The sequence below is a fragment of the Paenibacillus sp. BT-177 genome (genome assembly GCF_025846815.2).
GTDB lineage: Bacteria > Bacillota > Bacilli > Paenibacillales > Paenibacillaceae > Paenibacillus > Paenibacillus polymyxa_C.
Genome location: NZ_JAOYTP010000002.1, coordinates 173,015 through 230,685 on the forward strand (window position 1 = coordinate 173,015; position 57,671 = coordinate 230,685).

Annotated in this window: 53 protein-coding genes and 2 tRNA genes (1 of these 55 cut by a window edge); 13 read left to right on the forward strand and 42 right to left on the reverse strand. The window is 45.2% G+C overall.

The genetic code is table 11. The features are described 5' to 3' along the window. The 4 genes from OIU26_RS06940 to OIU26_RS06955 all read right to left on the reverse strand — a co-directional run. Positions 1-48, reverse strand: the 5' portion of a protein-coding gene (locus OIU26_RS06940; RefSeq protein WP_264216361.1) for an MFS transporter. The gene continues 1,206 nt to the left of window position 1, outside the view; 48 of the gene's 1,254 nt are visible here — the first part of the coding sequence; the start codon lies at positions 46-48; the stop codon falls past the left edge of the window. 116 nt (positions 49-164) lie between these two features. Then, complete coding sequence (locus OIU26_RS06945) at positions 165-872, reverse strand: hypothetical protein (protein WP_013370100.1); 708 nt, start codon at positions 870-872, stop codon at positions 165-167. A 54-nt stretch (positions 873-926) separates the two neighbouring features. Next, entirely contained in the window at positions 927-1,340 is a 414-nt protein-coding gene (locus OIU26_RS06950) for a DUF350 domain-containing protein (protein WP_165081558.1), read from the reverse strand. 52 nt (positions 1,341-1,392) lie between these two features. Next, positions 1,393-3,762, reverse strand: a complete 2,370-nt coding sequence (locus OIU26_RS06955) for an endonuclease MutS2 (RefSeq protein ID WP_264216362.1) — start codon at positions 3,760-3,762, stop codon at positions 1,393-1,395. A 153-nt stretch (positions 3,763-3,915) separates the two neighbouring features. Here OIU26_RS06955 and OIU26_RS06960 point away from each other — a divergent pair, with 153 nt between their 5' ends. After that, positions 3,916-4,275, forward strand: a complete 360-nt coding sequence (locus OIU26_RS06960; protein ID WP_137078143.1) for a phage holin family protein — start codon at positions 3,916-3,918, stop codon at positions 4,273-4,275. A 148-nt stretch (positions 4,276-4,423) separates the two neighbouring features. Here OIU26_RS06960 and OIU26_RS06965 read toward each other — a convergent pair whose 3' ends face one another. The 3 genes from OIU26_RS06965 to pheS form a co-directional block, all read right to left on the reverse strand. Next, on the reverse strand, positions 4,424-6,448 hold the full coding sequence (locus tag OIU26_RS06965; protein ID WP_264216363.1) for a DNA repair protein: 2,025 nt from the start codon (positions 6,446-6,448) through the stop codon (positions 4,424-4,426). A gap of 208 nt (positions 6,449-6,656) precedes the next feature. Next, entirely contained in the window at positions 6,657-9,104 is a 2,448-nt protein-coding gene (pheT, locus tag OIU26_RS06970; protein ID WP_264216364.1) for a phenylalanine--tRNA ligase subunit beta, read from the reverse strand. Positions 9,105-9,132: 28 nt separating this feature from the next. After that, the gene (pheS, locus tag OIU26_RS06975) at positions 9,133-10,164 is read right to left on the reverse strand and encodes a phenylalanine--tRNA ligase subunit alpha (RefSeq protein WP_436449032.1); all 1,032 of its coding nucleotides are present in this window, start codon (positions 10,162-10,164) and stop codon (positions 9,133-9,135) included. A 135-nt stretch (positions 10,165-10,299) separates the two neighbouring features. Here pheS and OIU26_RS06980 point away from each other — a divergent pair, with 135 nt between their 5' ends. Further along, positions 10,300-10,542: a hypothetical protein gene (locus OIU26_RS06980; protein ID WP_211189260.1), complete on the forward strand. Its 243-nt coding sequence runs from the start codon at positions 10,300-10,302 to the stop codon at positions 10,540-10,542. 70 nt (positions 10,543-10,612) lie between these two features. On the opposite strand, the gene abc-f is transcribed toward OIU26_RS06980, so the two are convergent. The 12 genes from abc-f to ilvB all read right to left on the reverse strand — a co-directional run bounded on the left by abc-f (position 10,613) and on the right by ilvB (position 26,099). Beyond that, the gene (gene abc-f, locus OIU26_RS06985) at positions 10,613-12,463 is read right to left on the reverse strand and encodes a ribosomal protection-like ABC-F family protein (protein ID WP_264216365.1); all 1,851 of its coding nucleotides are present in this window, start codon (positions 12,461-12,463) and stop codon (positions 10,613-10,615) included. Between the two features lie 362 nt (positions 12,464-12,825). Beyond that, positions 12,826-13,863, reverse strand: coding sequence for a pectate lyase (locus OIU26_RS06990; RefSeq protein WP_264216366.1), 1,038 nt, complete (start codon positions 13,861-13,863; stop codon positions 12,826-12,828). Positions 13,864-14,128: 265 nt separating this feature from the next. After that, a tRNA-Gly gene (locus tag OIU26_RS06995) sits at positions 14,129-14,199 on the reverse strand. Between the two features lie 107 nt (positions 14,200-14,306). After that, positions 14,307-16,448, reverse strand: coding sequence for an EAL domain-containing protein (locus tag OIU26_RS07000; RefSeq protein WP_264216367.1), 2,142 nt, complete (start codon positions 16,446-16,448; stop codon positions 14,307-14,309). Between the two features lie 341 nt (positions 16,449-16,789). Then, a complete protein-coding gene (locus OIU26_RS07005; protein WP_013370087.1) occupies positions 16,790-17,893 on the reverse strand; it encodes an ATP-binding protein in 1,104 nt (367 codons plus the stop codon). Positions 17,894-18,229: 336 nt separating this feature from the next. Then, positions 18,230-18,646 (reverse strand): hypothetical protein, encoded by a 417-nt coding sequence (locus OIU26_RS07010; RefSeq protein ID WP_064963921.1) that lies wholly within the window; start codon positions 18,644-18,646, stop codon positions 18,230-18,232. Positions 18,647-18,905: 259 nt separating this feature from the next. Continuing rightward, on the reverse strand, positions 18,906-19,445 hold the full coding sequence (locus OIU26_RS07015) for a peroxiredoxin (protein ID WP_013370083.1): 540 nt from the start codon (positions 19,443-19,445) through the stop codon (positions 18,906-18,908). A gap of 322 nt (positions 19,446-19,767) precedes the next feature. Continuing rightward, entirely contained in the window at positions 19,768-20,844 is a 1,077-nt protein-coding gene (gene leuB / locus OIU26_RS07020) for a 3-isopropylmalate dehydrogenase (RefSeq protein ID WP_044785876.1), read from the reverse strand. Between the two features lie 200 nt (positions 20,845-21,044). After that, positions 21,045-22,586 carry a 2-isopropylmalate synthase gene (locus OIU26_RS07025; RefSeq protein WP_264216368.1) on the reverse strand — a complete coding sequence of 514 codons (1,542 nt, stop codon included), beginning with the start codon at positions 22,584-22,586 and terminating at the stop codon, positions 21,045-21,047. A 124-nt stretch (positions 22,587-22,710) separates the two neighbouring features. After that, on the reverse strand, positions 22,711-23,703 hold the full coding sequence (gene ilvC, locus OIU26_RS07030) for a ketol-acid reductoisomerase (RefSeq protein WP_013309387.1): 993 nt from the start codon (positions 23,701-23,703) through the stop codon (positions 22,711-22,713). 163 nt (positions 23,704-23,866) lie between these two features. Further along, positions 23,867-24,352, reverse strand: coding sequence for an acetolactate synthase small subunit (gene ilvN / locus OIU26_RS07035; protein WP_013370080.1), 486 nt, complete (start codon positions 24,350-24,352; stop codon positions 23,867-23,869). A gap of 1 nt (position 24,353) precedes the next feature. Then, positions 24,354-26,099: a biosynthetic-type acetolactate synthase large subunit gene (gene ilvB, locus OIU26_RS07040; RefSeq protein ID WP_013370079.1), complete on the reverse strand. Its 1,746-nt coding sequence runs from the start codon at positions 26,097-26,099 to the stop codon at positions 24,354-24,356. 614 nt (positions 26,100-26,713) lie between these two features. Here ilvB and OIU26_RS07045 point away from each other — a divergent pair. Beyond that, positions 26,714-27,154 carry a GNAT family N-acetyltransferase gene (locus OIU26_RS07045; protein WP_025676364.1) on the forward strand — a complete coding sequence of 147 codons (441 nt, stop codon included), beginning with the start codon at positions 26,714-26,716 and terminating at the stop codon, positions 27,152-27,154. Between the two features lie 34 nt (positions 27,155-27,188). Here the strand turns inward: OIU26_RS07045 and OIU26_RS07050 are convergent, their stop codons facing one another. The 10 genes from OIU26_RS07050 to OIU26_RS07095 all read right to left on the reverse strand — a co-directional run bounded on the left by OIU26_RS07050 (position 27,189) and on the right by OIU26_RS07095 (position 35,797). Then, complete coding sequence (locus OIU26_RS07050; RefSeq protein ID WP_013370077.1) at positions 27,189-27,539, reverse strand: hypothetical protein; 351 nt, start codon at positions 27,537-27,539, stop codon at positions 27,189-27,191. A gap of 258 nt (positions 27,540-27,797) precedes the next feature. Next, positions 27,798-28,757: an ABC transporter permease gene (locus OIU26_RS07055; RefSeq protein ID WP_010349245.1), complete on the reverse strand. Its 960-nt coding sequence runs from the start codon at positions 28,755-28,757 to the stop codon at positions 27,798-27,800. Between the two features lies 1 nt (position 28,758). Beyond that, a complete protein-coding gene (locus tag OIU26_RS07060; RefSeq protein WP_264216369.1) occupies positions 28,759-29,838 on the reverse strand; it encodes an ABC transporter permease in 1,080 nt (359 codons plus the stop codon). Next, entirely contained in the window at positions 29,831-31,369 is a 1,539-nt protein-coding gene (locus OIU26_RS07065) for an ABC transporter ATP-binding protein (protein WP_264216370.1), read from the reverse strand. Before OIU26_RS07065 ends, OIU26_RS07060 begins: the two co-directional genes overlap by 8 nt. 137 nt (positions 31,370-31,506) lie before the next feature. Then, positions 31,507-32,544: a BMP family ABC transporter substrate-binding protein gene (locus tag OIU26_RS07070; protein WP_264216371.1), complete on the reverse strand. Its 1,038-nt coding sequence runs from the start codon at positions 32,542-32,544 to the stop codon at positions 31,507-31,509. 367 nt (positions 32,545-32,911) lie between these two features. Then, positions 32,912-33,271 carry a 50S ribosomal protein L20 gene (rplT, locus tag OIU26_RS07075; protein WP_007429517.1) on the reverse strand — a complete coding sequence of 120 codons (360 nt, stop codon included), beginning with the start codon at positions 33,269-33,271 and terminating at the stop codon, positions 32,912-32,914. 53 nt (positions 33,272-33,324) lie between these two features. Further along, positions 33,325-33,525, reverse strand: coding sequence for a 50S ribosomal protein L35 (gene rpmI / locus OIU26_RS07080; protein ID WP_007429516.1), 201 nt, complete (start codon positions 33,523-33,525; stop codon positions 33,325-33,327). Positions 33,526-33,545: 20 nt separating this feature from the next. Further along, positions 33,546-34,043, reverse strand: a complete 498-nt coding sequence (infC, locus tag OIU26_RS07085) for a translation initiation factor IF-3 (RefSeq protein WP_007429515.1) — start codon at positions 34,041-34,043, stop codon at positions 33,546-33,548. A 321-nt stretch (positions 34,044-34,364) separates the two neighbouring features. Continuing rightward, positions 34,365-35,603, reverse strand: coding sequence for a glycosyltransferase family 2 protein (locus OIU26_RS07090; protein WP_040101802.1), 1,239 nt, complete (start codon positions 35,601-35,603; stop codon positions 34,365-34,367). A 56-nt stretch (positions 35,604-35,659) separates the two neighbouring features. After that, positions 35,660-35,797 (reverse strand): hypothetical protein, encoded by a 138-nt coding sequence (locus OIU26_RS07095; protein WP_013370070.1) that lies wholly within the window; start codon positions 35,795-35,797, stop codon positions 35,660-35,662. 405 nt (positions 35,798-36,202) lie between these two features. Here OIU26_RS07095 and OIU26_RS07100 point away from each other — a divergent pair, with 405 nt between their 5' ends. Both OIU26_RS07100 and OIU26_RS07105 read left to right on the forward strand, forming a co-directional pair. Then, positions 36,203-36,730 carry a phosphatase PAP2 family protein gene (locus OIU26_RS07100; protein ID WP_013370069.1) on the forward strand — a complete coding sequence of 176 codons (528 nt, stop codon included), beginning with the start codon at positions 36,203-36,205 and terminating at the stop codon, positions 36,728-36,730. 51 nt (positions 36,731-36,781) lie between these two features. After that, on the forward strand, positions 36,782-37,915 hold the full coding sequence (locus tag OIU26_RS07105; protein WP_413985812.1) for an MGDG synthase family glycosyltransferase: 1,134 nt from the start codon (positions 36,782-36,784) through the stop codon (positions 37,913-37,915). Between the two features lie 44 nt (positions 37,916-37,959). Here the strand turns inward: OIU26_RS07105 and trmB are convergent, their stop codons facing one another. Together trmB and OIU26_RS07115 are read right to left on the reverse strand one after the other, a co-directional pair. Continuing rightward, positions 37,960-38,673, reverse strand: a complete 714-nt coding sequence (trmB, locus tag OIU26_RS07110) for a tRNA (guanosine(46)-N7)-methyltransferase TrmB (protein ID WP_264216372.1) — start codon at positions 38,671-38,673, stop codon at positions 37,960-37,962. Between the two features lie 104 nt (positions 38,674-38,777). After that, complete coding sequence (locus OIU26_RS07115) at positions 38,778-38,975, reverse strand: hypothetical protein (protein WP_013370066.1); 198 nt, start codon at positions 38,973-38,975, stop codon at positions 38,778-38,780. Between the two features lie 307 nt (positions 38,976-39,282). On the opposite strand from OIU26_RS07115, the gene OIU26_RS07120 reads away from it, so the two are divergent. The 4 genes from OIU26_RS07120 (at position 39,283) to OIU26_RS07135 (ending at position 43,003) form a co-directional block, all read left to right on the forward strand. Beyond that, positions 39,283-40,236: a TIGR01212 family radical SAM protein gene (locus OIU26_RS07120; RefSeq protein WP_013370065.1), complete on the forward strand. Its 954-nt coding sequence runs from the start codon at positions 39,283-39,285 to the stop codon at positions 40,234-40,236. Next, entirely contained in the window at positions 40,237-40,818 is a 582-nt protein-coding gene (locus OIU26_RS07125) for a class I SAM-dependent methyltransferase (RefSeq protein ID WP_264216373.1), read from the forward strand. It begins immediately after the preceding gene. Between the two features lie 180 nt (positions 40,819-40,998). Then, positions 40,999-41,973, forward strand: coding sequence for a type I phosphomannose isomerase catalytic subunit (locus OIU26_RS07130; RefSeq protein WP_013370063.1), 975 nt, complete (start codon positions 40,999-41,001; stop codon positions 41,971-41,973). Between the two features lie 25 nt (positions 41,974-41,998). Further along, positions 41,999-43,003 carry an alpha/beta fold hydrolase gene (locus OIU26_RS07135; RefSeq protein WP_165081427.1) on the forward strand — a complete coding sequence of 335 codons (1,005 nt, stop codon included), beginning with the start codon at positions 41,999-42,001 and terminating at the stop codon, positions 43,001-43,003. A 101-nt stretch (positions 43,004-43,104) separates the two neighbouring features. On the opposite strand, the gene OIU26_RS07140 is transcribed toward OIU26_RS07135, so the two are convergent. The 3 genes from OIU26_RS07140 to OIU26_RS07150 all read right to left on the reverse strand — a co-directional run bounded on the left by OIU26_RS07140 (position 43,105) and on the right by OIU26_RS07150 (position 47,975). Next, positions 43,105-43,635 (reverse strand): YfiT family bacillithiol transferase, encoded by a 531-nt coding sequence (locus OIU26_RS07140; RefSeq protein WP_264216375.1) that lies wholly within the window; start codon positions 43,633-43,635, stop codon positions 43,105-43,107. A gap of 141 nt (positions 43,636-43,776) precedes the next feature. Continuing rightward, on the reverse strand, positions 43,777-45,072 hold the full coding sequence (gene odhB, locus OIU26_RS07145) for a 2-oxoglutarate dehydrogenase complex dihydrolipoyllysine-residue succinyltransferase (protein WP_264216376.1): 1,296 nt from the start codon (positions 45,070-45,072) through the stop codon (positions 43,777-43,779). A gap of 5 nt (positions 45,073-45,077) precedes the next feature. Then, positions 45,078-47,975, reverse strand: a complete 2,898-nt coding sequence (locus tag OIU26_RS07150; protein WP_165081423.1) for a 2-oxoglutarate dehydrogenase E1 component — start codon at positions 47,973-47,975, stop codon at positions 45,078-45,080. Between the two features lie 589 nt (positions 47,976-48,564). Between OIU26_RS07150 and OIU26_RS07155 the strand changes: the two genes are divergently transcribed. Then, positions 48,565-49,836, forward strand: coding sequence for an MFS transporter (locus tag OIU26_RS07155; RefSeq protein ID WP_165081421.1), 1,272 nt, complete (start codon positions 48,565-48,567; stop codon positions 49,834-49,836). A 244-nt stretch (positions 49,837-50,080) separates the two neighbouring features. Here OIU26_RS07155 and OIU26_RS07160 read toward each other — a convergent pair. Then, positions 50,081-50,154, reverse strand: a tRNA-Pro gene (locus OIU26_RS07160). Between the two features lie 128 nt (positions 50,155-50,282). On the opposite strand from OIU26_RS07160, the gene OIU26_RS07165 reads away from it, so the two are divergent. Continuing rightward, positions 50,283-50,459, forward strand: coding sequence for a hypothetical protein (locus OIU26_RS07165; protein ID WP_264216377.1), 177 nt, complete (start codon positions 50,283-50,285; stop codon positions 50,457-50,459). A gap of 220 nt (positions 50,460-50,679) precedes the next feature. Here the strand turns inward: OIU26_RS07165 and OIU26_RS07170 are convergent, their stop codons facing one another. Together OIU26_RS07170 and OIU26_RS07175 are read right to left on the reverse strand one after the other, a co-directional pair. After that, positions 50,680-51,486, reverse strand: a complete 807-nt coding sequence (locus OIU26_RS07170; RefSeq protein WP_264216378.1) for a barstar family protein — start codon at positions 51,484-51,486, stop codon at positions 50,680-50,682. A gap of 93 nt (positions 51,487-51,579) precedes the next feature. Beyond that, on the reverse strand, positions 51,580-52,068 hold the full coding sequence (locus tag OIU26_RS07175; RefSeq protein ID WP_264216379.1) for a HEAT repeat domain-containing protein: 489 nt from the start codon (positions 52,066-52,068) through the stop codon (positions 51,580-51,582). A 205-nt stretch (positions 52,069-52,273) separates the two neighbouring features. Between OIU26_RS07175 and OIU26_RS07180 the strand changes: the two genes are divergently transcribed. Together OIU26_RS07180 and OIU26_RS07185 are read left to right on the forward strand one after the other, a co-directional pair. Then, complete coding sequence (locus OIU26_RS07180) at positions 52,274-53,032, forward strand: DUF2087 domain-containing protein (protein ID WP_264216380.1); 759 nt, start codon at positions 52,274-52,276, stop codon at positions 53,030-53,032. Between the two features lie 33 nt (positions 53,033-53,065). Next, on the forward strand, positions 53,066-53,407 hold the full coding sequence (locus OIU26_RS07185; RefSeq protein WP_013370054.1) for a GIY-YIG nuclease family protein: 342 nt from the start codon (positions 53,066-53,068) through the stop codon (positions 53,405-53,407). 2 nt (positions 53,408-53,409) lie between these two features. Here OIU26_RS07185 and OIU26_RS07190 read toward each other — a convergent pair whose 3' ends face one another. The 5 genes from OIU26_RS07190 to OIU26_RS07210 form a co-directional block, all read right to left on the reverse strand. Beyond that, positions 53,410-53,970: a GNAT family N-acetyltransferase gene (locus OIU26_RS07190; protein WP_264216381.1), complete on the reverse strand. Its 561-nt coding sequence runs from the start codon at positions 53,968-53,970 to the stop codon at positions 53,410-53,412. A 28-nt stretch (positions 53,971-53,998) separates the two neighbouring features. Then, positions 53,999-54,556, reverse strand: a complete 558-nt coding sequence (locus OIU26_RS07195) for a hypothetical protein (RefSeq protein ID WP_058712466.1) — start codon at positions 54,554-54,556, stop codon at positions 53,999-54,001. Between the two features lie 278 nt (positions 54,557-54,834). Beyond that, positions 54,835-55,779: a class I SAM-dependent methyltransferase gene (locus OIU26_RS07200; RefSeq protein ID WP_264216382.1), complete on the reverse strand. Its 945-nt coding sequence runs from the start codon at positions 55,777-55,779 to the stop codon at positions 54,835-54,837. A gap of 114 nt (positions 55,780-55,893) precedes the next feature. Beyond that, on the reverse strand, positions 55,894-57,105 hold the full coding sequence (locus OIU26_RS07205; RefSeq protein WP_264216770.1) for an SGNH/GDSL hydrolase family protein: 1,212 nt from the start codon (positions 57,103-57,105) through the stop codon (positions 55,894-55,896). Positions 57,106-57,165: 60 nt separating this feature from the next. Then, positions 57,166-57,648, reverse strand: a complete 483-nt coding sequence (locus OIU26_RS07210) for a DUF2809 domain-containing protein (protein ID WP_264216383.1) — start codon at positions 57,646-57,648, stop codon at positions 57,166-57,168. Between the last annotated feature and the right edge of the window lie 23 nt (positions 57,649-57,671).

Sequence of the window (57,671 nt, forward strand, 5' to 3'; positions counted from 1 at the left end):
ATTCAAGCTTAATAGCAGAATGGATTGTCCGTTCAGGTTTGATTTCAATGCAGTTCCCCCTAACGGAAAGATCACCAATCAGCTTATTACGAGTCAGCTTGTTCAAAGATTTCTTTGATTTAACATGCCCGTATTGAGCTTGGACCTATCCGGGGAATCGCTATTTAAATATTGGAAATACCGCTGAGCTTCTCCAGCATTCGCAGTCGGTCATTCTCTGACAAAGTCTGCTGAACATGGAAGCAGCTAGGACACACATAAACATTCAAGACGAACGGCAAATCCAGAACAGGCTTGCCGAGCACTGGAGATATCGATGGTTCGAAGCCTTCTCTGGTTACTGTTTGCGAACCCGCATGCAGCATGTACTCTCCGCATTGGGAACATTCAAGAACCTCATCTTGCCTGTCGAGTAATTGTTCAGCCCCTTGTTCATAAGCCATAAGATCCGCACCGCTTTCTTCGAATTTTTGTAAAGTATGCAGCACAGGCAGCTTATGAAGCTCATTATCCTGCAATAACGGTGCATCAGCTGGCTTTTCAGATACGACTTCATCCTCTGCCTCGTATAAAATATCCTGCTCGTCATCATCGCCAAGCTGAATACTCAATGTACGATAACCCTTTAGGTCTTCTTTTTCATGAGCATGGAGCGCCGGGGTTACAGAAACCGCATGATCATGTGTCGCATCTTCATGCCCATCCGTATGTCTGTGAACAGATGGAGAAACAGACTCAGACTCCTCTTCATCATCTGTTATGTCTGAATATCCTTTCAGATCATTATGGCAATAAGGACACTCTTCTTCAGGCCCTAATTCTTCATCCCAAATAATTTCCATGTTACACCATGGACAAATAGTCATTTCCAAGCTTATCATCCTTCCGTTCCAAAGCGTATACCAAGCTCTAGTATACAGGATGTGTCAAGTTACACTCGCACCAATCACATAAGATAACGATATTGAAATAATCATAGAGAACAAACCGACCGCACGGTTATCCTCTTTAATCTCTTGATCAATAGAAAATACCGGTGTCAGAAATTCAAAAAGGAAGTATGCCGCAAGTAGCAGTAAAAAACCAACGAATGACCAGATCATCGTATCATACACGCTGGATTTTACCTCCATCGCAAAGCGGAGCACGTTGCAAATACCGAACATTTTCCCACCCGTTGCCATGGCTACCGAAACATTGCCTCGCTTGATCTCTTCCCAGCATTTATAACGGGTTACCAGCTCAAAGCAGGACAAAAATACAATTAACTCCAGCACCGCCACGGAGAAATAACCCAGCATCATCCCCAACGGATGTGATAGCAATTCATCAATCGCCATCTTCACCTCGTCCCTCCCGTTCTACCAAGCGTTCTCGGTCAGCAATCCATATCTATTCCAATTCAGCAACCGTTACACCCGTGCCGCCTTCATTGTAGTTACCGATACGGTAGCTTTTCACATGCTTATGCTTGCGCAGGTACTCCTGAATACCGGTTCTCAAGACCCCCGTACCTTTGCCGTGAATAATGTATACCTGACCCAGATTGGCCAAAAACGCTTCATCCATGAAGCGGTCCACTTCCATCAGCGCTTCCTCCACGTTTGCCCCACGAAGGTCAAGTTCACTTCGCACATTATCATCCCGTGTTCGCTTAACGCCAGTCACTGGCTTTTGGACCCTTGGAGCCGTCGTTTGGGCAGGTTGCAGCAGCTCCAGATCATCGAGACTGACCTTCATTTTCATGATGCCCAGTTGAACGATAGCTTCCTTGCTGCCAGTCAGTTCAACCACATGGCCTTTTTTATTCAGACTGTGAACGGATACTTCATCGCCAGCCATGATGGAACGAGTACGCGTAGTGATTGAACGTTTGGCTGTACTTTTCTTGCGTTGCTTCGGTTCAGCTTCATCCAGTTCTTTACGAGCTGCAATAAGCTTGTGCTCCTTAACCGAGGCTCCCTCTTCCTGAGCCAATCTGCGCAAATCAGTAATAATTTTTTCTGCTTCACTACGAGCCTTATCTACGAGAATTCTTGCTTCGTCTTCAGCCTTTTCCAGCATGCGGTCCCGTTGTGACTCCAGCTTATCCAGCTCGGTCTGATGACGGGTACGCAATGCTTCCATTTCCTTACGCAGCTGCTCTGCTTTTTCCCGTTCTTGCTCAGCGGTCAAACGGTTCTGCTCCAGTGATGCAATCATGTGCTCGACGCGCTGATCTTCTTCCGTTACCTCGCCACGGGCATAATCTAATATCCGCCCTGGTAATCCCAATCGCTCGGCAATGGCAAAAGCGTTACTTCGCCCAGGTACACCAACCAGAAGACGGTAAGTCGGGCTTAATGTAGCGACATCAAACTCCATACTTGCATTAATAATTCCTTTGCGCTCATAGGCATACGCCTTCAATTCACTATAGTGAGTCGTCGCCACCATACGGCAACCCAGAGCATGTATATGCTCCAAAATAGACACAGCCAGAGCCGAACCTTCTGCCGGATCCGTTCCTGCCCCCACCTCGTCAAGCAATACAAGACTTTTGGGTGTCATATTTTTCAAGATGCTAATAATATTGGTCATGTGACTCGAAAATGTACTCAAGTTCTGCTCAATGCTCTGCTCGTCACCAATATCGGCATAGATTGCATCAAATACGCATAGCTGGCTTTCATCCTCAACAGGCACAAACAGTCCAGACATCGCCATCAAACTTAGCAGACCTATTGTTTTCAGGGTAACGGTTTTCCCCCCTGTGTTCGGTCCGGTAACGATAATGGAGGTGTACGAATTACCCAGTTCCACATCTATGGGAACGACCTGTTCCAACGGAATTAGAGGATGTCTACCCTTTTTCAGCTTCAAGTACCCACGATCATTCATTAAGGGCAGCGTTGCCTTCATTTCACGAGCGAGACGCGCTTTCGCAAAAATAAAATCAAGATTGCCCAAAATATCCACGTCATACAGCAACATATCCGCTTGTTCTGCGACAAGTGCAGTCAGCTTTTGTAAAATGACTTCAATTTCACGCTCTTCTCTCAGCCTGGTTTCCCTCAGCTTGTTGTTCATGGCCACGATGGATTCAGGCTCGATAAACAATGTTGCGCCAGACCCGGATTGATCATGCACAATTCCGCCAAAATAAGAACGGTATTCGGCCTTGACCGGGATGACAAACCGATCTCCACGAATCGTAATCAACTGATCCTGAAGCATTTTGGACACAGTTGAGGAGCGAATCATGGAATCCAGCTTCTCACGAATACGCACTTCACCGGAGCGCAGCTCCCGGCGAATTTGTGAAAGCTCTGTACTGGCAGAATCCAGCACTTCTGCATTTTCGTCAATACAGCCTTTAATGGAGTTTTCCAAACTTCTTTGTTCCGAAAGCTGCTCACTCCAATACAGCAAAGTTTCAACAGGATTTTCCTCATGCAAACTTGTTACATATACCTGTATACGGCGTGCAGCTTGAACCGTTGTCCGAATACCAAGCAACTCCTGCGGACTTAACGTTCCTCCAATACGGGCACGCTTCACCGCCGGAGTGATATCCACAACTCCGTTAAATGAAGGTACCCCTTTTAGTCGATCAGCAGCATAGGCCTCGTCCGTACCTTTCAGCAATTTCTTGATATGCTCCAAATCATCGCTGGGCTGTAATCGAAGGGCTGTCTGTTGTCCCGTTGCCGTTTGGGCATAGTGACTTAGTTTATTTAGAATTTTTTGATATTCAAGGGTTTTGAAAATTTTAGAGTCCAACTTCACTGCTCCTTTCACTTATATCTATATTATACCGAAAGCAGCAAACTTACGCTATTTGCCAACTATGCTTTACACATAAGAAAGCTCTTCATGCCACACACTAACCTTTGTCTAACCCTGTTAATTCAAAAAAACAAAGGAGGTTATTCCGTGAGCATTCTTGGGCACATTGTACGTTTCATCGTTGCCGCTCTGGTTTTGATGGTCGTAAGCTGGATCGTTCCCGGATTTAGTGTAGGCGGCTTTTGGAGCGCGCTGATCCTTGCCATTGTCATTGCCTTGATTGGCTACATCGTCGAGGCGGTGTTTGGTCGACGCGTTTCTCCATTTGGACGCGGTATTGTCGGTTTTCTAGTGAGCGCTCTGGTTATCTGGGTCGCTCAATATGTCGTGGCCCATGTTAGTGTTTCTATTTTGGGCGCATTGCTCGCTGCATTGGTTATCGGGATTATCGATTTGTTTATTCCGGTATCGACACCATTTGAAGCCGGGCGCAAGGAAGGAAAATAATTTCAGCAGACACTTCCAGTATAGCTGTCCCGAAGCAGATTCGTCTGCCAAAGGACAGCTTTTTGTCACTTACACTTCTTAGCGATCCATAAACAAACAATCCCCGGCCATGAGCAGCCGGGGATTGCCTTACAATTATAATCCGTATCTACTGATCCTGTTCGATAAGTTCAATCCATTCATTATACTCGGTTTGAAGCTTGGTGTATTCTTCCTTTAGTTGACGTAATTCAGTCGAAATCTTCTCTGCATTTTCTCGGTCTACATCCTGTTGTACTTGTAATAAACGAAGCTGATGAGCTGCCATTTCATATTTTTGACCCACTTCGTCTAATTCAGACTGCAAGGCCATCCGTTCCTGCTCTATGGACTGCTGTTCTGCCTTTGCGGTGTTGGCAGCTTCAACTGCAGAACGAATCTCTTCCTGAAGTTGTTCCTTTTGTTCAATCGTTACCGCTATCTCCCGTTCCCAAGAAGCAAATTCTTCCTTACGGGCAGCATCTTCAGCTTCCAGACGTTCCGCTTCATCCTTCAACTGATCATATTTCAGCTGCCACTCCACAGATGCCTTCTCAGCACGTTCCAGTTCACTTTGCCGATCATGATTTTCCTGCTGGAGTTGCTTAATATGTTGCTCCAGCTGTCCAGCTCGGCTCTTCATGCTTCCATATTGCTCCTGAAGCGATTGATACGCCTTCGCGCCCTCTTGCTCTCGGACTTTGGCTTTCTCAAGCTCGTCCTGAACGCGAATCAGCTCAGGCGATAGCTCCTTGATCTTCGCTTCAAGTTGAACTAGACGTTGCTGCTGTGAAGAATATTTATCATTAGCAGCTTCAACCTCAGTCACAGTCTGCTGTAGTTGTTGCTCTATTGCTTCCTTCTGTTCACGCGCTTCCAGCAGGGAAAGCTCCAACTCGTCGGCTGCCAATTGACGTTCTTCTGCAAGCTTCTTCCATGACTTCTCACTTTCAGCGAGCGTAGCCAGCTCGCTTTGCAGCTTGCGAGAAGATACATGAGCTTGCTCCAGCAGCTTCTGCATCCGGCGCTGCTCTTCCTCCAGCTTAGCCGCCTGCTGCTGCGTAGCCTTGGCTTCATCCAGCAATTGATCATATCTGTTTTGCAGTTCTTCACGCGCAAGCGTATCTGCCTGCTCCCGCTCTGTTGCCGCCTGTTGCTGTGCTTGCAGCTCAGCCTCCAGTTCGGACTGTTGTTGCTCCAATGCTGTAGCTTGCTCTTGAGCCTCCTTCAAACGAGAAGAAAGCTCTGCACTACCAGCCTGTACTTGTTCTAATTGCTCCTGAAGCTCCTCCATCCGAATCTCCTGCTCCAGTGCAGCTTCCTCGGCACGTTTCTGTGCTTCCTCATGCTGGAGCTTTTGCTCATTTAGAGCCAATTCAGCCTGTTTACGTTCCTGCTCCAGCTGTTCATTCAGCCCGGAGCACTTGATCTGCCATTCGCTTATCTTCTGGCTATGCTCTTGCTGCAAAGCAGATCGCAGCTTGTCTAGCTCAGTGCGATTTCGCTCCTGATGAGCCTTTTCCGCAGCGGAAAGCTTAGCTTCAGCTTGTTTAGCCGCTTCGACTATTTCCTTCTTCAACTGCTCTTCTGTCTGCCGGACACGCGCATTCGCAGCCTCTTGCTGCTCTTTCAGCTTACGAGAAGCTTCTTGGCGAGATTCTTCCAATTCACGCTTAGCTTGTTTTTGTGCATTTTCAAGTTCAGTCGCTTTTTTCTCCTGCTGTTCAAGCTTTGCCCTTAGTTCGGCAATTTCCTTGGCTGACACAGATTCAGTCTCCACCAGCTTTTTCTGCGTCGTTTCTTTTTCTTCCCTCAATTGAACGAGGGCTTGATGCATATCTGTATTTTTCTGCTGTTGTTCCCCTAGAGCCGTCTGGAGTTGGGCCAGATCTCCCCGGAGCTCCGCCCGTTCCGCTGCCAAGCGGTTCATATGGCTCTGGATCTCCTGAATTTGTACAGCTTCTTCAGCCATATGAACCGCAGCCAGCACGGCAATTCGGGGCATATCCAGACGCGAATGAGCTTGAGAAATGCTGTGCATACGTTCATCTACGTAATTGGCAACCTGCTTCATATAATCACTATTACTGCCGACAAGTTTATAAGAAGTACCGTAGATCTCTACAGTGACGCGAGTACGATCTGGTGTAGTCACAATTATGCCCTCCTTCAATACTACTGTATGTTGATTCTAAGGTGTGTCCGGTACTAGGGTAACCCGCCTTCCGTGAAGCGTTCAACCTTATTAGTCCGGCTTCCCCGCAGCGGGTGAATATCAGAGTAGAGAGCTTCTATGATGATAGGCCAAAAAGCCGTATCGAACCTCTGTCACTAAGATTCGATACGGCTTCCCGCATTTCCTGCTACTTTCTCAATTCCGCTCCAAAAGTTTGTTCTAGAGACGTAACGACAGGAGAATGCGCCGCATTAATCTCTTCATCCGTCAACGTATGCTCCCAATGACGATAGGTCAGGGAAATAGCTACGCTCTTCTTGTCTTCACCAAGCTTGCTGCCTGTAAATACATCAAACACCCGTGCATCCTGCAACAGTTCTCCGCCTGCAGCGTGAATAACACGAAGCAGTTCACCTGCCTCAACGTCTTTATTCACCACGAGGGCAATGTCACGTTCCACGGACGGGAAGCGAGCCAGCTCTCTGAACTGAATATGGGAGTTTGCGTGCTCAACGAGCTGTTGCAACGCGATTTCAGCTACATACGTATCGTTCAGCCCATAGGACTGTTGCAGTTCAGGATGAATCTGCCCAACTGTACCGATCCGTTGGGAGTTTCCGTTCGCATCCAGCCATACCGAAGCGGAACGTCCTGGGTGGTAGCTTTGCGGCTGGTCAGCCACATAACGAATGCTGGCACTTAGTCCAAAATAGTCGAACACTGTTTCAAGCGTACCTTTAATATCAAAGAAATCGACCTTTTCGGCTCCGATGTTCCATTGTTTTTCACGGCGCACTCCAGTCAGCAGCAGACTCAGCACTTGAATTTCCTGCGGCTGGCGGGTTAATGTTTGCTCTTCTGTATAGAATACAGTTCCCATCTCAAAAATCGCCAGATTATCTTGCTTCCGATTCATGTTGTACACCGCTGTATCCAGCATCTGCGGAATGATACTTGTACGCAACACACTACGATCTTCACTCATAGGCATAGCCAAACGTACCGGATGGCTGCCTTCTGTTAGAGCGTTAAACAAAGCCGTGCTTTGCGGATGTACAAAAGAGTAACTGATCGTCTCCTGCCAGCCACCATGAGCCAGCAATCTGCGCAAGGAGCGACGCAGAGATTGCGATGCCGTCAAAGCTCCTGGAGTTGTTGGACCTTCAATCGGCGTGGTTGGGATATTATCGTAACCATACAGACGTGCTACTTCTTCGATTAAGTCCACATCAATGGTAATATCTCCACGGCGTGTAGGTACTTCAACTTCCAGCACCCCTGGCTCTGTGTCGCCGCATCCGAAATGAAGTCTACCAAAAATCGTCTTCACCTCAAGCAGTGACAGTTCGGTTCCCAAATATCGATTTATTTTATCTAGCGACAGCTTGATAATATGATTTTCAGCTTTTGCAGAAGCAGACTCTACGATGCCCTGGTGTACAGTGCCCCCTGCATAACGCTGAATCAGCGCAGCTGCACGATTTACAGCAGGTATAACAGCTCCTGGATCAACCTCTTTTTCAAAACGCAGACTTGCTTCCGAGCGCAGTCCCAGTTGACGTGATGTTTTACGAACGGTACCGCCGTCAAACTTCGCAGATTCCAACGCGATGCTAATCGTCGCATCCGTAACCTCAGAGTTGGCTCCGCCCATTACGCCTGCTAATGCAATCGGCTTCACGCCGTCCGTAATCAGCAGCATATGCGGTTCCAGCTTACGTTCCTGATCGTCAAGTGTAATCAAAGTTTCGCCTGTACGAGCAAGCCGAACCTCAATATTTCCATTTTCCAGCTTATCCGCATCAAAAGCATGCAACGGCTGGCCGTATTCCAGCATAACGTAGTTCGTAATATCTACGATATTGTTAATCGGACGAACACCTGCCGCCATCAGACGATTTTGAATCCATAACGGGGAAGGCCCCACCTTTACACCTGTGATATAACGCGCTGCATAGTGCGTACACAGTTCAGGAGTATCTACCTTTACGGACAGATGATCTGCCGCTGCATCGCTAATTTCCACCAGATCCTTAGCGGGGTCAGCCAGCGAAATGTCACGTCCTAAAATAGCACTCACTTCATAAGCGGCTCCATGCATGCTCAGGCAATCCGAACGGTTGGGTGTCAAATCAAAATCCAGCACCTGGTCATCCAGGGCAAGCAGCTTCGTAATTGGCGTACCAATTTCAGCATCTTCTGGCAGCACCAAAATGCCTTCCTGCAATTCTTTTGGCAATAGCTTATCATTCATGCCCAGTTCTTTGGCCGAGCAGATCATGCCCATGGACACAACACCACGCAGCTTGGCCTTTTTAATATGAAAATCTCCTGGCAGCTTGGCACCTACAACTGCAACAGGAACCTTTTGACCTGCATCCACGTTCTTGGCACCACACACAATTTGCAAGTCTTCTCCCTGACCCGCATCGACAATACACACATTCAGCTTATCCGCATCTGGGTGCTTTTCTTTGCTTTTGACATAGCCTACAACGACGCCAGTAATTCCTTGGTTACGATGTTCGACTTCATCAATTTCAATGCCCGAACGGGTGATTTTTTCTGCTAGGTCCTCCGCACTCACTTGATCCAGTGATACATACTCGGACAGCCACTCGAATGATACTTTCATATGGGTTCACTTCCCTTGATATAGTTGTTTATTGACGCGCAAACTGCTTCAAGAACGACAGATCGCTGTTATAAAAATGGCGAATATCATCAATGCCGTATTTCAAAATGGCAATCCGTTCTACACCCATACCGAATGCAAAGCCACTGTATATCTCGGGATCAAAACCACCCATTTCCAGCACTTTCGGATGCACCATACCACAGCCTAAAATTTCAATCCACACGCGCTCGCCGTTTTTCTTCACAAAAGTCACGTCTACTTCAGCACTTGGCTCGGTGAACGGAAAGAAGCTTGGACGCAAGCGGATTTCGGTCGATTCCCCGAACATTTCGCGTGCAAATTGCAGCAAGGTTCCTTTCAAGTCACTCATACGAATGTCTTTTCCAATCACAAGGCCTTCAATTTGGTGGAATTGGAAGGAATGCGTTGCATCGTCATCATCACGTCGGAATACCGTACCCGGACAAATCACCTTAATAGGCGTTTCACCCTTCATCGCCTCCATCGCGCGAATCTGAACTGGTGACGTATGAGTACGCATCAACAGATCCTCGGTCAGGTAAAATGAATCCTGCATATCGCGTGCCGGGTGGTTTTTAGGCAGATTCAATGCTTCGAAGTTATAGTAATCGGTCTCTGCCTGCGGCCCCTCAGCCACTCGATATCCCATACCTGTAAAAATATCCTCGATTTGCTCGATCACTTTGTTAAGTGGGTGGAGCCCGCCTTGCGGCATTGCGCGTCCAGGCAAGGTAACGTCGATTTTTTCTGCTTGCAAGCGCTCATTCGTTTCTGCTTTCGTGAACTCGTCCTGCTTACGGTTAACGACCTCTTCAATCGCCTCGCGCACCTCATTGGCTACCTGGCCAACAACTGGACGCTCTTCCGCGCTGAGCTTGCCCATACCGCGCAAAATTTCGGTCAGTGCACCCTTTTTACCCGAATATTTAACTCGTAGATCAGCCAGCTCCTTGGGTGTTGCCACCTTCTCCAATACTTCCAGTGCTTCTTCCTTCAAGGCCAGCAGATGTTCCTTCATTTGGATGGTTTCGCTCATCGCCTGTTCAGTCCCCTTTCTTCATATCCAGCTTTTCAGACAACAAAAAAAAGGTCTTTTCTCCCGAAAAGGGACGAAAAGACCGTGGTACCACCCTCGTTAGACAATGAAGTTAGCTACCCGATGCGTTGCTTTGTGGCAATCAGTACGGGGGTTCATTCATGCTATGCATCATCATCTCGCTCTGCACGTTGTAACGGTCGTGAACCGGTATCCCCTACTTGCACAACCGCCATTTACATGACGCTTGAGGTTCAAGGAACTGCTCCGGAGCGAACTTCAACAGCCCAATATTTGCAGAAACGCTCTCAATCCTACGGCGCTTCCTCCCTGTTCAATCGGACACTGCCTACTCTTCTCCATCAAGACATTTTCTAAATACGAACTATTGTTCATTATTATATGCAAACTACTGCACTTTGGCAAGCAGCGCCTATATTTCATTCCTTCAGATATCGGGATCATTTAACTGATCCAGCTTGGCACGAATGCGCCTGATGTCGCTCAAGAGCTCCTCATTTTCTTCACTCGTCCCCGTCATTCCCATCAGTTCGGTAAGACGCAACTGTAATCGAAGACGTTCCTCCCGCTCCTGCTGATCCTTAGGCTCTCGGATACGGTTCCGTTCATCTTCTTGTTTTTCGTCGGCCGTCCCTTCATAGATTTCATATCCGCCGCCCGGCTTCATATCGAGTAACCGAGTTGCCGTACAACGCACCAGCTCCCGGTCATGCGAGACGAGTACCAACGCCCCATCATATCGGCGTAAAGAATCCTCTACAATTTCACGGGTTTCAATGTCAAAGTAATTCGTCGGTTCATCCAGCACCAGCAGATTGGCTCCACTAAAGTACAGACGCAGAAAAGCTACCCTGCATTTTTCTCCCATACTGAGCGTTCCGATCCTTTTGAATACGTCCTCTTTGGCAAATAGAAAACAGCCCAGCACCGTTCTCGCTTCTGTTTGGGTCATTGTAGGGAGCGCAAGCAGACTGTCGAGCAACGTCTGATCCTCTGGAAGCTGCTCCAGCTCCTGTGAAAAATATCCGATGTTCAACTGTGGGTTGGCTGTAATTGTCCCCATCTGCGGTTCGAGCTGACCTGTTAATAACCGAAGCAGCGTGGTTTTGCCAATTCCATTGGGTCCCCGAACAGCCAAACGTTCCCCACGTGCAACGTTCAGATTTAGATTTTTCACAATGACATGGTCGTCGTAGCTAAAGTCAACCTGTTCAGTACGCAGCAAATATTTAGCCTGAAAACCGCTATCACTTAATTTCATGTGCAAAGACGGAGCTTCACGTGGTTGTTCTACCCTGTTAGCCTCCAGTCGCTCCAGTTCCTTCTCTTTCGCATGATAACGGGAGATATTTTTTTTAGCCTTGGCCTTATAGAAGCTCTGTGTAATAGCCACTTCGACTTTGGATGCGCTACGATGTGCCTGGTGAAACCATTCCCTGTAATTTCGAATCGTTTCCTCCAGCGCCTGTCTCGCCAGTTCCTGCTTCCGATAGCTCGCCTCCTGCTCTCGTTGTTCCCGCTCCTTTTGTGCTTTATATTCCTTATAACCGCCTTTATAGCGCCCAATACCTGTGGATGTAAGCTCGACTATACTCGTGGCCACCTGATCCAAAAAGGCTCTGTCATGCGATACAAACAACAGTGTTCCAGGATACGTGGATAGCCACTGCTCCAGCCAGAGCAAGCTTTCGGCATCCAAATGGTTGGTTGGCTCATCCAGCACCAGCAACTTCGGCTGCCTGACCATCAGTCCAGCCAGTCGTACTCTTGTCTTCTGTCCACCACTTAGATCACTATAAGCAATGGACCACGTCTGTGCAGGCATCCCCTTTCGGGTGAGCGCCTTTTCCACCTCAGACTCCCAGGCAAAGCCTTGCAGACGCTCATATTCATCCATCAGCTCGCCGTAACGCTCCAGATGATGCTCCATGTCCTTTTCAGGATCGGCTAGATCAGCTTCCAGCTGTCCCAACTCTTGCTTGAGATCCCAGTGCTTAGGGCTGGCCTGCTGTGCGGTCTCCAGTGCGGTTCGAGACCCATCCACCGTATCCTGTTGCTTCAGCCAGCCGTGCTCTTCCAGCGGCAAATCATACTCTACTTGACCGGAGGTTGGCGCTTCATCTCCCAGCAATATTCGTAGCAACGTCGTTTTACCGGCCCCATTTCTTCCAAACAACGCGAGCCGTTCTCCTTCCGTCACGTCCAACGACACATTCTCAAATAAAGATGTCCCGTTCCATTCCTTGACTATATTGCGAACCCGTAAAATGGTTTTCATACCACGATCATCCTTTCCCGGTCCGGTTTTTATACCGGAAGCAACAAAAAAAGCCGCAGAAGGCTGCGGCTTGCATACAGGAATATAGAATGACTGTTATGAATGGTTTCAGAACATACACCTATGAAAAATAACACCGCGAACGAAAAAGAAAATCTCGTTACGGATCTTCAACGCATACGTCCCTACTTTCATTTCAGACACACTTCTCCCGTTGCAGCTTGCAGCCGCCTGCCAGTAACGTGCAGTTAAGTGGGAAAATCAGTGTGCTTACTTCATCGGACGTATGGTTACCTTCCTTTTCATGGGATACTTACTTGCAGTCAGTATAGCAGACCACAGCATATTTTCCAATACCCGCTTTATTTTCCAAAGACCAAAGTTGTATTGGACGAACCTGCATACTTAGTTACGAACTCTTTAGTATATTCAGGAGTTTGAACTTGATAGCTGTAGTTCTTGCTCGGGTTCCATCGGGTCACAGGCGATTTTTGGTTAGTGATGGCTGGAAAACTACCTACATCTTTGAATTCACCATTGGCTTTATCATCCAGAATACCGCCCTTTTCACTACCTTTTCCAAAATAATTATTCTCGGAATAAATTCGTGCATTGGTTGCTATTGTGTAAGCCAACTGAAAATTATTAATATAATTATTTTTCACATGGAAATATCCATATCTCATCAGACCTGGACCGCGTACAAGTAAGTTTTCAAAATAATTATTGGCAATTGTAATATGGGGCATGCGGTCATAATTTTTATTGCTGTCATCTGGATAACCCAGAATAAGGCCATATTTATGATTCGAAAATTTGGAGTTGCTAATGGTTACATAATCAGCCGATTGTCCTATGTACAAAAGTTTGTCCAAATCCGAGCCATTTGCATTATAATTATGACCTGCAAAAGTAACATGATCAATCCAATAATTTGTACCTGCAGTAAGATATAGCTGGATATCATCGTTACCATTAATACTGGCACTGTGCTCAAAAGTTAAATTTTGAAAGATCACATTTCCCGAGTTAGCTGTTGTTTTCAAATGAATATTGACTAGCTTATTTTGCGCATAAGAGCCGATTAGAGATTTGTTAGAACCGATATTGACCACGGTTTTAGAAGAAGCAGAAATATTCTTTTCGATGACCAGAATTTTGGGAGTTGAATCCCCTAGCTGATTTTTCAATTCGTTTAGATTATTGATATAGATGACCTGACCATTTTTGCCCCCTGTTGTAGCAGGCTTTGAAGCTCCTGTTTCGCTTTTAGCCTGTCCAGCAAAACCAATCATGCCATTCGTCGACGTATTTGGGAAATCAGTCGCAGCGAACGTAGCACTTGCTGAAAAGGTAAAAAGCACAAAGGCCAAAGCTAAAAGAAAAGAGATTTTTCTCATCGCAGCTACACCATCCTTCTTTTATATTAAATTCCAATTACGAGACTATACTTTTTTTGCAAAATGGTAAATAGTTCTTTTTATCTGTTTATTTATAGCATATAAGAGAAATATTTAAATTATATTATTTAACAGCGTGAAAATAGTTCGTAGGAACGCAAAAAAGCCGGGATTCCCCATTGGTAACCCGGCTAAAATATATTCTTATTAAAAACAAAATAGAAACCCTTGAATTTACAAGGGTTTCGGAATTTTTAAAGTCGTAAGCGGGTGATGGGAATCGAACCCACGCTATCAGCTTGGAAGGCTGAAGTTCTACCATTGAACTACACCCGCATTATATAACATCTTGATCCATATGTATGACACACTTAAGCTCTCGTCAACCAACTGAATCAGGATGTTATTCAGTATAACTTATCTTTCCACAAAATGCAAGCATACTACATACCATCCTGAACCAGCCAATTGACAGGTTTACGTAAAAACAATTTTTCAAAAACTTCTGCCGGAATGGGGCGGCTAAAATAATACCCCTGCCCTTCATGGCAATCCTGCGCCTGCAAAAATTGAAGCTGCTCCTCATTTTCCACCCCTTCAGCCGTAACCTTCAGCTTCAAATGGTGAGCCATAGAGGCAATGGTAGATACAATGGCCGCATTTTTGCTGTCAACCAGCACCTCATTTACAAAGGAACGGTCAATTTTAAGACGATCAATCGGAAGATTCTTCAAATAATGCAATGAGCTATAACCCGTTCCAAAATCATCAATACTGATTGCAACACCAATAGCCTTTATTTTTTTCAACTGTTCAAAAGCCCGGTCCTTATCAAAAGTCATACTCTCAGTAATCTCCAGTTCTAAATAGCGTGGCTCCAGTCCCGTATAGGCCAAAATGCCCCGAATTACATCCACCAGTTTTTTTTGCTGGAATTGGCGCATGGATAAATTGACCGAAATCGGGATCGATGGATACCCTAGCTCCTGCCACTGCTTATTTTGGAGACACGCCTCACGCAACACCCATTCCCCCAGGGGCACGATCAGGCCACTTTCTTCAGCTACTGGAATAAAATCACCCGGCATCACCATCCCGCGATGAGGATGATTCCAACGCACCAGCGCTTCCAAACTCGTTAGCTCGCCACTTTGCAGATGGACGCGTGGCTGATACACCAATGAAAATTCTTCATTTTCAAGCGCTCGCCGCAAATCATTCTCCAGCTGGAGCCTTTCATGCGCTCGCATCTGCATCGCACTAGCATACCGCTGAAAATTCACTCCTTGCTCCTTGGCACTATGAACGGCTGTATCCGCCTGCTGAATAAGTTGTTCGCTCTGATTCGCATCCGACGGGTACAAAGCTATGCCAACGCTCACCATCACATGATAAGACTCCCCATTAATATCAAAAGGCTGATCGAACAGCTTCACCATATCATCAATACGATTTCTCATGGCATCTGAATCTTCGTAGCCCATTAGAAGAAAGGCAAATTCATCTCCACCCATGCTAAAGACAGCTTCCCCCTCACGGCAAAAATGCCCCAAGCGTTCGCCTACCGCATACAGCAAATAATTGCCTGCCGTATGCCCAAGCGAATCATTAATCGCTTTAAAACGATCAATATTTAGCACTAAAAGCGCTACTGTCTCATCAGATTTCAGTGAATTGCGCAATATTTTATCCAGGCGCTGGGAAAGACGACGGCGATTGGGAAGGCCTGTTATATCATCGTTATAAGCAATATGATTAAACTCAGATTCTGCCGCCTGTTTTTCCCGATAAGGAACCAGAACCATAAGCCGGACTAGACCGCTCAACAGATTATAAAATGCAATTACGTTTGTCAAAAGTCCTATAAGATGATTGATATCACTCATTTGCTTAGCAAATAAATAGAATAACTGGCTCACAACACACAGCCCAATCCCACGAACGATAAGCAACATGCCCAACTCCGCAGGGCGGACTTTTCGGTATTTTCGTACTCCAAAAATAAATGTAAGCATCAGCAGTAACATGACAACCAGATTCAACGTCCAGCCCAGGTTACCTAATTCGTACCGTATACGTAGATCTGGTAAGCCTGCATCATATGCCTTAATAACTCCTAGAATCAGCAACGTACAACCTATCCCTGCCCACAAAGCCACTGTTTTGTATTCAGACTTCGTCCTTCTAAATGGGAGAGAACAAACGAATAGGAGCATAACAGAGGTAAAGGCACGATTTACAAATAGTAGCCACAACGAAATGCCCGGAGACAAAGCAAAGTCCGTCAGGCTTACGAAACTAAACGAAACAATATGAACAAGGTAAAGCAGACCAGCCACCAGAAACGTTGGGGCAATAAGAAGTCTCTGCCAGGTCAACTGTTCCAGCAAAACGGACCAGGATTGATAAAAAATAGAAAAACAAATCGCAGCACAGGCAAACCCTATAATCGGATATAACAAGAAAAATACATTATAGGAGTATATTTTATTCAAAGTTACGTGAAATAACTGAACTAAGACAAACAAAACTATGGCGGCAATACCAATGCCTATCGTTTTTTTTACTTCCAGCCGTATATTCATTCAGCCTCTTCAGCCCCCTGCATATCGGAGATTCCGATCATCTAAGACGTTTGACAGCTTTGGAAGCCGTTGTTTAAGTCTATAGTATCAAAAAAAATGTTGTATTCTGGTATATAATAGCATTTAATCTGTGAAAGGTGAATCATTTTTTTGTTCTATATTCATGAATTTATTTTCGCATTTGCGCAAATGCACGAGCTTACAGTACCAAAAAAGCGCATCATCTTTTCAGATCATGCGCTTCAGACGACATTTTTCAATTAGGTGATACCTATACCCCAACGCTGCACACCACAACAGAAATAGTATGTACAGGACCCCTCTGAGAAAATCTCATCATATTAGACTACAGGAAGTGTGATTTTAAATTGTGTACCGCTTCCATGCTTACTGTCTACATGAATGAAGCCTCCATGATTTTTGATAATACGATAGCTCACAGCCAATCCCAAGCCGGTTCCACTTTCTTTTGTTGTAAAAAAAGGATCAAATAAACGCGCCAATGTATTGTGATCCATCCCTAATCCGTTATCTTCAATACAAATGTGGACATAAGAGCCCTCAAGCACGGTATGGATATCAATGCATCCCTCTCGTTCCCCGCCGATGCTTTCAATGGCATCCATCGCATTTTTAATCATATTGAGGATAACCTGCTTAATCTGCTTCACGTCAATGGAAACCTTCATGAGTTCATCATTTTCATCCAGTGCGATCTGGCAGCCCTTCATCAACGCCTCGCTTTCTGTCAGCATCACTACTTCTTTCAACAGTCCCATCACAGATACAGCCGTTTTTTGCGGAGCCGAAGGCTTGGACGAATTTAAAAACTCGTAAATAATGTCGTTCGCACGATCAATTTCGGTTAAAATAATGCGGGCATACTCATCCCTGCCCAACTCCACCAAGTGCGGCCGAAGCAATTGAATAAAACCCCGGATTGCAGTAAGCGGGTTACGGATTTCATGGGCGATAGATGCCGAAATACGTCCCAGCATTGCCAGCTTGTCATTTTGATACGCTGTCTGCTCAATCTGCTTATAATCCGACACATCCTTTACACTAAACAAAAAATCGCCATCCATCTGATCACCGTAGGTCACTGTTATCAACCAATGCCGACCATACTCATCAATCAACTCATGATAGCGCTTTCTATGAAAGATAGTTTCTTTATAAATCCGCATAATTTTCTTCTTCTTAAACCGACTTAACTCAGGATGATGCAAAATTTGCATCAGGTTGCGACCCGCGAGCGAACTACGTGGTAGCTCCAGTAATCTCGCCATTTGCACGTTAATAAAGGTCAGTACCCCGTCACTGTCAAACAGCATGATACCACTATCCAGGTTCTCCAGTACATTTTCATACTTATTATTGGCGATCTGTGTGGAAGGGCAAGCTCCCACGGTATCAAGCAAGGCTTCTTGGAATTCACTGATCATGCCAGGCTTCCCCCTTGTATCGGAATGATAAACTGGCCGTATCGGACGTGTAATATTCTTGAAGAAGAGAAAGGCATCTATCGATCACCCTTCAAATGGTGTAAAAAACAGTTTCAATCAACTCCGACCATTTTTTTCGATTCGAGTCTTATTTTATGATAGACAAGATTAAGGATCACAGTCAATCGGAAAAAGTGTCGAATCCACATTTTTATCCTATTTTCTTTCGTCATAATATCTGCGCAACATTACAAAATAAAAAAATAAGTTAAAAATAAGCGCCCTACACACCAAAGAAGCTCTCCAGATTGGAGAGCTTCTTTGGTGTGTAGGATGTCAACTGCCGCTCTTATTATGTTGAAGCCGGGATCGTCTTTGACTCATAACAGCCAGTCTTCTCTTAAGCTCTCCCTGCCATTTCTCATCATTCATCTGTTTCGCTACCGTCAATAAATCCAGCGACATGTCAATTTGGCGCTTCACAATTTCAAATGCATCTTCACTCTCACGATTTACACAGTTTTCAAATATCGTATCATCGTCTTCCATGACATAATCCTGAAAATCAATCTCGGATGCCCCATCACCATGTGCATACTCAGCCAAAATTTCATACTCATTTTCAACTTTATAATGAACTTCAATGCGACGACATACCGGGCAAAACAGCAAAGGAACATTATGGACTTGGGTGCGGTAATGCTTCAGCGTTCCCTTGGTTCCTACCATGCTTGCTCCACAGCAATAACTCATCCGGGCTCAGCCTCCTCTGAACAAAACCTGTTCTGCCTTGTTTATCTTCTACAATACCTTATTCGCTTTCATCAGGCAAAATTCCTCCAGAACACAACAACATTTCCATAATTATTTGTTACTTCACTCATTATTACATGATTCAGACAGGCTATTCCTATATCTCCGCTGTATAGCGCAGGCAAGCAAGCCCCCAACAACGGTAAAGTAACCGCTTGTTGGGGGCTTGCTTGTTTAAATTCAACTTGTAAAGCTAATATTACAGATTTTTATCGCCTGGTTTCCAGTTCATTGGGCACAAGCCACCGGATTGCAAAGCTTGCAGTACACGCAATGTTTCTTCTACACTGCGGCCTACATCGTTGTGGTTAACCACTTGATATTTCAGTTCGCCTTCTGGATCAATGATGAACAAGCCGCGCAATGCAACGCCTTCTTCTTCGATCAGAACACCATAGTCGCTTGCTGTTTTTTTCGTGATGTCAGAAGCCAACGGGAAGTTCAGTTTGCCCAGACCGTTGTTTTCTTTAGCTGTGTTGATCCATGCTTTGTGGCTGTGCACGGAGTCTACACTGATACCCAAAATTTCAGTATCCAGCTCTTTGAATTGGTCAGCTGCATCGCTCAATGCTGTAATTTCTGTTGGGCATACAAAAGTGAAATCCAGTGGATAGAAGAAAAATACGAGCCACTTGCCACGGTAATCGGAAAGTTTCACCGAGCCAAATTCTTGACCGTCTCCAGATACTGTTTCCAATGCAAAATCAGGTGCGGGTCTTCCTACCAATCTTTCTGCCATAATGTGAAATCCTCCTTTAAAATATGTAAGAAAAACACCAATTGTGTTTTCCTCAATCATCTGTATTGTAATAAACCACCTACTTGATAAATGTTATCATTCGCTGAAATCAAAGTCAACATTGTAACCATTACTTTTTTATAATTATTTTAAACTAGCTTAAAAATTCACAATTCATTCACATTTTGAGAGCTTTCTGATATGCAAGTAGCTCCTGATTACTCAGGAGCTACTGTGTCAAACATTTGCTGTAAAATTATACTGTATAACCTCACTATATAATAGGAAGCTTTTTTTCAGAACAAGTACGTTTCTGGGGACTTTAGCGAATAGCTGCTGCGATCAAATCGCCCATTTGAGTTGTCGAGATCGCTTGTGATTTATCCACCGCGATATCTGCCGTACGGTGTCCTGCATCCAGTACCTCAGCTACCGCCTTCTCAATAGCGTCAGCTGCTTTCTCGTACCCGAAGGTGAGGCGGAACATCAAAGCAACGGACAAAATCGTTGCAATGGGGTTCGCCAGTCCCTGACCAGCAATATCAGGTGCTGAGCCGTGCACCGGCTCGTACAGACCGAAGCTGCCTTCTCCCAGTGATGCAGAGGAGAGCATACCGATGGAGCCAGTCAGCATAGCTGCTTCATCACTAAGAATGTCACCAAACATATTTTCGGTTACAATGACGTCAAAACTGGATGGACGACGCAGCAATTGCATGGCACAGTTATCGACCAATACATGCTCAAGCTCGACATCTGGGTAATCTACAGCGACCCGGTTAACGACTTCACGCCATAAACGGGAAGTTTCCAGTACATTAGCCTTATCCACCGATGCGAGCTTTTTGCGACGCTTTTGTGCAATTTCGAAAGATTGGCGAACAATACGCTCTACTTCTGTTACATTATATGCACAAGTATCGACCGCTTCTTCCCCCTGAGCACTCTCTCGTCTGTACTTCTCACCGAAATAAATACCGCCCGTTAGTTCGCGCACCACGATCAAGTCCGTTCCTTCCAATACCTCTGGTTTCAATGTAGACGCGTCCTTGAGACAATCGAAAACGACAGCAGGACGAAGATTTGAAAATAGACCGAGCTCTTTGCGAATACCGAGCAATCCGGTTTCAGGACGAAGCTCCTTAGGATTGTTGTCCCATTGTGGTCCACCTACCGCTCCCAACAGCACGGCATCTGCAGATTGACATACGGCCAGTGTTTCTTGCGGCAATGGAGTCCCCTTCTTATCAATGGCAATCCCGCCGAACAGCGCATGCTCTGTTTCAAATGAGAGGCCAAACACTTCTTCCGTACGTTTCAAAATTTTCTCTGCCTCTGCGACCACTTCAGGTCCGATTCCGTCTCCCGCTATTACTGCAATCTTTTTAACGTCTGCCATCACGTACACTCCTCTTGTTATACAGCTATACAGCCGTATTTCTCATACCTTCTTTGTAACATATTTGGGAGGGCTTTGACCAAGATATAGAATCTATCAATTCAATAGGCTCAGCCTATAAGCTGATTTTTTCATCAGAGAATAAGAAAACAGGACCGATACCGATCCTGTCTATACTCATTCCTTGGGCCTGTATAAAATTAGGATTTATAGTCTACGCGATTGCTGTAATTTTTACGCTTGTCAATCAAACCGTTCAGTGCATCCACATAAGCCCGTGCACTTGCTTCCAAAATATCAGTGCTTACCCCACGTCCCTGTACAGATATTCCGTTCTGAGTCAGCACCACATGTACTTCCCCTAGAGCGTCCTTGCCATGGGTAACAGATTTAATGGAGTAATCAGAAAGTACAACACTCTCGCTGCTGGCTTGATCAATCGCGTTATAGATCGCATCGACTGAACCATTCCCTTCAGCTTCTGTCTCAATCACCTTACCTTCATCGTTAACCAGTCGCACTTGTGCGGAAGGCGTAGCCTTGTTCCCATAAGTTACGAAAATGGTTTCCAGCTTGAAGACTTCAGGTGCATCGGCCAATTTTTCTTCCAGCAATGCCAGGATATCATCGTCCGATACTTCCTTCTTCTTATCAGCCAAATCCTTAAACTGCCCAAAAGCGCGATTCAAATCTCCTTCGTTCAATTCGTAGCCCAACTCAACCAAACGCTCCCGGAAAGCATGACGCCCTGAATGCTTGCCCAGTACCAGCTTGCTTTCTTTCAGACCGATACTTTCCGGTGTCATAATTTCATAGGTCGTCTTTTCCTTCAGCATGCCGTCTTGGTGAATACCTGATTCGTGCGCAAAAGCGTTAGCACCCACGATCGCCTTGTTGCCCGGCACTACCATCCCCGTCAAACGGCTAACCAATCGGCTCGTGCGTGCAATTTCAGACAGTTGCAGAGACGTTTTGGCTTGGAAAAATTCCTGTCTCGTCTCCAGTGCCATGGCGATTTCCTCAATGGCCGTGTTTCCAGCACGTTCACCGATACCGTTAATAGTCCCCTCGATCTGATCTGCACCGTTCAGGATCGCAGCAAGCGTATTAGCAGTAGCCATTCCCAAGTCATTGTGGCAATGTGCACTCAACTGAATCTTCTCCACATCGACCACATTTTGCTTGATATGTTTGAATATATTTCCATATTCGTAGGGTGTTAAGTAACCTACCGTGTCTGGAATATTGACGACAGAAGCCCCTTCCTGTACAGCCATGGTGACCATTTCAACCACAAAATCAAGCTCCGTACGCCCTGCATCCTCCAATGAAAACTCCACTTTTGGCAAATACTTCAATCCATAACGAATGGCTGCACGGGCAGTTTCCAATACCTGTGCCTTCTCCATCCGCAGCTTATGCTGACGATGAATTGGAGAGGTTGCCAAAAAGATATGGATACACGGGTCCTGTGCTCCCTTAAGCGCCTCGCGAACCGCATCAATATCCTGTTCCCTTGCACGCGAAAGGCCAATAACGGTTGAATTTTTAACAGCTTTTGCTACTGCATTAACAGCCGCCAGATCACCCGGAGAAGCAGCCGGGAACCCAGCCTCCATACGATCGATTCCCAGCTTTTCCAGCTGATGAGCGATCTCTACTTTCTCACGAGTATTCAAGTTCACGCCAGGTGACTGTTCTCCGTCTCTCAACGTTGTGTCAAATATATATATTTTGCGCAACCTAACGCACCTCCTCAGGATTTGGACCCTTAAATTACAATGCGGCTCACGCAATAAGCAGGGCCGCATTGTAATTAATATTTATAAATAATTCATGTTGTCGAGCTTATAGTACAAAAGGTTGTTACTTTTTGATCCAATGCATCATTTCACGCAATTGTCCGCCCACCACTTCAATCGGATGGTTAGCTTCATTACGACGAGTAGCCGTCAGGAATGCACGTCCAGATTGATTTTCAAGGATGAAGTCACGAGCAAATTTACCTTGTTGAATGTCAGTCAATACATCCTTCATGGCTTTCTTCGTATCTTCTGTTACCACACGTGGTCCAGTTACATAATCGCCATATTCTGCTGTATTACTGATGGAATCACGCATTGTTGCCAATCCACCTTCATACATCAGGTCAACGATCAGCTTAAGCTCATGTAAACATTCGAAGTATGCCATCTCAGGAGCATATCCGGCTTCAGTCAATGTTTCAAAGCCCGCTTTTACGAGTGCGCTCACACCGCCACACAATACCGCCTGCTCACCGAACAGGTCCGTCTCCGTTTCTTCACGGAAGGAGGTTTCAATTACGCCTGCACGTGTACAGCCAATGCCTTTTGCGTAAGCAAGACCGATTTCTTTGGCTTGGCCTGTTGCGTCCTGTTCAATTGCGATCAATCCTGGTACACCAAACCCTTCCACATAGGTACGACGTACCATATGTCCTGGGGATTTTGGAGCAACCAGCAATACATCGCTATCTTTAGGAGCTACGATTTGTCCAAAATGAACATTGAAACCATGGGAGAACAAAAGTGCTGCGCCTTTTTTCAGGTTAGGTTCGATTTCGTTTTTGTAGACAGAAGCTTGAGTTTCATCAGGCAACAAAATTTGAACCACATCTGCACGGCTTGTTGCATCAGCTACGTTCAGAACTTCAAAACCGTCGTTTCTTGCGACATCAGCTGATTTGCCTTCACGCAAACCAATAACAACATTTACACCACTGTCACGCAAGTTTTGTGCTTGAGCATGTCCTTGGCTACCGTAACCAATTACGGCCACTGTTTTTCCTTTCAATACGCTGAGTTCTGCATCTTTTTCGTAGTACGTTGTAACTGCCATGGTTAATTTCCTCCTTTTAATTGGACCCTTCATAATGAGCGGGTACTCCAAGAGACTTCGCCTCATGATTGGTATCTAAAAATCTCTTCGAGCACCCGCTCTTATGCGGGCGGTTCTTTAATGATGTAATGCGCTATAAGCGGTAAATCGTTAAAGCTTTATATTATGCATTTCCACGTATCATAGCTGTAACCCCGGTTCGGGTCAACTCGCGAATACCGTAAGGCTTCAACAATTCGATCATCGCATCGATTTTTTCAGTATCGCCAATGACCTGAACAATCAAGCTTGTCGTTCCAACATCAATTACAGCTGCTCTGAACGTTTCTACCACGCCCATAATTTCTGGTCGCTGAGGCGGTTCAGCCTTTACCTTAATCATTGCCAATTCCCGAGCAACCATCGGCTTGGAACTGAGATCGATGACCTTGATCACATCAACCAGCTTGTAAAGCTGCTTTTCAATCTGCTCCAGGTTGTTCTCATCTCCTACAGTCACAATGACCATACGGGATAATCCAACTTCCTCCGATTGACCCACAGTTATGCTCTCAATGTTGAAGCCACGGCGACCAAACAGTCCGGACACACGTTGCAAAACGCCGGGATGATCATTTACCAGTACAGCAATGGTATTTTTTGTCGTCATTTTACTCGTCCCCCATCAGCATTTGATCAATTGTCGAACCTTGCGTCACCATCGGATATACATTCTCTTCCTTGCTGACTACAAACTCGACAACGACCGGTCCGGGTGTATCAAGCGCCTCCTGCCAAGCCCGACGTGCTTCTTCCTTATTCGTAGCACGCAGTCCTTTGACACCGTATGCTTCGGCCAGTTTCACAAAATCCGGGCTTCCAGCCAGGTCAATGTGACTGTACCGATTGTTATAGATCAATTCCTGCCATTGGCGAACCATTCCAAGTACCTGGTTGTTGATGATTACGATTTTGACCGGAATGTTATTGATTGCACAGATGGCTAATTCCTGCGAACACATCTGCATGCCGCCGTCTCCGTTAATCGATATTACCAATCTGTCGGGATTGGCCATCTGAGCGCCGATGGCAGAAGGGAAACCGAATCCCATCGTACCCAGTCCACCGGAGGTGACCCATGAACGTGGCTGATTGAATTTGTAATACTGTGCTGCCCACATTTGATGCTGTCCTACGTCCGTCGTAACGATTGCTCCGCCCTTGGTCGTTTTATCCAACAATTCAATAACCCATTGTGGTTTAAGCACTGTTTCAGAATCCTTATAAGAAAAAGGTTTCGCAGCTTTCCATTGCTGAATTTGCGCTCTCCATGCATCTGCCAGATCCGCGCGTTTCACATCCTGATTCAGCAATTCCAATACTGCCTTCACGTCGCCTACGATTGGAATATCCGCGGCAACATTTTTTCCGATTTCAGCAGGATCGATATCAATGTGTACGATTTTGGCTTGAGGAGCAAATCCATCCAACTTGCCTGTCACCCGATCATCAAAGCGGGCACCGATACAGATCAGCAAATCCGACTGTTGAATCGCCTGGTTAGAAGTGTATGTTCCGTGCATTCCCGGCATCCCTGTCCAGAGTTCATGTCCACTTGGGAATCCTCCCAAACCAAGCAATGTTGTTGCAATCGGAATTTCCGTTTTACGAACAAACTCGTAAAGTGCTTCATGTCCACCGGAGTATACAACTCCTCCACCTGCCAGAATGAATGGACGTTCTGCTTCGGCGATAGCTTGAGTCAGCTTGTCTAGTTGAATTTTGTTGGGCAACACATTCGGGTTGTAACCCCGCATGGTCACAGGTTCCGTCTGTGGAACAAACAACGTCTGGGCTGCGGAGACATCCTTCGGAATATCAATCAGTACTGGTCCTTTTCTACCTGTATTGGCAATATGAAATGCCTCATGGATGATTCGCGGCAGATCCTCTACATCTCTCACCAGATAGCTGTGTTTCGTAATCGGCATTGTAATTCCCGTGATATCAGCTTCCTGGAAAGCATCTGTACCGATCAGGGAAGATACAACATTACCCGTGATGACCACCAACGGCACCGAATCCATATAAGCTGTCGCTATGCCAGTTACCAGGTTTGTCGCTCCAGGTCCGGAAGTCGCGATACAGACACCAACTTTACCGCTTGCCCGTGCATAACCATCTGCCGCATGAATAGCTCCCTGCTCATGACGAGTGAGGACATGCTTGAAATCCTTGAAGCCGTACATGGCATCATAGATATAAAGCACTGCACCACCTGGATATCCAAAGACACATTCTACTCCCTCCAGCAAAAGGCTACGGAGTAAAATTTCCGAACCTGTAATCACCTCAGGCTTCATCCACTTTTGACGTAATTCATCGGTTGACCTAACTTCAGGAATTTGTGCACTCATTGGTCATCCTCCTTTACAAAATTTACATACAGCTGACATTTGTAAAAACAAAAAAACCTTTCATCCCTAGAACAGACTTGCTGTTACTGAGGGACGAAAGGCTGTAGCTTCCGTGGTACCACCCGTGTTTGCCCGATATTTCGCAATATCGAACCTTGGCAGGTACAGAAATCACAAAGGATCTCCATATCTGGCGTCTGTAACGTAGACCGTACGATTTTCCCTAATAGGCGATTCGGCGCACCGTTAATATCATGGGGCCCAAATACTTTTCAGGAAAACAGCTCCAAGGTGAGCTCGTTAAAAAGGGATTTTGGTGAAGCTTGCAGCTAATGCCTCACTCTCTGAACAAAAGAGCCCTAATCACTTCGTCCTCTTCATTGCCGTTGTGTTCATGTCATTCTTTCAAATGTTTAGACACATTATATGTCCCCCATCTGGGATAGTCAATACCCATATTTCATAAAAATTTATGTTTCTCCGCTTAAACCCCTCTGAGTCGCACGCTTGTAAGAGGTACCCGCATATTATAAAAAAGATCGCACAGTGAGATTTTGTACTCCTCCAAAGACCAAGTCATATCTTGTTAAAAGGGTAAAAAAGGAGGCCCGTTTATGATTCGCAAACGATGCGCCCAAGATGACAAAATAATCTTCCGTCTAATTGAGCAAGAGCTTGTCCCCTTATCGCATTTAAGTGCCCAAGAAATGGATCAAATACGTAAAGAATTACCCCGGCGCTTAAACCGGGGCATCACTTTTGTAGCTTGCAGACCGGATAATGCACAGGTTGTTGGCTTCATTCATGTTATGCTGCATGGAGAACTATTATACATTGATTTGATCGCAATTTCTTCGGCTCATCAAGGTAAAAGATACGGAAAAAAGTTGCTGGAGTATGCCGAGCAATACGGCCGACTGCGACGTTGCAAGCGGGCTAAAGTGATGGTGGACGAAGACAATGTGCGAGGGATCCATTTTTATCTACGCCATCAATACCACATGCTACGATATGTGGCTCTAAGCCGATGTCACGAACTCGAAAAGTCACTGTGAAAAGTATGGTTTTCAGGGTCGTGATTTTGTAAAACTAAAAAAAGTTAGGGTAAAAAGGATAGCCTACCCCTGGGTAGCCCCCGTCTGTGTACGGTCCATACTGTGGACCATATCCTGGCCCTCCATAGCCTGGTCCTCCATAACCTGGACCGTAGCCACCGTAGGCACCAACGTATGGAGCTGTGCCAATGGCAAGCAAATCAAAAAGCACCAGAGGAATAATCGCCTTCGTGTTTACTTTTTTCTTACGGTTTGGTTGGAGAATCAGTCGGTTACCTGAAATGCGAATCAGCTTGCCACTGACCCGAGAGCCATCCTTACGTGTAGCGAAGATGACTTTGCCGACAAGCTTCTCCACCTGCTTTCTGGTTACTGCCTGTTTCATCGTATTTCCTCCTTCTTTCTCAACGGATGGACAGATTGAACGGCTCCTTGATAGCTTACCACCACCACAAAATAGACTGGAGCTGACAGGGGCCGAGCGTCCGTCCAATCTGCATAGCACAGTCTATTCCATTCAAGCCAGAAGCGTATGTTTAAATGCCTGCACAATGTAAAAAAATCCGGTACCTGCACATGCAGATACCAGATTCTCATATACACTAACGCATATATTTAAAAACATTCAGCTGTCTATGAGTTATTAACGCTTGCTCGGATCATACAGTTGACCCAAAGCAGCCGGAGCGCGTGAACGTCCAACTGCCGCCACCAGCACAATAATCGTCAGGAGATACGGCAACATAAAAATAATTTCCTGGGGAATACTTTGCGACCATGCAAACAACTGCACATAGTTGCGAATGGCTTGTGAAAAACCGAAAAACACTGCCGCGCCAAAAGCACCGAGCGGATTCCATTTACCGAAAATCATAGCCGCAATAGCAATATAGCCCTGCCCCGAAACGGTATTATGTGAGAACATATTGGTTGTAGTCAAAGTGATTGTTGCTCCACCAATCCCAGCCAACGCACCACTAATCATAACACCGATATAACGAAGGCGATTGACCTTGATCCCCACGGTATCGGCTGCACCCGGATGCTCCCCTACTGAACGCAAACGCAAGCCAAACGGAGTTTTATACAAAGTAAAGTAGCCAATAATAACTAATAGAATAGCCAGATATGTCGTTGGGTAGGCTTGGAAAAATGCTTTTCCTGCAATCGGAATATCCACAAGATAAGGGATGGATATCTCGTTAAAGCCTTGAATTCGACCGGTGTCACCATCACCCTCGAATAACAGCTTAACCATGTACAGTGTACTGCCTGCTGCCAAGAAGTTAATGACAATCCCGCTAATAACCTGATCGGCTTTAAACGTAATAGAGGCAACAGCATGAATGAGCGAAACCAGAATACCGAACACCGCAGCTGACAGCACACCTACCCAGGCCGCAGAGGTGCCTCCTAGTCCCGCTTGCTCGGCATAAAATCCGCCAACACCTGCCGCAAACGCCCCAAATACCATAAGTCCTTCCAATCCCAGATTCGTTACACCGGATTTTTCCGAAAAAACTCCGCCAAGAGACGCAAAAATAATCGCCGTCGCAAAAACGAGCGTTGTATGGATTAATTCACCAAGTGTTAACCAACTCATTTTACAACACCTTCTCTTTCTTCCGCTTGGAGTAGAGCGGCTTTACAACCCAACGCACAATACCTTGGGCCGCAATGAAGAAAATAATCGAGCCAATGACTACTCGGATAATTTCTGGCGGTACATCCGCGCTAAAGCTCATCCCCGCAGAACCATACGTAAGTGTTCCGAACAAAACAGAACCGAGCAGTACACCGAACGGATTATTCATCCCGATCAAAGACACAGCGATACCGTCAAAGCCCGTTCCCGGTGACCCTGCCATGACAGATTGATAATGGAAAACCCCCAGCACCTCAAAAGCACCTGCCAATCCGGCAAAAACACCACTAATAAACATCGCTTTTATAATATTGCGATTTACATTCATGCCTGCATAACGGGATGCATCCTGATTAAATCCGACAGCCCGAAGCTCATAGCCCTGCTTTGTTTTCCACATAAAAATATAGAAAAACACTGCCGCCAGCACAGCAATAACTGTGCCCCAATGAACCCGAGCATTCCCCATCATCTGGGACAGCCAATCTATGGAAATGGAAGCGGAAGGTTGGATATCCACAGAGCGATTTTCGCCTTCCATAAGTGCAAACTGATTAATCACCAAATTAGCCAAATACAGGCCGATCCAGTTCATCATAATACAGGTAATAACTTCGTTCACGCCTCGCTTGGCCTTCAAATAACCAGCAATCGCTGCCCACAAGCCTCCGAAAACTGCTCCTGCGATCACAGCCAGCGGTGCATGAATGATAGCAGGCAGCCCATGAAGTTTAATGCCCACAATCGAAGCAGCTGTCATACCGACCAAAAACTGCCCTTCGCCACCGATATTAAACAACCCGGCACGAGCCGCAAAAGCAAATGCCAATCCTGTTAAAATCAACGGTGTCATCTCACGGATCGCTTCGCCAAAGTTGTAGGAATCTCCGTACACACGGCTAAACAAAGCGGAATAAGCCACAATAGGATCATACCCGCCAATCAACATCACGATAGCACCCAGAAGGAGGCCTAAAATAATAGAGACCAGAGCCAGAACAAAGGAGTCTTTTGTGAATATTTTCAATAGGTTAACCATTCTCTACTCCTTTCTTCACTGCACTTCCTGCCATCATGAGCCCCAGTTCCTGGTCATTCGTTTCTTCAGGCAGCACTTCCCCGACAATCTTGCCTTCATAGATAACAGCAATTCGATCGGATACATTCATAATCTCGTCCAGCTCAAAAGAAATGAGCAGTACTGCTTTACCTTGATCCCGCTGGGCAATCAATTGTTTCTGGACAAATTCAATAGCCCCGACATCCAGCCCGCGTGTAGGCTGCGCCGCAATGAGAAGGTCTGGGTTTTTATCAATTTCACGCGCTATGATTGCCTTTTGCTGATTCCCACCAGATAGCGATCTTGCCTTGGTATGAATATCTGGTGTTCTAACATCAAACTTCTCGATAAGACTTTTTGCCTGCTTTTCTATAGCGTCCTTGTTCAAGAAGCCATTTTTACTGTAAGGCGCTTGATAATACGTCTCCAGCACCATATTTTCACTCATGGAAAAATCGAGCACCAATCCATGCTTATGGCGGTCCTCCGGTATATGTGAAACGCCTGCCTCTGAAATTTTGCGCGGCGGCTGATTTGCCAGTTCTTTTCCGAGCAAACGGATACTTCCGCTATCCACCTTGCGTAATCCTGTCAAAGCTTCTATCAGCTCACTCTGTCCATTGCCGTCTACTCCAGCAATCCCCAAAATCTCGCCGGCCTTAACCTGCAGGTTCAATTCATTCAGAACATGAATGCCATCCTTATTTTTAGAAATTACTTTGTTCATTTCCAGTACAGTTTGTCCTGGTTGAGCAAGCTTCTTATCCACTTTAAAGGACACACGACGGCCCACCATTTTCTCCGCCAGCTCATTTGGTGTTGTTTCAGATGTTTTGACCGTGTCAATAACTTTACCTCGGCGAATGATCGTAACCGTATCTGCAATTTGCATAATTTCTTTGAGTTTATGAGTGATAAGAATGATTGATTTGCCTTCAGCTACTAAGCGCTTCATAATTTCCAGCAACTCAGAGATTTCCTGCGGTGTCAGCACCGCGGTTGGCTCATCGAAAATCAGAATATCTGCACCGCGATAGAGCGTTTTGATAATTTCCACACGCTGCTGCATACCAACAGATATATCCTCAATTTTGGCATTCGGATTTACCTGGAGTCCGTATTGTTCAGACAACCGCTGTACTTCTGCGGCAGCCTTTTTATAATTGATTTTCAGACCTTTACGTGGCTCCGACCCAAGGACAATATTTTCGGTTACGGTAAACGGCTGTACGAGCTTAAAATGCTGATGCACCATGCCGATCCCCAGATCAATCGCCCTATTTGGACTATCAATCTGTACGGGGTTCCCTCCCATTTCAATGGTCCCTTCATCCGGCTGATATAGTCCGAAAAGAATATTCATAAGCGTAGATTTACCCGCGCCATTCTCACCCAAAAGGGCATGAATTTCTCCCTTATGCAGCTTGATGCTGATGGAGTCGTTGGCAACGATGCCGGGGAATCGTTTTGTAATTTGCTTTAACTCAACGACGGGGGTCGCTGCATCCATGAGATCACCCTTATACACTTTATAGTATGTGCTCCAATGAGCTGATATTGACCGTTATAATCTTATAACTCCAGACGTAAGAACAAGGCTAGTCTTATGAACCAGCCTTGTCGCCACCTTTATATTCTTCACCTAACTTATTTCGAAGGAACTGTAATTTCGCCTTTAATGATTTTTTGCTTGTATTGTTCTACAAGATCAAGCACATCTTTAGGAACGTTTTTCGTAGATGTATCTGCCAAACCAATTCCGTTATCCTTCAGAGCCAGTGTTTCGACACCGCCCTTAAACTTACCGTCAATTACTTCTTGGGATACGCGTTTTACTGCTTCATCTACACGTTTTACCATCGACGTTAGTGTTACTTCGTCACCAAACTCAAGTGATTGGTCTTTATCTACGCCGATAACCCATACTTGCTGACCTTGCTGCTTACGTGCGAGTGCTTCGTTAAATACGCCTGTTCCTGATCCACCAGCTGCATGGAAAATAATATCAGCACCGTCGTTGTAGATCGTTGCAGCAGCAGCCTTGCCGAGATCCGGCTTATCAAACGCACCTGTATAGTTCACAATCAGTTTTGCATTTGGATTTACAGCCTTAACCCCTGCCTCGAACCCTTTTTCAAAACGTTTGATCAGCGGGCTGTCTTGCCCACCCACAAAACCAATTTTGTTTGTTTTAGTAAGTTTACCAGCCACAACCCCCACCAGGAAGGAACCTTCATTTTCAGCAAATACAACCGATTTAACGTTAGGCGCATCCACAACACTATCAATGATCGCCAAATTTTTGTTCGGATTGTCTTTTGCTACTTGTCCAATCGCATTAGCCAGATTAAAACCGATTCCCCAAGTCAGGTTGAAATCACCCTTAACGAATTGGTTCAGGTTAGGAATATAATCTTGGTCGGATTTACTTTGCAGGTATTTAACTTTAACGCCTGATTCTTTCTCAATAGCTTGAAGTGCCTCCCAAGCAGATTGGTTAAACGATTTGTCGTTTACTCCACCCACATCTGTAACCATGCCAAGTTGGACATTTGATGTTTTGGCAGAACCGCCTGCTTCTCCACCATTTGCGTTGGACGCACCTTGATTTTTGTTACCGCAGCCTGCGAGAATGACCGAGATCGCCAGCAGCATAACCAAAGACATACTAAACAATTTCTTCATGCTGATACTGTTCCCCCTTAGTGTTAGATCCCTGGACTGTCTCTTTTCTTTAGAAAATGCACATCATTTTCATGTCATTTACTGACGAGACAGATCGTACAGAAGACTTACTTTAGAGATTATACAATTATGATCGGCTAAAATCTAGACAATTAATAACCTTGGGTCAATTTTTTTTAGAATCTCAAAAATGTAAGCGTTACAAAATCGAAAAATCCATACATTCTATCATCACACGTCATATTTATTCGTATTTTGAAGAAAACGAAGTCCTTTTTAGTGTTAAGTATGTACAAAAAAAGGCGTCCCTACACAGCGTACTGCTCGGGACACCTTTGTTACCACTTTCGCGGTTTTTACGCCTTAATTAAGCGTTAATTTTACCTTTAGCAACAGTTGCCAAAGAGTTGAATGCATTAATATCATTGACTGCAAGATCAGCCAAGATTTTACGGTTAATGTCTACACCAGCCAATTTCAGACCGTGCATCAATTTGCTGTAAGACAAACCATTCAAACGAGCTGCTGCGTTGATACGCACGATCCACAGTCTGCGGAAGTTACGTTTCGTCTGACGACGGTCACGGTATGCGTAAACAAGCGATTTCATTACCTGCTCGTTAGCTGTTTTAAAAATGCGGTGTTTGGAACCAAAATAACCTTTAGCAAGCTTCAATACTTTTTTATGACGACGACGAACGACGAATCCGCCCTTTACTCTTGCCATATCAAAAGACCTCCCAAATAATGTTTATACTTTATTTATTTCCGTGCTTAATGCTATTTCAGGTTAGCAAGACCTTGTTTCAGACGTCTAACGTCCCCAGGTGCCATCTCAGGGTTAGTACCCAGAACGCGTTTTGCACGTTTGGATTTGTGGGAAAGCAAGTGGTTTCTGTAAGCTTTGTAACGCGTTACTTTACCAGTACCGGTAATTTTGAAGCGGCCTTTAAGGCTGCTATGTGTTTTCATTTTTGGCATTGAACTTCCTCCTTAATTTGTCATTGACTCTTTGGAGCCAATATCATAATCATGCTGCGTCCTTCGAGCTTGGGTTGGCGCTCCACGGTACAAAGATCAGCAACTTCCGTTTTTACACGTTCGAGAATTTTTTGTCCCACATTAGCATGGGTAATTTCGCGACCACGGAAACGAACAGAGCATTTCACCTTGTCCCCTTCATTCAGGAACTTCACCACATTGCGAAACTTGGTCTGGTAGTCATGTTCCTCGATGTTGGAACGGAACCATACCTCTTTGATGTCAACGATCTTCTGGTTTTTACGGGCTTCCTTTTCTTTCTTCTGTTGCTCATAGCGGAATTTACCGTAATCCATAATCCGACACACGGGCGGCTTCGCTTGAGGCGCCACGTTCACGAGATCCAAGTTTGCATCAATAGCCATTTGCAGAGCTTCACGAGTCGGTTTAATACCGATTTGTTCCCCGTTTGCACCAACTAGACGTACTTCTCTCACTCGAATCTCATCATTGATCATATGTTCCTTACTAATAACCCTCCACCTCCAGAACCTGTTATTGTTGTATTGTGTTTAAGCACAAAAAAGGGATGACGACTATGCAGCCGACATCCCTGTCTGATACTCAATTCATCATGAAAGTTCAATTCACAAATCATTGGATCATGACCAGCCGGCAATACCGGACAGGTGAGAAGTCGGACCTTCTACTTGTTAATCCATACTTTTCAATTAACATACTCAAATATCATATCATGCTAATACAGAGGCGTCAACACTTTTATAAAAAATTAGGTGTACACATCCGCTGTAGATTGCATAGTCTTACTTCATTGTTAATTAGCCTTGCTTGCTCTGAACCTCTTCCAGACGAACGACACGCGTATGCTGGGTGTGGCTCCATTGCTTGTTGTTCTGTGTAAAGAACGCATAGAACGTAATCGGATACCACGAAATCAGATAGACTGGGAACAGCAGCAAGTACAGATATACTTTTTTGAACGTGACCTTTTCCAAGATCATCGCGATTAAAAAGGTGATAATATTCAGACTCACAGCCACAAAACCGGTCCAAGCAGGGAATTGCACGTAGATATTTTCAATATTGGGACCACCAAATAATACAATATCTACCCACATCGCTACTGTCATCAAAAAGGTAAACAGTACGATGTACACGTTCAGACCATAAAGAGCCATATCGAATTTAATCAGGCTTCTATGCTTGATACTCTGCCACAGCAACGGGAAGAAATAACGACGAGCAACCGTGAAGTGACCTTGCATCCAGCGCAGACGCTGTCTGGAAGAAGCTTTGAACGTCAACGGCTTCTCATCATACACCTTGGCATCGTAATTAAATCTTGGATATACGTTGCGTTGTGTACAACGCATAGTGAATTCCAAATCCTCTACCAGACTTGTTGCACCCCAGCCCATTTCCTTGAGCAGATTTGTTTCAAAACACATGCCTGTACCACCGAGGAAATTAGCCATATTCAGGTTGTGACGTGACAACTGCCACAGACGGTTGATGTACCAATAAGATACTCCGTATGCTGCTGTAATCCAAGAGTCCTCAGGGTTCTTAGTATCAATGTATCCCTGGATAACACGAGCACCTGAGCACAAATCATTATTCATTTCGCTCAGGAAATTGGTATGCGCCAAATTGTCGGCATCAAACATGACAATGGCATCATATTGACGCGGCATAGCCCATAGCTCTTTGAGCATCCACTCAATAGCATAGCCTTTACCTCGCAAATTCGGATTCGTACGTTCACAAGCATTCATGCCGTGAGCGCGAACGATGTCCGCTGTCTTATCTGTGCAGTTATCACAGATTACGAATACATCGTACAGTTCCTTTGGATAGTCAAGTTGCTTTAAATTTTCCATCAATGCTCCGACAACTTGTTCTTCATTGTGGGCAGCGACTAAAATAGCAAATGATTTTTCTGGAGCCGCCTGCTCTTTCCTTTTCTTACGAACCAATCCGAACAAGGAGAATGCAAACTGATAGACTGCGATCAACGCCAGTATGATCTGGAGCGTCACGAAAATAGCGTCTAACATGATCTCTTGTTACCCCCTTTTTATACCCCTTTAAAAATCTTGCGTTTGTCTGTTTTCTATCTGTGTAGCGCAAGTTGCGGCGCTTTGTGCGCCTTTTCTGTAGTTTTGACCCGACCCTTGCTTTCTTCTTTGGCTCTGCGCAGCCCCCTTTTGGCTGACACAGGAATGCCATTACGATTTTCGTTGGTTTTCAATCTTTTGTCAAAGCCCCTAAACGGGTCTCAGCAGCAAAAAAACACGACAAATTCCCGTTTGAACCGAGAATGCGGCGCTGGACCTCTCATTCATGACGCTTAGGTCTTATTTTCATCCATTTGCTAACTTTTTATTTCTTTGGTCCCTCCTTTTTGTGGGCCAATTAGCAACCACTTCTAATCACTCTATCTTATTAGACGGATGAACGCAAAGAAAGTTATACAAAACGGCTTATATTCCATTAACATTTTTGTGTAGAATTGAACCAGGTAAGTGGTGATTCTTGAAATGAACAGCGTTTAAAAATATGATGAGAGCAAGAGAATAATTACTTAGATCTAATTCTGTCAAATGGATTCAAAATATTTGCCGACAGACCTGAACCGGCAACCGGAGGAAACCAAATGCAACGTCTAGTCGTAAAACTTGTAAATCTGGAGCAGCGATTGTTCAAATGGATCAACGGGCGCTTACACAACCGTTTTTTGAACTTTTGGCTGTATTATCTCACACATTTAGGCGGGGCTACCTTTACAATAGCCTCTACGCTTCTGATTTGGTGGCTCGCTCCGTATCCATGGAAAGATTCCGGCATGAAGGGAGCTATCGCTCTTGCGGTCAGTCACATTCCCGTGGCTATCGTCAAAAAGCTGTATCCGCGGATACGCCCGTACTTGGCGCTACCAGGTACGAATACATTCCGCAATCCCTTGTCGGATCATTCTTTTCCCTCAGGGCATACAACCGCTATTTTTTCGGCTACCGTTCCTTTTATGCTGCAGTCACCCATGCTAGCACTGTTGCTGTTGCCTGTAGCGATAATTGTAGGTTTTTCTCGAATTTACCTGGGGCTTCACTATCCCACGGATGTACTTGCAGGAGCAGTCATCGGAACGTCTGCAGCAATAGGAACGGTTGCATTCTGGCCTTAAAGCCGATATGGTATGATTGAGAACATCCCAGCAGGAACAGGTGAAATGAGAGTGGCTAAAAAACGAGTGTTATTATTATCGGAAGGTTTCGGTGCCGGACATACTCAAGCTGCCTACGCGCTCTCAAGCAGCTTGCGGAAGCTTTCTCCGGATGTGCAGACAAGAGTGCTGGAGCTGGGGAGCTTTTTGAATCCGAGAATGGCCCCGCTTATTATTACAGCATACAAAAAGACTGTTGTGTCGCAGCCGCGCCTAGTCGGATTGGTTTACCGTCATCAATACAAAAAATCATTAAACCGTCTTACAACGCTCGCTTTGCACCGTCTGTTCTACACACAGACCCGGAATATTCTTCGGCAGCTTCGTCCCGATTTGGTGGTATGTACTCACCCCATCCCAAGCGCGGTCATTTCACGTTTGAAGCGCTTAGGCTTACATGTCCCGCTGTGTACCGTCATAACAGACTACGATGCACATGGAACATGGATTAGTCCTGAGGTTGACCGGTACTTTGTATCTACGCCTGAAGTCATGCGTAAGCTGCGCGCGCGCGGAGTACCTGTATCAAAAATCCAAGTGACCGGCATTCCGGTCCATCCTAATTTTTGGGAACATCCAGGGCACGATGAAATTAGAGAACAATTTGGACTTAAACCCATCCCGACAGTACTTGTTATGGGCGGCGGCTGGGGCCTGATGAACGACGAAGTCATACATCGTTCGCTTACCGATTGGAGAGAAAAGATTCAATTTATTTTTTGTTTGGGGCATAATGATAAAATTCGTCGTAAAATGGAGCTGGATCCTCGGTTTAATCATCCAAATATTCATATTTTCGGATTTACACGGGAAATCGACAAATTAATGGAAGTGTCGAATCTGCTCATTACCAAACCCGGTGGAATGACATGCACCGAGGGGCTGGCCAAAGGGATTCCGATGCTGTTTCACAAGCCTCTCCCTGGACAGGAAGAGGAAAATTGTCAGTACTTTACGGCTCAAGGCTTCGGAGAACCGATTACTTCGCTGGATGTTGTCGTTAAATGGATGAACCGACTGCTATACGATTTTCCAGAAATCGTTCGCAAGCGACAGGAGCACATCCATAATGTAGCGCGATATTATCCTCTTCAGAGCGCACAGAGTATTTTGGATATACTGGAACCAAACAGGGTGCTTTCCTAAAAGGAAGCACCCTGTCTTGTTTACTTTATTTATTTTGCCCGCTTTTACTTTCCATATTTTTCAAGGCGTATTTTTTCGTACTCTTCCAAAGCGTCTTTACCAATCAGCACCTCGACACGATGAATATTCATACCTTTACCCATGAACTTTTGTTCATACTCTGTCATGACATGCTCCTCATTGATTCCATCACGATGAAGGTTTAACGAAATATTCGTCATTTGTAGACCACTATCAGCGAATGAATTCAGAGAAAACTCAAACAATGTCTCCGAGTCCGTCTTAAAATGAATTTGTCCTTTGCTGTTCAGAAGCTGACGATACTTGTCCAAAAAACGCGGATGCGTCAAACGACGGCGAGCATGCTTGGCTTTAGGCCAGGGATCGCTAAAATTCAGATAAATGCGTTCTACTTCCCCTGGTTCGAAAACATTCTCGATCTGTTCGATGTTTGCCAGTGCCAATTTGATATTGGGCGGTGTAACAACCTCTGAATCACTCCAGGCCAGGCGGGACTTTTCCGTAGCACGGCGAACCAGCTCATCATACATATCAAAGCCGATATAGTTAACCTCTGGATTTCGGTAGCTCATTTGGCTTATAAATTGCCCTTTACCCATACCAAATTCCACATGAATGGGACGATCATTACCAAAAAGCTGCTGCCAATTCCCCTTATACTGTGATGGCTCCAAGATGACCAGATCTTGCTGTTCTTCCAGACTTTCACGTATTCCTTTTCTTCCGCGTAAACGCATGTTACTCCTCCATATGCTCTGTTATCAAGGAAAAAGGAATTCCACCCCCGCTTGAAGATACGGAAATGAAATTCCTTTTTCAATATATTTGGATTGGGGTCCAACTAGTTTAATTGTTCATAGTCTACCCCATCAGCAGGTGAAAAATCAATTGTCTTTTGGCAAGCGGCTCTGATTTTTTGACGTGCAGCCGTTCCAATCTGACGATCCTGCCCAAAACGGACACCAGTCAATGCTAACGCCTCATCAAAGGTTAACTCAACAGTAACTTTATCCATACGCGTCTTATCCTGCGTATTCATAAAAGATCACCTCACGGGTTATTTGTGATGGAACCGACGTGCACTTCCCCTAAAGCAGGCGATAGAAACAGCATAGCTGCCTCCCTGAAGAATAATCATTAGCGGCTGATAAGTTTTTATCTTCAGGATTAAAAACAGTCCTTTTATCATATGTCTGGTACCGCTTACAATATAACATATTGTGTAACCTTTTTCAATCCGGAAAGCGATAAAATCCGCACTTTTTAATGACTTTCTTGGTCAAGTGATTCCCATTTAAGATTGAATTTTGTTACAATAGGGTGATCGTAAAAAAAGGAGTCCTCCCATGAAAACAGATTTGTTGCCTGCTCCTCTCCTGTGGGGAGATAAACGGTTCCATACATGGAATTACGAAATGCGCGAGCAATTTCAAAATAAAGTGTTTAAAGTCATGCTGGATGCGGGTTTTACTTGTCCAAATCGCGATGGATCCATTGCCAAAGGGGGTTGTACCTTTTGTAGTGCACGCGGCTCAGGTGATTTTGCCGGACGTCGCCGCGATGATTTGGTCACCCAGTTCAATACGATTCGGGATCGCCAGCATTTAAAATGGCCCAATGCTAAATATATTGGCTATTTTCAAGCCTACACCAATACGTATGCCCCGGTTGAGGAACTACGAGAATATTTCGAGGTTATTTTGGAACAGCCCGGTGTTGTCGGTCTGTCCATCGCTACACGTCCCGATTGCCTGCCTGATGATGTAGTCGATTATCTAGCCGAGCTGAACGAACGCACGTACCTATGGGTCGAAATGGGCCTGCAAACTGTCCATGAATCGACCTCTGAGCTGATTAATCGTGCTCATGATACTCAGTGCTATCTGGATGCTGTAGAAAAGCTACGTAAGCGGAATATCCGTGTGTGCGCCCACATCATTTATGGTCTACCGCAGGAGACGCATGAAATGATGCTCGATACAGGACGTGCAGTAGCTGCTATGGATGTGCAGGGCATCAAAATCCATCTCCTGCATCTCATGCGTAAAACGCCAATGGTCAAGCAGTACGAAGCCGGATTGCTACGCTTTCTGGAAAAGGACGAGTACATTAAGCTCATTGTAGATACCCTGGAGTTTTTACCCCCTGAAATGATCGTTCATCGGTTGACCGGAGATGCACCACGTGATTTACTGATGGGGCCTATGTGGTCGCTTAAAAAATGGGAAGTGCTTAACGGCATTGATAATGAACTAAAATCACGTGAAACGTGGCAGGGAAAATACTGGAGGAAATCTTAAATGGGATTCCTGTCTGTTCTGAGCTATGCTCATCAATTAGTAGCTGCGCGGGTGCAGCCAGGAGATACTGCTATAGACGCCACTGTCGGCACAGGAGCCGATACGTTGTTTCTGGCTAAAGCTGCTGGCAAACGGGGCCGCGTCTATGGGTTCGATATCCAGCAGGCAGCTTTGGATTACGCTCGTCGTCGGCTAGAAGAAGATACTTCCTCTTCATTAGCAGAAGTATCACTATTGCTGCAAGGCCATGAGCAAATGCGGGAGGCCGTTCCAGATCTGCTGCATGGTAAAGTGGCCGCGGTCATGTTTAACCTTGGCTACTTGCCGTCCGAAGGCGCCGATCTTACGGTCATCACACATACAGACAGCACGCTCGTCGCACTTGAAGCTGCCTTGCATTTGCTGCGCCCGCGCGGTATTTTGACTGCCGTATTATATCCAGGACACGCCGGAGGCAGGGAAGAAGCGGAAGCGGTTCTTCATTGGGCTTCTACCCTCCCAGTCTCCAGCGGTCAAAGCATTATTTACCGTCAACTACAACGAGACGCTTCACCTTACGTAGTGGCGGTTGAAAAAAAATAATGTCGGGTTTTTAAACTCGCATATTCTCGCATATTTAGGTAATGAGCGGCTTTTTAGCCGCCTTACATATATTTTATAGCGCCATATGGGTCTATTCTCCCGGTTTTTTGCCCAGCGGCACGTTTTGATTGCCTGATTCTGTTAGATCGTACTCATTACTCATTATGGAGGAGAGAAATCATGCTAAAGCCATACCCGCTGCAATTCCAACCTGAGTTCAAAGAGAGAGTTTGGGGAGGACGAGCCTTAGAACAATTTGGTCTAACCCCACCCGAAGGACATATTGGTGAAGGATGGATGATTGCCGATCATCCGAACGGAACAACAACGGTCATCAATGGCGAGCTGGCTGGAAAAGGGCTGGATGAAATCCGCCAGACTTACGGACAGGATTGGCTTGGGGCAAAGGGCGTATCGAAAAAAGGCGGACGTTTTCCACTTTTGATTAAGCTGCTGGATTGCAATGATGATTTATCTGTTCAGGTGCATCCGACGGATGATTACGCCGGACTTCCAGCTGGAGAATTAGGAAAAACCGAAATGTGGTACGTGCTTGATGCCAAGCCTGATGCCAAAATCATTTATGGTCTGACCGAAGGTGTAACCCGTGAAAGTCTGCGTACAGCTCTTGAAAGCGGAGATATCATGGGCAGTTTGCGCCAAGTTCCAGTTGAAGCTGGCGATACATTCTTCATCCCCGCTGGAACCGTGCATGCACTGTGTGCGGGTGTAGTGGTTGCTGAAATTCAGCAAAATTCGGATACAACCTATCGTTTATATGACTATAATCGCCCCGGTCTGGACGGCAAACCTCGTGAGTTGCACATCGAGGACTCCCTTAATGTAACTTCCTACGAAGGTGCAGGCGCAACAACGATGAAAACGGACGGCCTGCAGCCTGGAGAATGGCTCCAACTGGCATCCTGTGAGTATTTTGTTGTGGAAAAGGGTATCGTAGATGGAAGTTGGGCACTTTCTACAACGGAAGACAGCTTCACTATTCTTGTAATTTGCGAAGGCAGTGGGACCATAACATGGGACAATAATACGGAGTCTCTTTCCTGTAAAGCTGGAGATTGCTTCCTGCTCCCTGCTAATTTGGGCGGTTACACGCTAAATGACGGAATGACCGTACTTAGATCTTATCTTCCTTAAAGCTTAAAGGATGTGATGTCTAATCATGCGGGAATACACCTTCACCATCGCGGAAGATGACGGAACAGAGCTATTTGCTTATCGATGGCTGCCCGAGCCGAACATTCCTATCAAGGGAATCGTTCAAGTTTCGCATGGCATGTGTGAGACATCATACCGCTACATTCGGCTGGCCGAAAAGCTTACCGCTTCTGGTTACGGCGTGTATGCCAACGATCATATCGGCCACGGGCGCACAGCTGGTGATCCTGATAAGCTCGGTATGCCGGGAGCCAATGCATTCAACCGAATGGCAAAAGGCATGCTGGAGCTAGGCGAAATTGCGGCCAAGGAATTCCCTGATCAGTCTCGTTTTTTACTGGGTCACAGCATGGGGTCCTTTTTAACCCAGAAAATTATGTATGATGATCAGCAGGCGTATCACGGGTTTATTTTATCGGGAACCAACGGACGACGTAGTCTGCTGAAACTCGGAGAACAGGTTGCTCTGCTGCAAGCCAAACTGCAAGGAATGGATCATCGTAGCATGCTGCTCAACGCTATGGTCTTTGGCGGCTTTAACCGTGCTTTTCGTCCTGTGCGCACAGCGTTCGACTGGCTGTCCCGTGATCCTGAGGAAGTAGATCAGTTCGTGCACGACCCACTATGTGGAGCTATTTGCACGACAGGCTTTTTCCTCGATTTTTTCAGGCTTTTGCAAGAAATTCACTGGCCTTCCTCGTTGAAAAACATTAATCCCAAACTGCCCGTTTATATTTTTGCCGGGGATCGTGATCCGGTGGGCTTGTTCGGAAAAGGTGTGTTGTCGCTAGTGGATATGTATCGAAGCCTAGGGCTTCAAGACTTGGAGTATCGCCTTTATCCTGACGGTCGCCATGAGATGTTGCATGAAACAAATCGCGACGAGGTAATGAGTGACATCGTGGACTGGCTCGACCGTCATATTAACACAGGGGCAACCTCTGTTTCCGTTGGGTCTGGAGCCTCCGAAACATCCGCTTTATCAGCTTCGCCCAAGTCATCTTCCTAGTGAGAAATTAGCAAAAGAAGCCTTTAAAGCACGATAAAAGTGGCTTTAAAGGCTTCTTTTGTATTCCTTTATTTTTCATCAGGGCATCATTTTGGAGTTAATTACCATGCATTTCGTTCTTTCAGCGAAGTAATATGAGCTGTGTGATGCTTGCCATGCCAGGCATAGATGCCAATGTTTCTTTCCAGACGGATCGTCTGGCCCGATTCAGGATGAATAAATGTTCGGTGTAGCTGATCTTCCCCCAATGAACGCAACATGATCACCCACCGTTCATGAAGTCCTTCCAGCAATTGCAACGAAGGTTCCAGTGGAAGCTCTCTAGCGTCTGGTATTTCAGCCCAACGCCCCTCATCATAGGGTTTGATTGTCGGTGTATCTTCTGTCAGCGCTAGCTTAAAACGGATATAGCTGTTCATATGGCTGTCTGCCAAATGATGAACAACCTGCCGAATCGTCCATCCTCCTTCACGATAAGGCGTATTTAACTGTTGCTCATTTAGTCCTTCGACCGCCTGACGCAATTGTCCAGGCAATTCAGCAATGTCGTCGATCCATGTGGTTAACTGTTCTTCTGTAATGGTATCTGGAACCACGAACGGTCCAATCGGGTAGCGCAAGTCTTTGTCCAAAACAGTTCCCGCCCTTCTCTGTATCTGAATGTCTGCAATTGTCTATAGCCTTATGTTATAACTATGCAGGAAAAAAAGCAGACCCGCAAGAGTCTGCTTTTGTCATGCACGTACAAGGGAGATGCACTCGAATGATATATTTTATCCTTCCAGCAACAATGATTCGGGATCTTCCAGCAATTCTTTGACCGTTACCAGGAAACGGACCGCCTCGCTACCATCAATAATACGGTGGTCATAGGACAACGCGATATACATCATCGGACGATTTTCCATACGTTCCTCGTCGATGGCAATCGGGCGAAGTTGGATTTTATGCATTCCCAAAATACCCACTTGCGGCGTATTCAGAATTGGCGTAGACAGCAGGGAACCGAAAATACCTCCATTGGTTATGGTAAAGGTTCCTCCTTGCAAGTCTGCCAGAGAAAGTGAATTGGAACGAGCTTTGCTAGCCAAATCGGCAATGCTCTTCTCAATTTCAGCAAAACCAAGCCGATCAGCATCCCTGACAACGGGAACGACCAAACCTTCCTTGGCAGATACAGCAATCCCGATATCATAGTATTTTTTCAGTACGATATCATCGCCATTGATTTCTGCATTCACAGTAGGGAAGCGCTTGAGCGCGCCAACCACTGCCTTTGTAAAGAAGGACATAAAACCCAGCCCTACATCGTGTTTCTCCTTAAACTTATCTTTACGGCGTTTGCGCACATCAAGAATAGCGGTCATATCCACTTCATTAAAAGTGGTAAGCATGGCGGCTGTTTGCTGTGCTTCAACAAGACGCTTGGCAATCGTCGCTCTCCGACGGGACATCCGCTGCCGTTCCACAGGCTTGCTGTACTCTGTTTGAGCTGGAGACGGTGACACAGACTTGCCAGCAGCGGGAGACGCAGGTACAGATGCTGTACGTGATACTTCAGCGCTGTTATGCGTTTTTACGTCCTCCTGAAACACACGTCCAAGCGGGTCCTTTCCTTGTACCTGTTCAAGGTCAATCCCGCGCTCACGCGCCAGCTTCCGGGCGGATGGTGATGCCGTCTGACCATTCCCGTCACTATTGGAGGGGATGGGCGGTGCAGACTTTTCTACTGCTTTACCGCCGCTTTCTACGGAAGTCGGTGAAGTTGCTACGGACGGCGCTTCAGGCGCTTGAGTCGCTGCGGCTTCTCCGGCACCAGTTGCTTCCGCACCACTGTCGTTTCCGATCAAGCCAACAGCTTCACCGATAACCACAGTATCCCCCTCTTGACGAAGGATTTTCTGGACTACACCTGCTTCTTCGGCGCTAATTTCCAGATTGACCTTATCCGTTTCCAGCTCCAGTAGAACATCTCCCTGTCCTACGGAATCTCCTTCCTTTACAAGCCATTTGGAGATTGTCCCTTCCGTGATGGATTCTCCCATTGCTGGCACTATAATATCACTCACAGCCGCTACCTCCCCAGTGTAATATTGTTTTTGGAATCCTGCTTCAACGCCGATTGAATAATTCGCTGTTGTTCTAGGCTGTGGACTTGCTGATAACCGCTCGCCGGGCTGGAACGATCCGGTCTGCCTGCGTAGCGAATTTCCGCTCCCTGTGGCACAACCTCCCGCAGACGAGGCTCCATATAACTCCAGGCCCCCATATTTTTAGGTTCTTCCTGAGCCCATACGAACTCCTTAACATGTGGGAAGCGACTAAAAATATTCCGAATTTCCTCTGCCGGGAAAGGATATAGCTGCTCCACACGAATAATGTGCAAACGCTCCTCTGCTTCATTCCCGTTTTTATCCTTCTCCAACGCTTCCTCCAGATCAATGGCAATCTTGCCACTGCACAGTACAATGCGCTCTACCCGATCCGGACGTGATCCCAGACCAGATTGCTCCAACACAGGACGGAATGTTCCCTCACTGAATTCAGAAGCAGGTGAAGCCACACGATTGTTGCGAATCAGGCTCTTCGGCGACATCATCACAAGCGGGCGAGCTTCCTCACTTTCGCTTAATGCAGCCTGACGGCGCAGCAGATGGAAATACTGTGAGGCGCTACTCAAATTGGCGACAGTCCAGTTATTTTGTGCAGACAACTGGAGGAAACGCTCTAGACGTGCACTCGTATGCTCAGGTCCTTGTCCTTCACTACCATGCGGTAACAGCATCACCAGACTGGATTTCTGTCTCCATTTGGCACGGCCAGCGGAAATGAATTGGTCGAAAATAACCTGCGCACAGTTGGCAAAATCACCGAATTGCGCTTCCCAAATGACCAAAGTCTCAGGAGAAAACACGTTATAGCCATACTCGAAGCCGAGGACTGATGCCTCAGACAATGGACTGTTATGAATACTGAACGAAGCACGTGCTTCCGGCAATGTATGCAGCGGGCAATGGGTACGCCCGGTTTCAGGCTCATGCAGCACAAGGTTACGGTGAGCAAAAGTAGCTCGCTCCGCATCCTGACCTGTCATACGAATAGGCTTGCCGTCTGCTAGAATGGTAGCTAAAGCGAGTGTCTCCGCCAAGCTCCAATCTACCTTTTCACCCTCGTTCAGAGCGGTTTTTCTACGCTGTAAAATTCGATCCAGCTTCGGATATACATGAAAAGCCTGTGGCCATTTGAGTAAATTTTCATTAATTTGACGCAGTTTTTTCATTTCAACCGCAGTACGGACCGGTGTGCTCTGATTCTTTTTCGCCTTCACAGCAGTAAATTCAGGCTCCTCCTCCGGTTGATTCTTCACATGCTCATGTGCTTCCTTCAGTCGGTTTTGGACCTTCTCAATGAGGCCAGCACTAAATGCTTCATCCACTATGCCCTGCTTCATCAGCTTTTGAGCATATAATTTGCTCACCGTTGGATGATTCTTTACCTTGCGATACACAAGCGGTTGAGTTGTTTCCGGATCATCGGATTCATTGTGACCATAACGACGGTAACCAATCAGATCAATCAGAAAATCCTTCTTGAAGCGATTACGGTACTCACCAGCCATACGAGCCGCTGCAATACAAGCCTCAGGATTATCCGCATTCACGTGTACAATTGGAATTTCGTAGCCCTTGGCCAGATCGCTGGCATAACGGGTCGAACGTGAATCAACACTCTCTGTCGTAAAGCCCAGACGATTGTTCACAATGATGTGCACTGTGCCACCATTACGGAAGCCGCGCAAATTGGTGAAATTGAGTGATTCGGCTACGATACCTTCACCCGGGAACGCCGCATCACCGTGCATAATAATGGTAGCTGCCTTGCTAACGTCCAGCTTCGGATAACCAGCCTCACTGCGATCTTCCTGTGCCGCACGCGAAAATCCCTGCACCACCGGATTCACATATTCCAGGTGACTTGGGTTGTTCGCCAATGTCAGACGGGCCTGAACGGCTTCCCCATCTTTTACAAAACGATCCGCACCCAGATGATATTTTACATCCCCAGTCCAGCCGTAGTTAATTCCAGTGGAACCTTCCGACGGAATCAGATCCTTATTGGGGGAATGATGAAATTCAGAGAAAATTTTGCTATAAGGCTTGCCCAGCACATGTGCCAATACATTCAGACGACCACGATGCGCCATCCCCATCAGGACATGACTTGCTCCTGCATTGGTGGTTAGACGAATAACCTCGTCGAGTACAGGGACAAGCACATCATTACCCTCGATGGAAAAACGCTTCTGCCCGACGAATGTTTTATGCAAAAACTCTTCGAACTGTTCTACTTCTACCAATCTGCCCAGCAACGACTTGCGTTCCTGTGTTGTAAGTGGCTTGGAGGACCAGCCGGATTCTGCATAGCTGTTCAGCCAGCGGCGTTCCTCCTCGTTATGAATATGACTAAATTCATAGGCAATCGGTCCTGTGTATGCTACACGTAGCCGTTGAATGGCTTCCCACCCGTTCAGTGTTCCCGCTGGAGCGTTATCCCATATTAAAGAGGCTGGAAAAGCCTTTAGGTCTTGTTCAGTTAAACCGTAAGATGCTGGATCAAGCAGACGTGTATCCTGCTCTGCATCCAGTCCCAGTGGATCGATTTGGGCGGCCAAATGTCCGTATTCACGGATATTCCACACCATTTTGCCCGCTGTAACCGCTTTCTGTAATGTGTTCGAATCAAGGTGCCCCAAAGCATTTACGGGGGGGCCTTGTAATTTGTTGTCTATCATGGAAGCAGCCGAATATTCGGATTGTGGCGGCTCGCCCCATTGATCAAACAGCTCGCGGTAAGCCGGATCAACCGTTCCGGGATCCGCTACATACTTTTCATACTGGTCCTGCACATAACCTAGATTAGGTCCGTAATACGTCTGCCAAGGTACCTGTCTGCTGCTCTCTTCCATTGTCATCTCGTTCCCTCCGTCAAATTTTGAAATTCATAGCTGGACGGAAATCATTTTCATTTTGTCGTTTTGTTAAATCTCTAATTTAAGCAATTCACATTATGTTCACATTATATGAAATCCATGATCAAAAGTCGAATTTCACAGTGCTTATTTCTCTTTCATTGTATAAAGTTTTCTAGCTATGAGCATTTCCTTTTTCTCAACATATCCATGCGTAAATGAGATGAATCGGGCTATTCTGTAATTCTGTAGTCTTTATCATTTAAAGATTAGGATGTGATATAAACGGATATCCTAATCACGAACTTAAATCTGTGACTGGTATATAAAAGTAATCGCTATAAATGGCGAGGATTTAGCTTAATTAAGATTGGAGATTGACACCCTTTTGTGATTCAGAAATCAAGCACATGGCAACTTAAATAACCAGCTGTCGGATATCAACCGATGGCTGGTTATTTAAGTTATCGATACGATGCAAATTCAAACTTAAAGTGACATTAAAGTCACTTTTCTGTACAATTTTCCTACTTTTCACTATTATTTTACTTAGGCATCTAAAAACCGCTTTGAAAGCGAAAGGGATGAAACTGTGACTGGACTAAAACAAATACTCAGAAACAAGAACTATGTCAGATTTTTTCTGGCAACCTTCGCCTCACAAATGGGAGGAATTATCGGAGTTACTGCATTCATGTTTTATTTGTTGAAACGGTTTACAAATCAGCCTTACTATGCAACACTTGCCGAGTTAATGTATTCGCTCCCGATGCTGGTAGTATTTCTCGTGGTTGGAGTGCTGGCAGATCGGATGGACAGACAAAAAATTGCTGTTAATTGTGACTGGATTAGCGCCTTTTTATCCTTATGCTTGCTTGTTTTTATTTGGATCGATTCGATTCCTTTGGTATTTGCCCTCCTCTTCATCCGTAGTGCTGCCTCCAAGTTTTTCTTTCCAGCCGAAAGTGCCATTATACAGGGGATATTAAGCGAAGATGATTACACCATTGCCGCAGGCCTCAATCAAATGATGGGGAGTCTTTTCATGTTATTTGGAGGAACTCTGGGGGCCGTCGTTTACTGGCACTTTGGAATTACTGGAGCCATCCTCATTGATGCTATTTCTTTTATTGTGTCTGCACTGCTCATTCGTTCTTGCAAAATTCCCAAGGAAGTACGCCTTCCGAACGGTGCACATCAATTTAAACAATTAAAATTCAAACTTGTCATGATCGATTTTAAACAAGGGTTTCTTTACATATTACGCAACAGACTATTGCTTTGGTTGGTTTCAGGCTTTTTTATGTTCGGTATTTTAAATGGTGGTTTTAGCGTTTTACCGATGTTTATCCTTAAATATAAGCTAGCTCCAGGCAACTATGAGCAGTATATGGTTTGGACAGGTATTATTTTTGGAGCTGGTGTGTTGCTTGGTACACTAATTGCTTCGCTCATCTCCACCAAGCTAAAGCTACACCAAATGATTGCAGCCGGAGTTCTGGTAGCTGGAATAGGCATGTGCATACTTGGATTTGTTAACCACCTCTATGCTTTTATGATTATCAATTTTGTCATTGCACTGATCCTTCCGTTCATTAACATTGGTATAGGAGGATGGCTGCCTCGTATTGTAGATCCTCAAATGATGGGACGTGTGCAAGGTTTGATTAATCCGTTAATGATGTTGTCCCAGTCTCTTACATTAGGTTTCATTGCTGTAAGCTTTCCTTCATTTATTTCAATTGAGCTCTTGTTTTTATTAGTTGGGGTCTGTACCGTTATGGTAGGCATATACTACACTATTGTGCTTCCCCGTTATGCTGATTACAGCACTTCTTCTAAGGCCCTTCAGGAATCTTTATAGGTAAATTAAAAAAGTCATAAATGGTAGTATTGAAGGGAATGTTGATTTGCCACTTCTGCCCCCCAATCCCGTGCAGAAGTGGCTTCATCCTATCTCCCCTCAATGCTTCACAAGTACATACATTCGTTACATACGGCTAGCTCGTCAAAACCCAGTAGCGACAAAGAGCGATAGGATATATGTAATATACAAAAAAATGCCCGGCAGGCGCATTATCTGCACCAGCAGGACATTTGGATTATAATCGGAGTAGCGGGATTCGAACCCACGACCTCACCCACCCCAAGGGTGCGCGCTACCTAGCTGCGCTATACCCCGATAAACCAGTGTATGTAAATCGTTTCTGTTATTTACCATTATAATATGGTCACAAAAACCTGTAAAGGAATAATTTAGTCAGAATAACAAAAAATATAAACCGAAATCTGAGATCACAGGAGCTATCCATGCAGAGCAAAAAAATAATTATCCGAGCAGTAGTATTACTTTTTTTAGTACAGCTAAGCATTCCTATGTGCTTCACCTTTGCACAGAATGACCTTGTCATAGATCAAAAAACGAAAGAGAGACTAGCAGAGCAATATGGCTTGGAAGAACCTCAGCCACCTGCATCAGAGCAGTAGCAAAACATATTATTGGGAGCTGATTGGGGTTTTAGTTCTCCTGCTGGTGCTGTTGTGGTGGAATTCACTATATTCATTCGAAATCCGCTCATATTTATTAGTCAACAACTGATACATTCGCTAAAATAGTCATACGCAAACTTTAAATATATTCGTCCCTGTATAAGATGGATGCATTAATTTATATTCCATTTCAAAATTCCCTTTTTGCTTTGCTATCTTAATTCGAGGAAAAATTCACGGTAACACCACCTGATACTAAGATCGTTAAAAGATCCATAAAATATTGCTGTGGTGAAAATCTATAGTATCTCTCTTCTTGATCCCATTCTTCCTCGAATCTTTCCAAGAAATAATGTGCGTTTTGCCAATGGATTGTGAACGGTCCTACTGCCCCAAAACCTCCACAGAGACAGTCCGATATACTGTCCAAGCTAAATCCAAAGTACCCTCCAGGCCCATTAATCGCTTCCCCAAGTGCTATAAAAAATGTTGTAAAATCAAATATGTGTTTCCCGTCTAAGGTGTAGACTTCTCCTCGTTTATCCAGTCTGGAAGATTGAAAACAATTAGATGCAGAATGTATTCTAGTCACGTTTAGCCATCCAGACCGTTCTTCTTTAGAAAAGCCTTGCCATATATTATTTTCAAGCGATTGAGCGCACTTTAATAACTCCCATAATCTTAATTCCACAGGGGAGGGCTTCGTTTCAAGTATGCCTGTTAACTCCAGATTGAAGTTTCCTTTACTATAATTTAGTTTATGGATTATATAGGATTCAGGTAGGTGATAATAATAGCTTCCAATCACTTTTTCTTCATCATCTAAAATAGCAATGTACAAGTTGGATACAGATTGTTTTGTCTTTGCTATGTTTTCTATGAATTCTTCGTTAAATTCAAATTGCTCAAAAATGACCTTTTCATTCGTTCCAACCATAATATCACCCGTTAACCCAACCACATCTCGACAATAACCAACTGTGAGCCCACTTTCATCGTCCATAACAGCAAATCTCTGTCTCAATTTATATCATACCTCCCAACAATAATTTTAAGGAATATAGCATTTCAGGATAGGCAATAATCAATTAATTTGAAGCCAATAAGGTTAAAGGTCTTATGTAAAAAGCTCTAAAGATTCTAGCAAAAAGTTACGCTTATATTTATTTTTATGATCGCCCAGCTTTCTTCTTATCATTTGTCTACATAGCTCCTTTTGAGCCTCAGAGATTTTATCTTGCACGGTACTTATCAGTTGATAGGATTGTCTACTCGCTTCAAAGGTATCATCCAGTAAATCTACCAGCACCACAACATGAGTAGATACGTCAAAAAATTCTAGAGCATATAACAGTGTTCCTCTATTCCCTTTCGTCTTAGGACTTCTTAACAAGTCAATAAGTGGCAGCACCGCTTCACTGTCTCCTAGATAAGCTAACGTAATGGCGATTACATTTCTGAGCAATGCACTATCCGTTGTTGCCAAATAACTCAATAATATTGGAGTGAATGTATGATCCAGCTTTTCACCCACATCCTCTATAATCCTTATCGCTTCCTTTAAATCTCCACTCTCTATGACTTCTTCTAATCGGAATTTGTCCATTGTTTACCAACCCATCTTATTACAATATATAGAAACTATCCAGTCTTAATACAATTCATTAGTTTACATATAATAACAATCCTATTTCTCTTTTGTATATAGCGAACATTGTCGAGATCTAAAAAATATCCACTCATTGATTTAAAATAAACAAAGTGTTATATTGTCTATAAAATAATCATCATTTAATTGAGGTGTTTGCTAAATGGATCATTCCGAACTATTCTGGAATGCTGATATTGAAGAACTGAAGCGTGGATATATTCGCCAAGGAGAGCAGGTAGTTTGCCTCTTGGACGGACAACGATACGAGCAAGGCATCATATATCAGGATCAAGGGGTATTTTATGACGCGGAGCGGTATATGCGTCTTCATATTGAGCGGACGTACGGATCGGTCTTCGACTATTTGATTGGTCTGGATAAAAAGCTGACTGGACTGACGGATCATCAAAATCGGTTGCTTCAGTTATTTTATCAAGGGATGGGCGATGCGGATATTCAAAAGGAAACCGGAATCGGCAGTGCATCCACCATACGCAATCATCGCTTTGGTCTCAAGGAAAAAGAGCGGCAGGCCAAGATATTTCTCACATTAATGGAACTGTTAAAGGAGAAAGATCGCCACGCTCCCGCCATGGTAGAAGTACCCGTACAAGCACGGATGGTGGATGAACGCTACAACATTACGGAAGACGAAAGGCTCAAGGTACTCACGAAGTATTTTCCGAATGGTACGGACGGGCGCCTAAAGACCTTTAAAATGCAAGAAAAACACAAGCTGATTGTACTGCGTGAAATTGTGGGTCGTTTTGTGAAGGGACAAATATATCATGAGAAAGATATCAATGCGATTTTACAGGAAGTATATGACGATTATGTCACGGTGCGAAGATATATGATTGAATATGGTCTACTAGATCGCAAACCGGATGGCAGTGAATATTGGTTGAAGGAATCTTGAAGCTAGGCGCTTATAAAATAGGAGGATTCGACAATGGATCGAAGAAAAGAACTAGTTCAGCAATACATGGAGATGAAGACAGAGGCGGGAATCTATTGCATTCGCAATACACATAATGGAAAAATTTTCATTGCTTCCACGCCGAATTTAAAGTCGCTGAATGGACGGCGTTTTGAGCTAAATATGGGTGGATTTAAGAATAAACAACTACAACAGGAATGGAATGAGTACGGCGAAGATTCGTTTGAATTTGAGGTGCTGGATGTTTTGAAGAAAAAGGATTCGGAGTTCTTTGATGTCAAAGATGCGCTGGCAAAGCTGGAGCAGACCTGGCTTGATCGACTCCAGCCTTACGGGGACAAAGGATATTTGTAAACTTACTGCTCCGCAGAAAACTCCTTGCGAAGATAGCCAAAAACAACAGCGTCAACAAACTGACCTTTTTCATAAAAGTAATCTCTCAAGTGCCCCTCTTTAGTAAAGCCACTTTTGAGCAATAGCCGTCTGGAGCCTTCGTTATCTGGATCAATGAAGGCTTCTATACGGTGAACCTCCGGCAATTGAAAGCCGTAATCCACCACCACCTTCATCGCTTCTGTCATCAGGCCTTGCCGCCAGTATTCCGGTGCCAGCTCATAACCGATTTCGATACGGGAGTGTTCCTTCTGCCAGTTGTGAAATCCAATTGTACCCACGATCCGCTCAGGAGCTTCTTTTAACGTAATCCCCCAGCGAAAGCCCTCTTGCTTCTCATATCTGGTTAGCATGGAACGAATAAATTTCTCAGCTTGCTCTACCTTCGTAAAGCTTTCCAAATCATAATATCTTGTGACCTCATCTCTGGAGAAATAGTTGAATATGTCCTCCGCGTCTGCTAATGTAAGCTGTCTTAAATAAAGCCGATCGGTTACCAAAACCGGAAACGTTTCCATTGTCATTATTCAACTCTCCTTCACATCGAAGAACCTATCTTGTCAACCACCAGCCGATCCCCACCACTACTCCATTGATGAAGAATAATGCGGTGCATGCTCTCCATTTGTTGACTTCACTTGTTTGAAAAAAGCCAGTCACGGTACTACGACACATAAACAACGTAAAAAATAAATTCCAAATAATACGCATACCATATTTAATGTAGTAAAAAGCAGGACTTAGCTGCACACCGCCTAACGCTGGAGAGATATCGGGAATAAACAGAATTGCACACGCATAACGCATGGTCTCATATGTAAAATAAAATAATGCCAGCCACCAAGCCCACTTCTTACCGAACAACATACCAATACCGGCAGCCGTTCCTGCCAGACCGAGCAACGCGATAAATCCTTGAAACATGCCCCTGCACATGCCTAACAACGTAGAAGCCTCATTTAATGCATTAAGCGTCAATAGCTGTGTCACCAACAGGAGTGCTCCATTAAAAATCAGTAAAATAGCTGAAATGCTTACACCTAAAGGTCGTTCGAAAGCCACGTTCGTTACATAATCTTCTACTTCTTTTTTTGTATACAGATCGGACACTTCTTCTACTCTCCTAACCCAATTATTACATCCATTTTGCGGCGGGCATAATAACAGTGTGTTTTCGCCTCATTTCCATATATCGGCTTTTAGGAAAATATGGTTTAATCTTCCCTGAAAAATTCCGTTATCTATACAATAATTTATTATTCAGGGCAACTATGCTATCAAATCAACGACATGAGAATCCTGATCATTAACAGAATCCCAAATAGAGTAATATCTATCCTTATACTACCATTCAAAGAGTGAATCTGACAAATGGCTGATACTAGCACTTATGAATGTATACGCGTTATCTTCGTAGCTCTATAACCTTCATATGACTGGATATACTCTACTTGATAACCCATTTGGGCATCCAAAAGCTCTTCCATAAACGGGAGGCACGGGCTGTAGATAAAGCTCCCTCCTGGCCGAATGGCTTTAAGCAATTCCATATATTTACGAGCGTACTCATGGATATTACCATCTGCCTTCAGATGATGATGCATAAAATGATTGGAGAATGCCATATGTGAAACGATCGTTCCCCATCTACTTTCTTCATAAGTAGTCGCTAACCAATCTCCTTGGGTGATACAACCGTCTGTTTCAGCCAGCCGATCTGTTCCGTATGCCTCAATTCCGTAGGCACGTAAATAAGTAACCAACCGTGCCTCTGATCCGCAACCAACATCTAGAACAGGCTCTTGCAAACGAGCAATGTCCAATCCTAGCAGATTCGCTTGCAACTCCGGTGTATATTCCTCACAAGGTACCCAAAAGGTATATTCATTCTCTGCATACTTAGCGAACACTTCACGTCCATTGGTACGAGTTAAAAAATCTCTCAAATGCCCATAATGCTGCTGGAGCAGTAAGTCCAGAGTTGCCCCTGCTATAGATTTCTTTTGGAACAGCTTTTCAATCTGGGTGAAGAATCGATCATACAGCTCCGTAAGCTCCCTCGCATGATCTGTGTGAAAATGTAGATACTGATTGGTATCTACAAACTGGGACAGTATTTTAGCCGCTACATCCTTCACAAAAACATGATACGTATGCTGGCGCTTCAAGCTTTTAAGCATGAGGATCAGTTCCGAGCTTCGCTGCGTCAGCCAGTACGTCATTTCCGTTGAAGGTCCTAACAGAACAGAACCCTCGTGCATATAAAATAAACTCCGATGCTGATTATGCAGGAGTTGACCGTTAATAAGATTATGAAGTTGAGCGACTGTCATACTACTTCCTCCTTAAAGTCCAGAACATTAAAGCCCCACCCAAGCCTAAATCATGCTGGGTTTGGGTAGGGCCAGCTTATTTTCTGAGTATATCATGGTTATGGAAACTCGGTGCTATTGCAGATTCTCTGCCTTTACATAAGAGGATAGAGGAATATTCAAATCACGAACCCCTTGGGCTACCAAGCGGGCTATTTGCTCCGCACCATACTCCTGAAAATGTGTATCATCCTTCACGCCATCAGGAAATGCAGAATACACACCTGGCTCCAAATGTAAAAATAGTGGAAGTGTTCCTTCCAGGCCTAATGTATCATAGTAGGCTACACTCAATTGACTAAGATCGACCAGTGCAACACCCGTCTCTGATGCTGTTTCCTTCATGGCCTGCACATATTCCGGGAAACTAATCCGAAACGAAGCACTTGCTGCATCATAATCGCGGCGGCCTACAGGAGTAATTAGCACAGGTACCGCACCGCGTTGAGTGGCTCCTTGGATGTACGTTTTCAAGTAAACTTTATAGTCGGCCGGTGAAACATAACGCTCCTGATTATTGATCGCGGCATCATTATGCCCAAACTGTATGAACAGATAATCTCCTGGACGGATATTCCGTAAAATATCATCTAACCGCCCTTGAACCAAAAAAGTCTTCGTGCTACGTCCACCAATAGAACGGTTCACAAAAATAGTCTCATCTGTAAAGAACGGCGCAATCATTTGCCCCCAGCCTGCCTGAGGCTTCATCGAGGATTTATAGGTTTGAACCGTAGAATCTCCCGCAAGGTATACGGAAGGATGTTCTCCAGCCGTTCGAGCTTCCTTGGGAGTGATAACCAAAGCGTTGATCTTCGCTTCATTTCCTGAGAAATACAACTCAAGCTGACCGTCGATGAGTGCAAGCTCAAACCCAGCCTCGACAAATTGTCCTGCTGTTTTGGCAGTAGGCTCTACTTTAACAATGGATTCGGCTTTAACCGTAATGTCCGTGTTTCCGGCAATATCTCCGGCAATCAGAGAAAGCGTGTAATCCGCAGGTGGTAAATTGACGACAAATGATGAGCCTTGAACACGAACAAAATCTGAGCGGATAGCATCACTTCCACCACGGTTCTCTTCATTTACCTTGGAAAGATCGGTAAATCCATAGCCACGCTCAGGCGTGTAAGCATCCTTAGCAGTGACCTGAGTGTAGCCGTCAGCTACATCCCCAGGACCAAAATCAAAACGAAGAGGCGCCGCAAGCTGCTTTTCCGCTAATGCCTGCCCTGGAATAAGTATGGTTGCAAACAACAAGCTGAACCCTACGCATAACCCAATCATCTTACCGAACGACCTGTGATGCTTTCCCTTTTGTTTCAAGCGCAACCCTCGCTTCTCAGATTATTTGAGTGGTTTGTCATCGTCCATACGTCTATTGATCCCCACCAGCCTTTGGCAGCCTTGGTCCAGTACCCAGGATACCACAATACCAACTGTGTACCTGATCAGATCCACGGTCAGAAACCCTTTGCCAAGCACTAGGCCGCCCAGGGTGGTCGCCCGAATGCGGTTAATCCAAGGAGCCTGGTACATCTGACTGAATTCAATAGCGAAGCAAAACAGCACACTGCCCCAAAGGGCTACAGACAACTGACGGTTCACCCACAACATTCTCAGCCCAAAATAAATCATGCATGCCCACAAGGCATCCCCAAAGTGATTGGCAACGAATGCAGGTAACTGGGTGGAGAAAGCCCTGCTTCCCAAGCCCAACAAGATCATGACCAGCACGGCAACCAGATACGCAGCGCGAGCCTTCCAGTGGAACTTTTCCTTTATTTCCTGATTAATTCCCCTACTGCTGCTCTTACTAAATTTTCTCATACTAAATTACCTTTCCTAACACC

Excerpts from the sequence above, each read along its gene's own strand:
- OIU26_RS07120 (WP_013370065.1), top strand. The coding sequence starts at position 39,283 with ATGAAAACAGATTTGTTGCCTGCTCCTCTCCTGTGGGGAGATAAACGG.
- OIU26_RS07210 (WP_264216383.1), bottom strand. The coding sequence starts at position 57,648 with ATGAGAAAATTTAGTAAGAGCAGCAGTAGGGGAATTAATCAGGAAATA.
- OIU26_RS07090 (WP_040101802.1), bottom strand. The coding sequence starts at position 35,603 with ATGTTAGACGCTATTTTCGTGACGCTCCAGATCATACTGGCGTTGATC.
- ilvC (WP_013309387.1), bottom strand. The coding sequence starts at position 23,703 with ATGGCAGTTACAACGTACTACGAAAAAGATGCAGAACTCAGCGTATTG.
- OIU26_RS07010 (WP_064963921.1), bottom strand. The coding sequence starts at position 18,646 with ATGAGTTATTGCTGTGGAGCAAGCATGGTAGGAACCAAGGGAACGCTG.
- trmB (WP_264216372.1), bottom strand. The coding sequence starts at position 38,673 with ATGCGTTTACGCGGAAGAAAAGGAATACGTGAAAGTCTGGAAGAACAG.
- rplT (WP_007429517.1), bottom strand. The coding sequence starts at position 33,271 with ATGGCAAGAGTAAAGGGCGGATTCGTCGTTCGTCGTCGTCATAAAAAA.
- OIU26_RS07065 (WP_264216370.1), bottom strand. The coding sequence starts at position 31,369 with ATGGATGCAGCGACCCCCGTCGTTGAGTTAAAGCAAATTACAAAACGA.
- OIU26_RS07175 (WP_264216379.1), bottom strand. The coding sequence starts at position 52,068 with ATGGACAAATTCCGATTAGAAGAAGTCATAGAGAGTGGAGATTTAAAG.
- OIU26_RS07165 (WP_264216377.1), top strand. The coding sequence starts at position 50,283 with ATGCAGAGCAAAAAAATAATTATCCGAGCAGTAGTATTACTTTTTTTA.
- OIU26_RS07180 (WP_264216380.1), top strand. The coding sequence starts at position 52,274 with ATGGATCATTCCGAACTATTCTGGAATGCTGATATTGAAGAACTGAAG.
- OIU26_RS06990 (WP_264216366.1), bottom strand. The coding sequence starts at position 13,863 with ATGAGAAAAATCTCTTTTCTTTTAGCTTTGGCCTTTGTGCTTTTTACC.
- OIU26_RS07150 (WP_165081423.1), bottom strand. The coding sequence starts at position 47,975 with ATGACAATGGAAGAGAGCAGCAGACAGGTACCTTGGCAGACGTATTAC.
- leuB (WP_044785876.1), bottom strand. The coding sequence starts at position 20,844 with ATGGCAGACGTTAAAAAGATTGCAGTAATAGCGGGAGACGGAATCGGA.
- infC (WP_007429515.1), bottom strand. The coding sequence starts at position 34,043 with ATGATCAATGATGAGATTCGAGTGAGAGAAGTACGTCTAGTTGGTGCA.
- pheT (WP_264216364.1), bottom strand. The coding sequence starts at position 9,104 with ATGAAAGTATCATTCGAGTGGCTGTCCGAGTATGTATCACTGGATCAA.
- OIU26_RS07050 (WP_013370077.1), bottom strand. The coding sequence starts at position 27,539 with ATGAAACAGGCAGTAACCAGAAAGCAGGTGGAGAAGCTTGTCGGCAAA.
- OIU26_RS07115 (WP_013370066.1), bottom strand. The coding sequence starts at position 38,975 with ATGAATACGCAGGATAAGACGCGTATGGATAAAGTTACTGTTGAGTTA.
- OIU26_RS07130 (WP_013370063.1), top strand. The coding sequence starts at position 40,999 with ATGCTAAAGCCATACCCGCTGCAATTCCAACCTGAGTTCAAAGAGAGA.
- OIU26_RS07185 (WP_013370054.1), top strand. The coding sequence starts at position 53,066 with ATGGATCGAAGAAAAGAACTAGTTCAGCAATACATGGAGATGAAGACA.
- rpmI (WP_007429516.1), bottom strand. The coding sequence starts at position 33,525 with ATGCCAAAAATGAAAACACATAGCAGCCTTAAAGGCCGCTTCAAAATT.
- OIU26_RS07005 (WP_013370087.1), bottom strand. The coding sequence starts at position 17,893 with ATGATCAGTGAATTCCAAGAAGCCTTGCTTGATACCGTGGGAGCTTGC.
- OIU26_RS07060 (WP_264216369.1), bottom strand. The coding sequence starts at position 29,838 with ATGGTTAACCTATTGAAAATATTCACAAAAGACTCCTTTGTTCTGGCT.
- ilvB (WP_013370079.1), bottom strand. The coding sequence starts at position 26,099 with ATGAGTGCACAAATTCCTGAAGTTAGGTCAACCGATGAATTACGTCAA.
- OIU26_RS06950 (WP_165081558.1), bottom strand. The coding sequence starts at position 1,340 with ATGGCGATTGATGAATTGCTATCACATCCGTTGGGGATGATGCTGGGT.
- OIU26_RS07100 (WP_013370069.1), top strand. The coding sequence starts at position 36,203 with ATGCAACGTCTAGTCGTAAAACTTGTAAATCTGGAGCAGCGATTGTTC.
- OIU26_RS07045 (WP_025676364.1), top strand. The coding sequence starts at position 26,714 with ATGATTCGCAAACGATGCGCCCAAGATGACAAAATAATCTTCCGTCTA.
- abc-f (WP_264216365.1), bottom strand. The coding sequence starts at position 12,463 with ATGAAAACCATTTTACGGGTTCGCAATATAGTCAAGGAATGGAACGGG.
- pheS (WP_436449032.1), bottom strand. The coding sequence starts at position 10,164 with ATGAGCGAAACCATCCAAATGAAGGAACATCTGCTGGCCTTGAAGGAA.
- ilvN (WP_013370080.1), bottom strand. The coding sequence starts at position 24,352 with ATGACGACAAAAAATACCATTGCTGTACTGGTAAATGATCATCCCGGC.
- OIU26_RS07205 (WP_264216770.1), bottom strand. The coding sequence starts at position 57,105 with ATGATTGGGTTATGCGTAGGGTTCAGCTTGTTGTTTGCAACCATACTT.
- OIU26_RS07055 (WP_010349245.1), bottom strand. The coding sequence starts at position 28,757 with ATGAGTTGGTTAACACTTGGTGAATTAATCCATACAACGCTCGTTTTT.
- OIU26_RS07125 (WP_264216373.1), top strand. The coding sequence starts at position 40,237 with ATGGGATTCCTGTCTGTTCTGAGCTATGCTCATCAATTAGTAGCTGCG.
- OIU26_RS07000 (WP_264216367.1), bottom strand. The coding sequence starts at position 16,448 with ATGAATATACGGCTGGAAGTAAAAAAAACGATAGGCATTGGTATTGCC.
- OIU26_RS07015 (WP_013370083.1), bottom strand. The coding sequence starts at position 19,445 with ATGGCAGAAAGATTGGTAGGAAGACCCGCACCTGATTTTGCATTGGAA.
- OIU26_RS07070 (WP_264216371.1), bottom strand. The coding sequence starts at position 32,544 with ATGAAGAAATTGTTTAGTATGTCTTTGGTTATGCTGCTGGCGATCTCG.
- OIU26_RS07200 (WP_264216382.1), bottom strand. The coding sequence starts at position 55,779 with ATGACAGTCGCTCAACTTCATAATCTTATTAACGGTCAACTCCTGCAT.
- OIU26_RS07190 (WP_264216381.1), bottom strand. The coding sequence starts at position 53,970 with ATGACAATGGAAACGTTTCCGGTTTTGGTAACCGATCGGCTTTATTTA.
- OIU26_RS07135 (WP_165081427.1), top strand. The coding sequence starts at position 41,999 with ATGCGGGAATACACCTTCACCATCGCGGAAGATGACGGAACAGAGCTA.